At 71.8% G+C, this 46,748-nt stretch carries 37 protein-coding genes, 3 tRNA genes and 3 pseudogenes; 24 read left to right on the forward strand and 19 right to left on the reverse strand.

What is annotated here, in order from left to right; translation table 11 throughout:
- Positions 1–244: 244 nt before the first annotated feature.
- The 3 genes from AOQ53_RS28840 to uppS all read left to right on the forward strand — a co-directional run bounded on the left by AOQ53_RS28840 (position 245) and on the right by uppS (position 2,766).
- Entirely contained in the window at positions 245–607 is a 363-nt protein-coding gene (locus AOQ53_RS28840) for a cytochrome c oxidase assembly protein (RefSeq protein WP_269085478.1), read from the forward strand.
- An 11-nt stretch (positions 608–618) separates the two neighbouring features.
- Entirely contained in the window at positions 619–759 is a 141-nt protein-coding gene (locus AOQ53_RS44915; RefSeq protein ID WP_167745775.1) for a hypothetical protein, read from the forward strand.
- 237 nt (positions 760–996) lie between these two features.
- The gene (uppS, locus tag AOQ53_RS28845) at positions 997–2,766 is read left to right on the forward strand and encodes a polyprenyl diphosphate synthase (protein ID WP_059421698.1); all 1,770 of its coding nucleotides are present in this window, start codon (positions 997–999) and stop codon (positions 2,764–2,766) included.
- A 29-nt stretch (positions 2,767–2,795) separates the two neighbouring features.
- Here the strand turns inward: uppS and AOQ53_RS28850 are convergent, their stop codons facing one another.
- Positions 2,796–3,410 carry an RraA family protein gene (locus AOQ53_RS28850; protein WP_059421700.1) on the reverse strand — a complete coding sequence of 205 codons (615 nt, stop codon included), beginning with the start codon at positions 3,408–3,410 and terminating at the stop codon, positions 2,796–2,798.
- 125 nt (positions 3,411–3,535) lie between these two features.
- Between AOQ53_RS28850 and AOQ53_RS28855 the strand changes: the two genes are divergently transcribed.
- The 4 genes and pseudogenes from AOQ53_RS28855 to AOQ53_RS46685 all read left to right on the forward strand — a co-directional run.
- A complete protein-coding gene (locus tag AOQ53_RS28855; RefSeq protein WP_059421702.1) occupies positions 3,536–4,561 on the forward strand; it encodes a ketopantoate reductase family protein in 1,026 nt (341 codons plus the stop codon).
- 66 nt (positions 4,562–4,627) lie between these two features.
- Positions 4,628–5,257: a sulfite exporter TauE/SafE family protein gene (locus tag AOQ53_RS28860; protein ID WP_236711853.1), complete on the forward strand. Its 630-nt coding sequence runs from the start codon at positions 4,628–4,630 to the stop codon at positions 5,255–5,257.
- 453 nt (positions 5,258–5,710) lie between these two features.
- Complete coding sequence (locus AOQ53_RS46680; protein ID WP_167745776.1) at positions 5,711–6,094, forward strand: hypothetical protein; 384 nt, start codon at positions 5,711–5,713, stop codon at positions 6,092–6,094.
- Between the two features lie 527 nt (positions 6,095–6,621).
- A pseudogene (locus tag AOQ53_RS46685) lies at positions 6,622–6,747 on the forward strand (antibiotic acetyltransferase); the annotation flags it as partial.
- Positions 6,748–6,960: 213 nt separating this feature from the next.
- Here AOQ53_RS46685 and AOQ53_RS28870 read toward each other — a convergent pair.
- The gene (locus AOQ53_RS28870; protein ID WP_059421706.1) at positions 6,961–7,950 is read right to left on the reverse strand and encodes a LysR family transcriptional regulator; all 990 of its coding nucleotides are present in this window, start codon (positions 7,948–7,950) and stop codon (positions 6,961–6,963) included.
- 63 nt (positions 7,951–8,013) lie between these two features.
- On the opposite strand from AOQ53_RS28870, the gene AOQ53_RS28875 reads away from it, so the two are divergent.
- A complete protein-coding gene (locus AOQ53_RS28875) occupies positions 8,014–9,054 on the forward strand; it encodes a GNAT family N-acetyltransferase (protein ID WP_078945559.1) in 1,041 nt (346 codons plus the stop codon).
- Positions 9,055–9,385: 331 nt separating this feature from the next.
- A complete protein-coding gene (locus tag AOQ53_RS28880) occupies positions 9,386–10,612 on the forward strand; it encodes a serine hydrolase domain-containing protein (RefSeq protein ID WP_059421710.1) in 1,227 nt (408 codons plus the stop codon).
- A gap of 243 nt (positions 10,613–10,855) precedes the next feature.
- On the opposite strand, the gene AOQ53_RS44930 is transcribed toward AOQ53_RS28880, so the two are convergent.
- The 4 genes from AOQ53_RS44930 to AOQ53_RS28895 form a co-directional block, all read right to left on the reverse strand.
- Positions 10,856–10,999, reverse strand: coding sequence for a hypothetical protein (locus AOQ53_RS44930; protein ID WP_167745777.1), 144 nt, complete (start codon positions 10,997–10,999; stop codon positions 10,856–10,858).
- A 497-nt stretch (positions 11,000–11,496) separates the two neighbouring features.
- Positions 11,497–11,573 (reverse strand) — tRNA-Ile (locus AOQ53_RS28885).
- Positions 11,574–11,761: 188 nt separating this feature from the next.
- Positions 11,762–11,834, reverse strand: a tRNA-Asn gene (locus tag AOQ53_RS28890).
- A gap of 5 nt (positions 11,835–11,839) precedes the next feature.
- Positions 11,840–11,912 (reverse strand) — tRNA-Asn (locus AOQ53_RS28895).
- Positions 11,913–12,070: 158 nt separating this feature from the next.
- Here AOQ53_RS28895 and AOQ53_RS28900 point away from each other — a divergent pair.
- The 4 genes from AOQ53_RS28900 to AOQ53_RS28915 all read left to right on the forward strand — a co-directional run bounded on the left by AOQ53_RS28900 (position 12,071) and on the right by AOQ53_RS28915 (position 17,733).
- Positions 12,071–12,376 carry a hypothetical protein gene (locus tag AOQ53_RS28900; protein ID WP_059421712.1) on the forward strand — a complete coding sequence of 102 codons (306 nt, stop codon included), beginning with the start codon at positions 12,071–12,073 and terminating at the stop codon, positions 12,374–12,376.
- A gap of 147 nt (positions 12,377–12,523) precedes the next feature.
- On the forward strand, positions 12,524–13,969 hold the full coding sequence (locus AOQ53_RS28905; RefSeq protein ID WP_063888994.1) for an FGGY family carbohydrate kinase: 1,446 nt from the start codon (positions 12,524–12,526) through the stop codon (positions 13,967–13,969).
- Between the two features lie 102 nt (positions 13,970–14,071).
- Entirely contained in the window at positions 14,072–15,805 is a 1,734-nt protein-coding gene (locus AOQ53_RS28910) for an ABC transporter ATP-binding protein (RefSeq protein WP_059421716.1), read from the forward strand.
- Positions 15,805–17,733 (forward strand): ABC transporter ATP-binding protein, encoded by a 1,929-nt coding sequence (locus AOQ53_RS28915; RefSeq protein WP_059421717.1) that lies wholly within the window; start codon positions 15,805–15,807, stop codon positions 17,731–17,733. The genes AOQ53_RS28910 and AOQ53_RS28915 overlap by 1 nt, the downstream gene beginning before the upstream one ends.
- A gap of 182 nt (positions 17,734–17,915) precedes the next feature.
- On the opposite strand, the gene AOQ53_RS28920 is transcribed toward AOQ53_RS28915, so the two are convergent.
- From AOQ53_RS28920 to AOQ53_RS28940, 5 genes are all read right to left on the reverse strand, one after another.
- Positions 17,916–19,208 (reverse strand): RNA polymerase sigma factor, encoded by a 1,293-nt coding sequence (locus AOQ53_RS28920; protein ID WP_059421719.1) that lies wholly within the window; start codon positions 19,206–19,208, stop codon positions 17,916–17,918.
- Between the two features lie 86 nt (positions 19,209–19,294).
- Positions 19,295–21,217 (reverse strand): DNA primase, encoded by a 1,923-nt coding sequence (gene dnaG / locus AOQ53_RS28925; protein ID WP_059421720.1) that lies wholly within the window; start codon positions 21,215–21,217, stop codon positions 19,295–19,297.
- Between the two features lie 116 nt (positions 21,218–21,333).
- Positions 21,334–22,599 carry an NAD(P)/FAD-dependent oxidoreductase gene (locus AOQ53_RS28930; RefSeq protein WP_059421721.1) on the reverse strand — a complete coding sequence of 422 codons (1,266 nt, stop codon included), beginning with the start codon at positions 22,597–22,599 and terminating at the stop codon, positions 21,334–21,336.
- 188 nt (positions 22,600–22,787) lie between these two features.
- On the reverse strand, positions 22,788–24,098 hold the full coding sequence (locus AOQ53_RS28935) for a deoxyguanosinetriphosphate triphosphohydrolase (protein ID WP_059421723.1): 1,311 nt from the start codon (positions 24,096–24,098) through the stop codon (positions 22,788–22,790).
- 143 nt (positions 24,099–24,241) lie between these two features.
- Entirely contained in the window at positions 24,242–25,012 is a 771-nt protein-coding gene (locus AOQ53_RS28940; RefSeq protein ID WP_059421724.1) for a sirohydrochlorin chelatase, read from the reverse strand.
- A 214-nt stretch (positions 25,013–25,226) separates the two neighbouring features.
- Between AOQ53_RS28940 and AOQ53_RS28945 the strand changes: the two genes are divergently transcribed.
- Positions 25,227–25,925: a SanA/YdcF family protein gene (locus AOQ53_RS28945; protein WP_059421725.1), complete on the forward strand. Its 699-nt coding sequence runs from the start codon at positions 25,227–25,229 to the stop codon at positions 25,923–25,925.
- Positions 25,926–26,155: 230 nt separating this feature from the next.
- On the opposite strand, the gene AOQ53_RS28950 is transcribed toward AOQ53_RS28945, so the two are convergent.
- Genes AOQ53_RS28950 through AOQ53_RS28960 form a run of 3 tightly spaced genes read right to left on the reverse strand, consistent with a single transcriptional unit; the run spans position 26,156 to position 29,729 of the window.
- Complete coding sequence (locus AOQ53_RS28950; RefSeq protein ID WP_059421727.1) at positions 26,156–26,923, reverse strand: enoyl-CoA hydratase-related protein; 768 nt, start codon at positions 26,921–26,923, stop codon at positions 26,156–26,158.
- A gap of 20 nt (positions 26,924–26,943) precedes the next feature.
- The gene (locus AOQ53_RS28955; protein ID WP_059421728.1) at positions 26,944–28,212 is read right to left on the reverse strand and encodes a ferredoxin reductase domain-containing protein; all 1,269 of its coding nucleotides are present in this window, start codon (positions 28,210–28,212) and stop codon (positions 26,944–26,946) included.
- A complete protein-coding gene (locus tag AOQ53_RS28960) occupies positions 28,209–29,729 on the reverse strand; it encodes an amino acid adenylation domain-containing protein (RefSeq protein ID WP_059421730.1) in 1,521 nt (506 codons plus the stop codon). Before AOQ53_RS28960 ends, AOQ53_RS28955 begins: the two co-directional genes overlap by 4 nt.
- Positions 29,730–30,041: 312 nt before the next feature.
- Here AOQ53_RS28960 and AOQ53_RS28965 point away from each other — a divergent pair, with 312 nt between their 5' ends.
- Positions 30,042–32,237: a molybdopterin oxidoreductase family protein gene (locus AOQ53_RS28965; protein WP_059421733.1), complete on the forward strand. Its 2,196-nt coding sequence runs from the start codon at positions 30,042–30,044 to the stop codon at positions 32,235–32,237.
- Positions 32,238–32,322: 85 nt separating this feature from the next.
- On the opposite strand, the gene AOQ53_RS28970 is transcribed toward AOQ53_RS28965, so the two are convergent.
- The gene (locus tag AOQ53_RS28970; RefSeq protein WP_059421735.1) at positions 32,323–33,969 is read right to left on the reverse strand and encodes a M4 family metallopeptidase; all 1,647 of its coding nucleotides are present in this window, start codon (positions 33,967–33,969) and stop codon (positions 32,323–32,325) included.
- Positions 33,970–34,108: 139 nt separating this feature from the next.
- On the opposite strand from AOQ53_RS28970, the gene AOQ53_RS28975 reads away from it, so the two are divergent.
- Positions 34,109–34,525 (forward strand): gamma-glutamylcyclotransferase family protein, encoded by a 417-nt coding sequence (locus tag AOQ53_RS28975; RefSeq protein ID WP_059421736.1) that lies wholly within the window; start codon positions 34,109–34,111, stop codon positions 34,523–34,525.
- A 28-nt stretch (positions 34,526–34,553) separates the two neighbouring features.
- Here the strand turns inward: AOQ53_RS28975 and AOQ53_RS28980 are convergent, their stop codons facing one another.
- The gene (locus AOQ53_RS28980; protein ID WP_059421749.1) at positions 34,554–35,171 is read right to left on the reverse strand and encodes an NADPH-dependent FMN reductase; all 618 of its coding nucleotides are present in this window, start codon (positions 35,169–35,171) and stop codon (positions 34,554–34,556) included.
- 269 nt (positions 35,172–35,440) lie between these two features.
- Here AOQ53_RS28980 and AOQ53_RS28985 point away from each other — a divergent pair, with 269 nt between their 5' ends.
- Both AOQ53_RS28985 and AOQ53_RS28990 read left to right on the forward strand, forming a co-directional pair.
- Positions 35,441–35,962: a hypothetical protein gene (locus tag AOQ53_RS28985; RefSeq protein WP_059421738.1), complete on the forward strand. Its 522-nt coding sequence runs from the start codon at positions 35,441–35,443 to the stop codon at positions 35,960–35,962.
- 165 nt (positions 35,963–36,127) lie between these two features.
- A complete protein-coding gene (locus tag AOQ53_RS28990; protein WP_059421739.1) occupies positions 36,128–36,796 on the forward strand; it encodes a class F sortase in 669 nt (222 codons plus the stop codon).
- On the opposite strand, the gene AOQ53_RS28995 is transcribed toward AOQ53_RS28990, so the two are convergent.
- Positions 36,734–37,126 (reverse strand): winged helix-turn-helix transcriptional regulator, encoded by a 393-nt coding sequence (locus tag AOQ53_RS28995; RefSeq protein ID WP_059421740.1) that lies wholly within the window; start codon positions 37,124–37,126, stop codon positions 36,734–36,736. The genes AOQ53_RS28990 and AOQ53_RS28995 overlap by 63 nt on opposite strands.
- A 104-nt stretch (positions 37,127–37,230) precedes the next feature.
- Between AOQ53_RS28995 and AOQ53_RS29000 the strand changes: the two genes are divergently transcribed.
- Entirely contained in the window at positions 37,231–38,133 is a 903-nt protein-coding gene (locus AOQ53_RS29000; RefSeq protein WP_059421742.1) for an NAD(P)-dependent oxidoreductase, read from the forward strand.
- Here AOQ53_RS29000 and AOQ53_RS29005 read toward each other — a convergent pair.
- Positions 38,093–38,925: pseudogene (locus AOQ53_RS29005) on the reverse strand (sulfite exporter TauE/SafE family protein). The gene AOQ53_RS29000 and the pseudogene AOQ53_RS29005 overlap by 41 nt on opposite strands.
- 18 nt (positions 38,926–38,943) lie before the next feature.
- A complete protein-coding gene (locus AOQ53_RS29010) occupies positions 38,944–40,926 on the reverse strand; it encodes a zinc ribbon domain-containing protein (protein WP_059421743.1) in 1,983 nt (660 codons plus the stop codon).
- A gap of 325 nt (positions 40,927–41,251) precedes the next feature.
- Between AOQ53_RS29010 and AOQ53_RS29015 the strand changes: the two genes are divergently transcribed.
- The 5 genes and pseudogenes from AOQ53_RS29015 to AOQ53_RS41785 all read left to right on the forward strand — a co-directional run.
- A complete protein-coding gene (locus AOQ53_RS29015) occupies positions 41,252–42,469 on the forward strand; it encodes an NAD(P)/FAD-dependent oxidoreductase (RefSeq protein WP_059421745.1) in 1,218 nt (405 codons plus the stop codon).
- A complete protein-coding gene (nirB, locus tag AOQ53_RS29020) occupies positions 42,469–45,066 on the forward strand; it encodes a nitrite reductase large subunit NirB (RefSeq protein WP_099054714.1) in 2,598 nt (865 codons plus the stop codon). The genes AOQ53_RS29015 and nirB overlap by 1 nt, the downstream gene beginning before the upstream one ends.
- Entirely contained in the window at positions 45,063–45,413 is a 351-nt protein-coding gene (nirD, locus tag AOQ53_RS29025; protein WP_059421747.1) for a nitrite reductase small subunit NirD, read from the forward strand. The genes nirB and nirD overlap by 4 nt, the downstream gene beginning before the upstream one ends.
- A 72-nt stretch (positions 45,414–45,485) precedes the next feature.
- Positions 45,486–46,349 carry a maleylpyruvate isomerase family mycothiol-dependent enzyme gene (locus tag AOQ53_RS29030; RefSeq protein WP_059421748.1) on the forward strand — a complete coding sequence of 288 codons (864 nt, stop codon included), beginning with the start codon at positions 45,486–45,488 and terminating at the stop codon, positions 46,347–46,349.
- A 126-nt stretch (positions 46,350–46,475) separates the two neighbouring features.
- Positions 46,476–46,748, forward strand: a pseudogene (locus AOQ53_RS41785) (sensor histidine kinase); the annotation flags it as partial.

Below are 46,748 nucleotides of genomic sequence, written 5' to 3' on the forward strand. Positions count from 1 at the left end.
ACCAGACACCACCCCGGGCGACCCCAACGGCCGGTGCCACCCCACCCCACCGGTCCCTCCCGCACCCACCGCCCATCACCCCGGGTGAAGCGCACCCCAAACCAGGCCCGACCGCCCTCCATCCCCGGAAGCCGACCACCCCGGCAGAACCAGCGGTCGACGCCAACCCGACCCACCGGTCTCTGGGACCCATCGGACACCGGCCCCGGGCATCGGCGGTCTGTGGCTCCTCCACCGAGCTCCCCTGCCGCCGTCCCCGCATCTCAGCCCCCTGCTCTCACTGCACCTCTTCCTCGCCGGAACGCTCTTCACCTTCGCCCCGCTTCCCGTGGACCCGATCCGCCACCGGCCGGGCTTCGCCGTGCGCGCCGGCACGCTCCTGGCGGCCGCCGCGGCCCACGCCGTCCTGGCGGAGAGCCTGTGGGTGACGGGCCCGCCGGGCACCGCTTACACCCCCTGCGACCTGCACCTCGCCTCGCAGCCCAGGTACTACGGCGGTGACGCGGTGGAGATCGCCCTGGCCCTGCTGCCGGCCTCCCAGTGGTACCGCGCGCAGGGCCGATCGCTCCGGACCCACCGGGGTACCCGGCAGCCTGCACCGGCATAAGGGGCCACACGATGAGCGACCAGACCCCGTCCCAGGCCGAAGGCGACCGCGAGGACGACCAGGACACGAACCCCGCCCCCACCCCGACCCCGTCCCAGGCCGAGGGCGACCGCGACGACACCACCACCGAGGAGGACGACACCGACTCCTAGTCTAGGGCGGGTCCGTAAAGTCCCGCCTGCCCTGCGGGCGGACGCCGGGGCTTTACGGACACACCCCAGCCAGCCGCGTCACCAACCTCTCCGAACAGCACACCTAGGGCCTGGCCCGACGCGGCCCGGCCCACATGCACTGGCCGCCGCGCAACCTGACGTACCGTCCTCGTTGTGAGCGACGTACCTCCCGCGAACACCCGACGGGCAATCCGGCGAGCGGCCTCCGCGCGCGCGGTGATCGGCGACGATCCGGCGCTGCGGGCGGCCTACGGGCTGTGCCGGCGCCGGACCAGGGAGCAGGATCCGGCGGAGCACGCGCTGATCGAGCTGGTGCCCGCGGTGCTGCGCCCGGCCTGCTGGGCCCTGTGGGCGGCGGCCAACGCGCTCGACGACCTGGGTGACGACCGCACCGCGCCCGCCGCCGAACGGGCCGCCCGGGTCGAGGAGTGGATCACCACCCTGCACCGCGAACTGCCCGTCGGCACAAGCCCGGACCCGATCCGCCACGCCCTGGTGGACACCGCGGCGCGCTGGCGGCTGGACCTGTCCGAACTGCACGGCGCCATGGTCCAGGTCCGGGACGACACCCACGGCAGGCACTTCGCCGACTGGGCCGCGTGGCGCACCTGGGGCCGGGACAACCTGCTGCCCTGGTTCGGCCAGGTCCGCACCCTCTTCGACCGGGCCGGCGTCCCTGTGGCACTGCGTCTGGACACCCGGGAGACCTACGAGCAGTTCCTGGACGGCGTCCGGCTCACGGACATCCTCACCGACCTGTCCGCCGACCTCGCCCAGGGCGACCTCCTCCTGCCCGACGAGGCCCTGCGGCCCTACCCCGGGGCCGCGGACGACCTGGCGCACCGGCGCTGGAGCCCCGCCGTCGCCGCCCTGGTCACAGAGCTGACCGGCCTGGCCCGCCAGTGGGTGAGCCAGGACGGTCTCAGCCGTGGGATGCACCCCGGGCCCGCCACCGTCCTGCACACCATGGCCGCCCTGCTGCGCGCCCAGCTCGACGCGATCGGCTCAGCCGGCCCGGCCCTCCTGCGGCGCCCGCCCCGGCCCGCGCTCGGCACCCGGGCCCGCATCCTCGTCCCCGCCCGGGCCCGCGCCGCCCTGGCCTGGAGCCTGACTGCGCTGACGGTGCCGCCCGCACGGCCCGCCGGGCACGGCAGCCCGCCCCCGGCAGACCGGACGGCACGAACCCGGAGCTTCCGGCCCCCGCCGCCACACCCTGGCGGCCATCGGCCCCCGGACATCCCGCCGGACCGGCTCCCCGCCCACGTCGCCGTGATCATGGACGGCAACGGCCGCTGGGCCCAGCAGCGCGGCCTGCCCCGGCACGAGGGACACCGGGCCGGCGCCACCGCCGTCCGCGAGGTGGTGCACGGCGCCCTGGACATCGGCCTGCGGCACCTGACGCTCTACACCTTCTCCACCGAGAACTGGCACCGCGATCCCGAGGAGGTCGGCGCGATCCTCGACCTCCTGCGCCGCGAGCTCGTCGACGACCCCTTCCACGACCTCGACGTCCGGCTGCGCTGGCACGGCCGCACCGGCCGCCTGCCGCCCGACCTGTCCGACCTCCTCGACCTGCGGGAGCGCAGCACCCGCACCCGCACCGGCCTGACGCTGACGATGTGCATCGACTACGGCGGCCGCGACGAGCTCACCCGCACCGCCGCCGCCCTCGCCCGCCGGGTCCGGGCCGGTCACCTCGATCCCGACCTGATCGGCGAGGAGGACTTCGCCCGGCACCTGCCCCGGCCGGACATGCCGGACGTCGACCTGCTCTGGCGCACCGGCAACGAGCAGCGCATCTCCAACTTCCTGCCCTGGCACACCGCCTACGCCGAGCTGCACTTCACGCCGGCCCTCTGGCCCGACACCGACCGCCGCCACCTGTGGCAGGCGATCACCGCGTACACCCACCGTCAACGCCGCCACGGCACCGCCCCGGTGGACACCCCCGGAGATGAGCTTCGACTCCAGGGCGGACCATCCTGAACACCCTGACCCGGGAAAAGGGAGTCCGGTCAGCCGGTGAAGCCCTCGTCGCTCAGCGCCTTCTCGATACGGGCACGGTGGTTCGCCTCCCAGGCGTCGAGGGACTCCTCGGCCTCCTTGGCCAGTTTCGCCCGAGCCGCCGCGAGGATCTCCTCCCGGCGGGCGGCGGGGGTGACGACGACGCCTTCCTCGTCGGCGACCACGATGTCGCCGGGGTGCACGAGCACGCCGCCGACACGGGCCGGCTCACCGAGCGCACCGGCCTTCTTCTTGGTTCCGGGGATCGGTATGACACCGCGTGAGAAGACGGGAAAACCCGCCTCGCGCACCTCACCGAGATCGCGGATGACACCGTCGACCACGAAGGCCGCGACCCCCCGGCGCTGGGCGACGGCGCACACGTTGCCGCCGGCCAGCGCGTAGTCCACGTCGCCCGACTCCACGACGATGACCGAGCCGGGCTCGGCGCGGTAGATCGCGGCGTGCAGCATCAGGTTGTCGCCGGGCACGCACCGCACGGTGTACGCGGGACCCGCGATGCGGGGCGAGTTCCACAGCGGGCGGATGCCGGTGTCCATGACCTGTGCACGGCCCAGCAGGTCGGCGAGGGTGGTGGGAGGAACGTCCTTGAATGGAGAAGTCACACCGGGGATCCAAGCAACAAGGCACCAGAGAACGCCACTTGGTTCCAGCCAGTGATCGCGGGAGGCCCGGCCGGGGAAGAACGCCTGCGGGGTACGGTGGCGGCGTCGTACCAAGGGGGAGCGGAATGCGCTACATCATCATCGGGTCCGGGGCGGTCGGCGGTTCGATCGGGGGGCGGTTGCACGAAAGCGGACGGTCCGTCGTCCTGGTCGCCCGCGGCGCGCACTTCGAGGCACTGCGCGACAACGGGCTGCGGCTGAAGGTCCCCACCGGCACGCTCACCCTCGACGTGCCCGTGGCGGCACGGCCCGAGGACGTCGAACTGCGCGAGGACGACGTGCTCGTACTCGCCGTCAAGACCCAGGACAGCGTGGCCGCCCTGGACGCCTGGGCCGCGCGGCCGGTGGCGGGCGGCGGCACGGCGGGCGAACGCCTGGCTCTGGTGTGCGCCCAGAACGGAGTGGAGAACGAGCGCCTGGCACTGCGCCGCTTCCACGAGGTGTACGGCATGTGCGTCGTCCTGCCCAGCACCTACCTGAAGCCGGGCGAGGTCGTCGCGCCCTGCGGCCCGTACACCGGCGCCCTGGTCATCGGCCGGTACGGGACGGGCTCGGACGCGACCGCCCGGCGGATCGCGGACGATCTGGAGAAGGCCCACTTGCTGGCTCCGGTGGTGACGGACGTCATGCGCTGGAAGTACGGCAAACTCCTCGGCAACCTCGCCAACGTGGTCGAGGCCGTGTGCGGCTCCGCCTCCGACGCCACCGCACAGGATCTGGTCGCCCGGGCGAAGGCCGAGGGCGCCGCGGTCCTCGACGCCGCGGGCATCGCCTACGCGAGCGAGGCCGAGATCACCGAGTTGCGCAGTGGGACGGTCGACCCGCAGCCGATCGCCGGCGAGCGCACTCGCGGCTCGTCCTGGCAGAGCCTGGCGCGGGGAGCGGGATCCATCGAGACGGACTACCTCAACGGGGAGATCGTGCTGCTCGGCCGGGAGCACGGCGTGCCCGCCCCGGTGAACGCGGCCCTGCAGCACGCCGCCCGGGAGAGCGTGGGCCGCAGCCGGGAGCCGGGCAGCCTGACGGCCGAGGAACTGAGCAGGCGCATCGCGGCGACACGGACGGGCAACTCCGCCCCGACGACCGCCTGAACCACGTTCTGAACCTCCCTGCGGAACCCACATGCTGAGCTCCCACGCTCGGCCATGCCCTTGATCGTGCATGATCGGTGCGAGCCCCTCGACCGCCTCAGCGGAGCCCTCGGCTACCGCGCCGAACTCCGCGGACAGGGCCGCCGCGCACTCGTCCTCGGTCTCACCGCTCTCGTCGGCGGACTCGGCGGCGCCGTCCTGCTCCTCGCCCTGCCCTCCGAGGCCTTCGACACGATCGTCCCCGTACTGATCGCTCTCGCGCTCGTGCTCGTACTGCTCCAGCCACGCCTCGCCAAATCCGTACAGCGCCGCCGCGCGGACAACGGCACCACCGGCCGCCGGTACGGCGGCCCCGTCCTCCTGGTCGGACTGCTCCTGGCGAGCGGGTACGGCGGCTACTTCGGCGCCGCCCAAGGGGTCCTGTACCTCTCCCTGATGGGCCTGCTCCTCGACGAGGACCTGCAGCGCGTCAACGCCGTCAAGAACATCCTCGGAGCCGTCGTCAACGGCGTCGCCGCCTGCTTCTTCCTCGTCGTCGCCGAGTTCGACTGGACGGCGGTCCTGCTGATCGCCGTCGGCTCCACCCTCGGCGGACAGATCGGCGCCAAGGTCGGCCGCCGCCTCCCGCCCACCGCCCTCCGCGCCGTCATCGTCGCCGTGGGCATCATCGCGATGGTGCAGCTCCTGCTGCGCTGAGATGTTGCCGATCACACGGCTCGCGGCGACAGTGCCGCCAAACGCCGGATGCTGACCTCCGCCATCGGCGGATTCCGGATCGTCAACGAGCGCAGCAATCCCGGCTCCATGGACAGCGGACCGTCCACGGTGACGGCGGTGTGGGCAGGCGGACGGCGCGTTCTGTCCACCCTTTCTGGTTACCCACAGACCGCGGTGAATGGCCGCTACTTCGCCGTGGCCACCCCGAGCGGGCAGGAGAGCGACTGGACCGTCACCGTGTGGCGGTGCGACGGGCTGCACGCCCCGGCAGCTCTGTGGCGAACGCAAACAGACCGATCGCTGAGCACACTCTCAGTGAGTGACGACGGTGAGTATCTGGTCCTGGGAGATTCTGCGGACAGGGGCGAGATCGTCCGCCGGTCTGATCCTGATCGTCACCAGCCGCTGGACGGCGGCAACACAGTGAGCGGCATGAGCGAGTACGTCGTCGCTCGCGAGCAAGGTGTCGTCGTACAGCACACGGACGGCGTCAGGCAGGGCGCGGACGAAGCCGACAGCCAGAACCAGCTTCTGCTCTGGGACCTCGCCACGGGACGCCTGTTGGGCTCGTGGAAAGAGCCGATGGCCACTGTCCCCAGAGGACAACTCACCCACCTGGCCTTGGTGGAGAACGGCACCCGGGTCGCGACCATCCGCCCGGACGGAAACCTCGGCCTGTGGGAAGTCTCGCCCACCGATTGGCGCACAGATCTGTGCCGCCTCGCTGACGGCGGCCTGACCCCGGCCCAGCAGGCCCTGTACCTGGACGGGGTCGACGTGCCGACGCCCTGTCCCGGGTGGCCTGGAGCCCTGTAACTCACTCGGTGGTGCACAAGAATCCTGGCATGAGGTCGCTCTCACGCGTCTTGCTCGACGGCAGTCGATCCGGATGGTGGAAGTAGGCGAGGGAGTTTTGACGGTGCTCTTCGTAGGTGGTGGCAGCCAGATTGAGCCGCCAGGGGGTGCTGAGGGCGCGGGCCAGGGTCCCTCTGGCAGCGGTCAGGGTATCCAGCGCAGCCTCCAGCGGTCCGGTTCGGTGCTGCGGGCGGTGAGCTCCTGGCCGGCCATCGGCTACCGGCGCATCCGCGACGCCCCCTTGGGAGGGTGGGCTCATACGTGGCGTGTCACAGGCGAGACCCTCCGATCCGGGTCTTCGTCGCGGCCGCCGAGCACGCCTTCACCGAGCACCCCTCGGACCTGCCGCCCGGCACGGCGAGCCGTGGCCGACGGGACGGAGGCCGCGGGCGCACCACCAGCCGGGGCGCGATCGATAAGCCAAGGATTATGGATCCTTCCCGAACCCGTCGTTGATCAGCTGGTCCAGGCCGGGAATCGTGGAGGTCATGTCCACGATCCCCGACCCGACCGTGCCGCACCCCCTGCCGGAGCACGAGCGCGTGGTACTCCTCAAACCCCTGGTCACCGATCCGCGCACCGAGGTCGGCGAGTTCACGTACTACGACCTGCCGCCGTACACGGTCGTCGGCGGCAACCCGGCCGGCCCACTGACCCGTCGAACTGGTCACCGAGCACGTCCGCATGATTATGTCCGGCACCCCGACGGAGATCGAGGCCGTCGCGGCCGAGCGGCTGGAGCGGCTGGAGCGGCTGGAGGTCGGGGGCCCGGCCGGGGTTACGGACGAACTCGATGTGCTCATAAGCCGGTTGGAGTGGCACTTCGCCTATGAGGAGGCCACCCTTGTGGCCCCGCTGGACGCCCTGGGGTTCGCTCCCGCCCGGCGGGGAGCTCCTCCTGCGGGGCGAGACGGGGTGAGGGCATCGCGAGGCAGCTCGTCCAGGACGTCCTCGGCTGACTGTACGTAAGCCCGGACCAGCTCGGTCTCGGCCGTCGTACGCCAGATCAGCGCCCACCGGCCGACCGGGGCGTCCTCGATCGGGAGGTACTCGATGCCCGGGCGCTGGTAGTAGCGGGGGCCGTCGGCGTGCACCACGGCGGCAAGGTCGTCGGAGAGGACGAAACCCTCGACCTCTTGGAAGGTCGTGACCAACGGCCCCCGGGGGATCGGCCGCCCGCTCGGCGTGTGGAAGGGCTCGAGGGCCCCCACCCAGTAGCTGGGCGCCGGTTCGGGGATCGCCGGAAGGGCGCAGTCCGCGAGGTCCTCCAGGCAGACGCGCTCGCGACCGGCCAGCGGATGGGAGTCGGACACCATCAGGGACAACGGTCCCGCCATGACCACCGGACCCACGGTCAGATCGGGCTCTCGCACGGGGAGCCAGCAGGTCTGCAGGTCGATGTCCCCGGCACGCAGCGGCCCGAAGGGGTCGGTGAAACGCACCTCGTGGAAGGAGAGACCGCACGCCGGGTATCGCTCCCGGAACCGCCTCGTGGCTGGCGCCAGGTCGTGGGCGTTGGAACCGAAGATCCCGAGCCGCAGAGAGCCCCGCACCCCCCGCGCGGTCTCCCTCGCGGACTCCAGACCCTCGCGGATGCGCTCGTACCCGGCCTTCAGATCGTCACGTAACCGCTCGCCCAGCGGGGTGAGCGCGACCCGGCGGCTGGTCCGCTCGAACAGCGCGGCGCCGATGCGGCGTTCCTGTTTGGCGATCGCCTGGCTGACCCGGGCCTGGGTGATGTGCAGTCGCTCGGCCGTCCGCCCGAAGTGCAGTTCCTCCGCCAGTGCCAGAAAGATCTCGATGTCCCGCAGCTCCATGCCGCCCCTCCCCCACAGACCAACGCTACGCAAGGACCTTAATCCGAGGAGATCACCGAGCTCATGGGAACACCAGCGAGCATCGTCCGCGTCGAGCCGGTCTCGCAGGCCGACGCCGACGCCTGGTGCGAGGTCGTCACCGCGTCGATGGCCGAGGACCTTGCCGACGTGCCCCCGCCGACCCGTGCACAGGAGCACGCGAGGCTCACCGGGCCGGGAACGGGCAGCAGGCTGCTGGCCTGGCTCGCGTACGAGGACGACGGCGGGAGCCGCGGCCGAGCGGTCGGCGCGGCCACCCTGCGCCTGTTCGACCGGGAGGGCCAGGACCACCTGGCTGAGGTTGACCTGCACATACGACCCGACGCGCGGCGCCGCGGCATCGGCACGCAGCTGCTGTCCGCCATGGTCGCCGAAGCGGCATCGGCCGGGTGCCGCAGCCTGATCGCGGAGGCACCCGCGTGCAGCCCCGCCGACCTGTTCTGCGTACGGCACGGTTTTCGCCGCGCTCTGACCCTGCACCACCTCCTGCTGCCCCTGTGCGAGGTGCACCGCGGCTGGCTCGACGAACTGACCACGGCCGAGCACCCCGGCTACCGCACGGCCGAGTGGCACGGCACCGTGCCGGACGCGCTCGCGGACGCCTTCGCCGCCGCCAAGACCGCCATGAACGACATGCCCACCGGCGACCTGGACCACGGCTCGGTCGCCTGGGACGCCGAGCGGGTACGCGCCATGGCTGCGGTCGTGACCGGACGCGGCGACACCCTGCTGACCGTCGCCGCCGTCCACGGCGCCGAGAACGCCGAAGTCGCCGGCTTCACCGAGGTCGTGATCCCCGGCGGCACTGCCGCACGCGCCCAGCAGTACGACACCACCGTGGTGCCCGCCCACCGCGGCCACGGCCTCGGCGTATGGCTCAAGGCCCACATGCTGCGCAGGCTGCACGACGAGTACCCGCAGGTCACCGAGGTCGAGACCGGCAACGCCGCGGACAACACCCACATGCTCGCGGTCAACGAACAGCTCGGCTTCCGCCGCCTGCGCACCACCTACGAGTACCAGCTCGCACTCACCGAACGAACCGAACGAGAGGAACCCGCATGACCGCCTTCGACCGGCAGCCGAGTTCGACCGGCAGGTCCGCACCCTCACCGAGCCCGGCCACCCGAAGCTCTCCGGTCTCGCCCCGGAGCAGTTCGCCGCTCTGCTCGCATCCTTGCGGGCGGCGACCCCACGGGGCCGGGAGGCTTCTGGCCCCCGACGGACGGCTACGTCCGGCACCTCATCGCCGAATACCCCGAAACCCGTCCCGGCCCCGGCCCGAGCCGCGCTCGATGTCACCGCCGAGGGCACCTGTTCCAGACCGGCGTCGAGGGATGAGCGCCAGGCCGGGGCGGGTCCGACAGATCGAACACCGTACACAAGGAGATTCATGATGGGACAAAACAAGAGCGGCTTCTCCGAAGCAGGGCTGCGCAGGATGCGCGACGTGCTGGCACGGCATGTCGAGTCCGGGAAGATTCCCGGGCTCGTCGCCCTGTTCAGCCGGGGCGAGGAGACGCACGTCGAGGCGCTCGGGACGATGTGCCATGACGGTGGCGCGCCGATGCGCCGGGACACGATCTTCCGGATGGCCTCCACGTCCAAACCGCTCGCGGTCGCACCGGTGATGGTCCTGCTGGATGAATGCAAGCTCCGGCTGGACGACCCGGTAGACACGTGGCTGCCCGAACTCGCCAACCGGCAGGTGCTGAAGCAGCCCGACGGCCCGCTGGACGACACCGTGCCGGCGCGGCGGCCGATCACCATACGGGACCTGCTGACCTCCACGTTCGGGCTCGGCATGGATCTGACGGCGATGAGTTTTCCGATCATGGGCAGAGTTTTCGAGCTGGAGCTCACCGGCCATGGAGCCCCGGCGCCCGGACCGGACGAGTGGATGCGCCGCCTGGGCACGCTCCCGCTGATGCACCAGCCCGGAGAGCACTGGCAGTACCACATCAGCATCGATGTGCTCGGCGTTCTGGTGGCCAGGGTCACCGGCCAGCCGTTCGAGGAGTTCCTGCGCGAACGCATCCTCGACCCGCTGGGCATGACCGACACCGGTCTCCATGTGCCCGCCGACAAGATCGACCGGCTGCCGCCCTGCTACGCCCCCGACCCGGAGACAGGAAAGTTCATCGTGTGGGACGAGGCCGAAGGGGGACGCTACAGCCGGTCTCGGGAGTTCCAGTCGGCCGCCAACGATGTGGCCTCCACCGTCGACGACTACCACGCCTACTTCCGGATGCTGCTCAACGGCGGGATGCACGGCAGCGAACGGATCCTGTCCCGGCCCGCCGTCCAGTTGATGACCACCAACCGCCTCACGCCCGAGCAACAGGCCGCCCGATACGCCATGGCCACCAACAACGTCCATGTGTCATTCGGCCAAGGGCAGCACGGCGGCTGGGGCTTCGGGATGGCGGTGCGCACCTACCGTGGCGACTACGCGCCCATCGGCCAGTTCGGCTGGGACGGCGGATTCGGCACCTCGACCTACGCCGACCCGGGCAACCAGCTCACCGGAATCCTGCTTACCCAGGTCGCGATGTCAGTCCCGAATTCGGCGCGGCTGATCCACGACTTCTGGACCACGCTCTACCAGGCGATCGACGACTGACACCGAACTCGCTCCCGGTAGACCGCGAACCGAGCCACGCCGAGCCCGCTGAGCTCGGCGTGGCCGGTCCACATGCGCGGACCGTTGGCTCAAAGCCCTGAACCCGCACGCTCGATGAAACGTTTCCATAGGTCAGGGCCCTGCATGGTGGGGCGGGTGGGGCTCGAACCCACGACCGGCTAACACGCCCTCCGGATAACGTGCCGCTCCCCCGTCCCCCGCCTGCACCGTTTCCCTACAGGTTCACAGCCCGTGCCGGTCGAGGATGGTCATCAGCTTGCGCCTGCGCTTGAGCTCCACCAGCAGGGAGGCGAGATACACGGTGCACTCGTGTTCGATGCCCAGCGCCAGATGGCAGGCGCGGGCATGCGGCAGCGGCCGCGCCATGCGCTCGTAGACGCGGTCCCCGGTGGCCCCTTCAATGACTCGACCAGCCGCAGGTACGCCGCAAGCGCGTTGGCCGGGGCGTCTTACGCGAGAAGCCGGCGAGCTGCTCCCACTGCCGGTCGTCGCCTCGAGCAGGGGCGCGAACCATGCCCGGCGCCAAGGCGTCCTGCCCGACGATCAAGATCCTCTGGGCCCCTCAGCAGGCTCCTCGCTCCGGCCGGCCACAGCTTGGTGGAGTCGGCCGAGGCGCCTCGCAGCCACCCTTCGCGATACCTGCGTCCTCACAGCGTCCTCAATATCGCCCCTGGCTCCTCATTCAGGCCGCTGCTGAGCCTCTACCGCACCATGCTCCCGGCACATTCACGCAGGTCAACGCAGCGCATACCGCCATCCGTCGACTCGCCGCCGAACTCGCGAGCAGCGGATTCAATCCGCTGAGCCCGAGTGGGGGTTCCGGCGGCCCGGAAGAGACGTTTCTGCAGGTCAGCGACGTGCAGTGGTGGGGCGGGTGGGACTCGAACCCACGGCCGACGGATTATGAGTCCGCTGCTCTAACCGGCTGAGCTACCGCCCCATAGCGGCGTGTCGCGTACACGTGTGCGCGCCGTCTGCCGCAGCATAGCCGCTCATACAATCTCCTGCTTCGTGTGGTCGGCTTCGCACGGCCTTCGTGACCATGAGGACTGCGACCAGCGCCGCGCGGTTCCCAGGAGATCGGAACGGACATGAAAAAGGACCCCTGCGGGGTCCTCGTTCAGCGTGCTCCCCCGACTGGACTCGAACCAGTAACCTGCCGGTTAACAGCCGGCTGCTCTGCCAATTGAGCTACGGAGGACCGAGCTCCCCGGACTGGACTCGAACCAGTAACCTGCCGGTTAACAGCCGGCTGCTCTGCCAATTGAGCTACCGAGGAAGGTCTCGTTGCATCGAACGCACCTACCTGGGTATTCGCCAGGGGGCGCGCGCTCGCTGCGACACATACATTAGCGCAAGCAGGGGGGTGCTCCGCCAATCGGTACTCCCCGGCGCCGACGCCGCACCGGAGACCTAGGCAAAGAAAGGGTGACCGCCATGCGTTACCGGCTCACGTTCGTCGCCGGAGTCGTCCTGGGTTACGTGCTGGGCACGAGGGCCGGACGCGAGCGCTACGAACAGCTCAAGAAGTCGGCCCGCCAGTTCGCGCAGAACCCCGCCGTCCGCAACACCGCGGAGTCGGCGGCCCAGCAGGGCCGCGAGTTCGCGGGCAAGGCGTACCACGTGGTGAGCGACAGGGTCGGCGACCGTGTCCCCGAATCGGTGGCCGACCGAGTCCGCCACCTTCGCGACCGAGCCACCCACAACGGCGGCGAGGACGACTGGGGCACGAGCAATACGTGATCTTCCGACGCCGGGAAGAACCGCGCCCCTGAAAGGGGCGCGGGGAACTGCGCGACCAGCCACAACGAGGCCGCGCTCGAAGCCCGGCGCCAAGATCGACGGCGCCCACGGCTCAAGCCAGCGCAGCGGTACGGCAGAATTTTGGCCATGGGGATAGTCGCCGGGTTGGACAGTTCACCCGAATTCACTCGTATCGTCGTCTGTGACATGGACACCGGAGCCGTGCTCAGGCAGGGATATGCACCGCATCCGGTGGAGAGCCCCGACGGCGGCCGGCCGTCCGACGTCGACCCGCAGGCCTGGCTGCTGTCCCTGGGCGAGGCCGCGGGCGGCGGCCTGCTGGAGGGCGTGCAGGCCATCGGCGTCTCGGCGCAGCAGAACGCCGTCGTGCCGCTGGACGCGCAGGGCAACACCGTCCGGCCGGCGATGGTCGGCGGCGACAAGCGCACGCAGGTCGCGGCGGCCGACCTGATCGACGCGCTCGGCGGGCGCGAGGCATGGGCTCAGGCGGTGGGGTGTGTGCCGCAGGCCGCGCAGCCGGTGACGAAGCTGCGCTGGCTGGCCCGGACCGAGCCCGAGAACGCGCAGCGCACCGCGATCCTCCTCCAGGCGCACGACTGGCTGGTGTGGCAGCTGCTGGGCCGCCCGATCCGCAGGACCACCGACCGGGGCGGGGCGTCCAGCACCGGGTACTGGTCGGCGGCGACCGGCGCCTACCGGCCCGACCTCGTCGAGCTGGCGCTCGGGCACCAGGCCATGCTGCCGGAGGTGATCGGCCCGGCCGATGCGGCCGGCAGGACCCCGGAGGGGCTGCTGATCTCCGTCGGAACCGGCGAGACCATGGCGGCGGCGTTCGGGCTCGGCATCGGCCTCGGGGACGCGGTCGTGTCGCTGGGCGCGTCCGGGTCCGTGATGGCCGTGCACCCCGAGGCGCTGGTCGACGGCTCCGGGATGATCACCGCCCTCGCCGACGCGACCGGCATGCACCTGCCCGTCGTCACCACGCTGAACGCCGTACGGACGCTGCGCGGGACCGCCGAGCTGCTGGGGCTGCCCGATCTGGAGAGCCTGTCCGAGCTGGCGATGAAGTCGACGCCGGGGGCGCACGGGCTGGTGCTGCTGCCCTATCTGGAGGGCGAGCGGACGCCGAACCTGCCGCACACCGCCGGGACCCTGGCGGGCCTGCGGCGCGAGTCGATGAAGGCGGAGCATCTGGCGCGGGCCGCGTTCGAGGGCATGCTGTGCGGGCTCGCGGACGCGCTGGACGTGCTGCGCGCCCGGGGCGTGGAGGTGCGGCGGGTGTTCCTGCTCGGGCCGGCCGCCGAACTGCCCGCCGTACAGGCCGCCGCGCCCTCGCTGTTCGGGACGCAGGTCGTGGTGCCGCAGCCGGCGGACTACGCGGCGATCGGGGCGGCCCGGCAGGCGGCCTGGGCGCTCGGGACGTCCCAGGGCTCGCTCGACGCGCGGACGCCGCCGTCCTGGCAGGGCGCGGTCGCGCAGGTACTGGAGCCCGGGGAGGAACTGGCCGTGGGGCAGGCGGTGCGGCAGCAGTTCGTGTCGGTGCGGGAGCAGACCCACCCCGGGGCCTTTTGACCGCCTGTTGGGTTAATTCGGTTGAGGTAACGCGGGTGGAGTGTTCGACGATAGGGGCCAGGGGCAACCAACCGCCCCGTCGTCCACTCTGAGAGAAGCAGCGTGCTCATACGACTCCTGCGGACCCATCTCAGGCCCTACAAGAGGCCCATCGCCCTGCTGGTGCTGCTGCAGTTCCTGCAGACCTGCGCCACGCTCTACCTGCCCACACTCAACGCGGACATCATCGACCAGGGTGTCGTGAACGGCGACACCGGCTACATCCTGGGTTACGGCGCCCTGATGATCGGCATCTCGCTGGTCCAGGTCGTGTGCAACATCGGTGCCGTGTACTACGGCGCCCGTACGGCGTCGGCGCTCGGGCGGGACGTGCGCGGGGCCGTGTTCGACCGCGTGCAGTCGTTCTCCGCGCGTGAGGTCGGTCACTTCGGGGCGCCGTCGCTGATCACCCGTACGACGAACGACGTCCAGCAGGTGCAGATGCTGGCGCTGATGACGTTCACGCTCATGGTGTCGGCCCCGATCATGTGCGTGGGCGGCATCGTGCTGGCGCTGGGCCTGGACGTGCCGCTGTCCGGGGTGCTGGTGGCGGTCGTACCGGTGCTGGGCCTGTGCGTGACGCTGATCGTGCGGCGGCTGCGGCCGCTGTTCCGGTCGATGCAGGAGCGGCTGGACACGGTGAACCGGGTGCTGCGCGAGCAGATCACGGGCAACCGTGTCATCCGTGCCTTCGTCCGGGACGAGTACGAGCAGCAGCGCTTCCGGAAGGCCAACACCGATCTCACGGACTTCGCGCTGGGCACCGGCAACCTGCTCGCGCTGATGTTCCCGATCGTCATGACGGTGGTGAACCTGTCGTCGATCGCCGTGGTGTGGTTCGGTGCGCACCGCATCGACAGCGGCGGGATGCAGATCGGTGACCTGACCGCGTTCCTCGCCTATCTGATGCAGATCGTCATGTCCGTGATGATGGCCACCTTCATGTTCATGATGGTGCCGCGCGCGGAGGTGTGTGCCGAGCGCATCCAGGAGGTGCTGGACACCTCGTCGAGCGTCGTGCCGCCGTCGGCGCCCGTGCGAAAGCTGCTCCGGCACGGTCATCTGGAGCTCCGCGGGGCGGGCTTTTGCTATCCGGGGGCCGAGGAGCCGGTGCTGCGGGCCGTGGACCTGGTGGCCCGGCCGGGCGAGACGACCGCCGTCATCGGCTCGACCGGCAGCGGCAAGTCCACGCTGCTCGGGCTGGTCCCGCGGCTGTTCGACGCGACCGACGGGCAGGTGCTCGTGGACGGGGTCGAGGTGGCGCGGATCGACCCGGAACTGCTTGCGAAGACCGTCGGGCTGGTGCCGCAGAAGCCGTATCTGTTCGCGGGCACGGTGGCGACCAACCTGCGTTACGGCAACCCGGACGCCACCGACGAGGAACTGTGGCACGCGCTGGAGGTGGCGCAGGCCAGGGACTTCGTGGAGCGGCTGGAGGGCGGGCTGGACGCGCCGATCGCCCAGGGCGGGACGAACGTCTCCGGCGGCCAGCGGCAGCGCCTCGCGATCGCCCGGACGCTCGTGCAGCGGCCCGAGATCTATCTCTTCGACGACTCCTTCTCAGCGCTCGACTACGCCACGGACGCCGCCCTGCGGGCCGCGCTCGCGCAGGAGACCGCCGAGGCGACCGTCGTGATCGTCGCCCAGAGGGTGGCGACCATCCGGGACGCCGACCGGATCGTCGTCCTCGACGAGGGCCGGGTCGTCGGCACCGGCAGGCACCACGAGCTGATGGCGGACAACGAGACCTACCGGGAGATCGTGCTCTCCCAGCTCACGGAAGCGGAGGCTGCCTGATGGCCGGGCCCATGGGGCGGATGATGGCCGGGGGCGGCCCCGACCAGCGCTCGCTGGACTTGAAGGGGTCGGGCAAACGGCTCGTCGCGCAGTTCCGGCCGGAGCGGCTGACCATCTGCCTGCTGCTGCTGTGCGTGGTGCTCAGCGTCGGCCTCAACGTCGTCGGGCCGAAGATCCTCGGCAAGGCGACCGACCTGGTCTTCGCGGGCATCGTCGGGCGGGACATGCCGGACGGGGCGAGCAAGGAGCAGGTCCTCGACTCCATGCGGCAGCGCGGGGACGGTGACGTCGCCGACATGCTGCGCAGCACCGACTTCACCCCCGGCAAGGGCATCGACTTCACGGCCGTGGGGAACGTGCTGCTGCTCGCGCTGGGCGTGTTCACGGTGGCCGGGCTGCTGATGGCGGTGGCGACGCGGCTGGTGAACCGGGCCGTGAACCGCACCATGTTCCGGATCCGCGAGGACGTGCAGACGAAGCTGTCCCGGCTGCCGCTGTCGTACTTCGACAAGCGCCAGCGCGGCGAGGTGCTGTCCCGCGCGACGAACGACATCGACAACATCGGACAGACGCTCCAGCAGTCGATGGGGCAGCTCATCAACTCGGTGCTGACCATCATCGGCGTGCTGGCGATGATGTTCTACGTCTCCTGGATCCTGGCGCTGGTCGCGCTGGTGACCGTGCCGCTGTCGTTCGTCGTCGCCAGGCGCGTGGGCAAGCGGTCGCAGCCGCACTTCGTGCAGCAGTGGCGCACGACGGGCATGCTCAACGCGCACATCGAGGAGATGTACACCGGGCACGCGCTCGTGAAGGTGTTCGGGCGGCAGGAGGAGTCGGCACAGCAGTTCGCCGAGCAGAACGAGGCGCTGTACGAGGCAGGCTTCCGGGCGCAGTTCAACAGCGGAGTGATGCAGCCGCTGATGTTCTTCGTGTCGAACCTCAACTACGTGCTGGTCGCGGTCGTCGGCGGGCTGCGGGTCGCCTCGGGCTCGCTGTCCATCGGTGATGTGCAGGCCTTCATCCAGTATTCGCGGCAGTTCTCCATGCCGCTGACGCAGGTCGCGTCCATGGCGAACCTGGTGCAGTCGGGTGTCGCCTCGGCGGAGCGGGTCTTCGAGCTGCTGGACGCGGAGGAGCAGAGTGCCGATCCGGTGCCGGGCATGCGGCCCGAGGAACTGCGCGGGCAGGTGGCGCTGGAGAACGTGTCGTTCCGCTACGACCCCGACAAGCCGCTGATCGAAGATCTGTCGCTGAAGGTCGAGCCCGGACAGACGGTGGCCATCGTCGGCCCGACGGGTGCCGGCAAGACGACGCTGGTGAACCTGCTGATGCGGTTCTACGACGTCACCGGCGGGCGCATCACCCTCGACGGCGTCGACATCGCGCGGATGTCCCGGGACGAACTGCGGGCCGGGGTCGGCATGGTGCTCCAGGACACGTGGCTGTTCGGCGGCACGATCGCGGAGAACATCGCGTACGGGGCCGCCCGGAACGTCACGCGGGGGGAGATCGAGGAGGCGGCCCGGGCCGCGCACGCGGACCGGTTCATCCGTACGCTGCCGGACGGGTACGACACGGTGATCGACGACGGGGGGGCGGGGGTCAGCGCGGGCGAGAAGCAGCTGATCACCATCGCCCGGGCGTTTCTCTCCGACCCGGTGATCCTGGTGCTGGACGAGGCGACGAGTTCGGTCGACACACGTACCGAGGTGCTGATCCAGAAGGCCATGGCGAAACTCGCCCACGGGCGGACGTCGTTCGTCATCGCGCACCGGCTGTCGACGATCCGGGACGCGGACGCGATTCTGGTGATGGAGAACGGTGCGATCGTGGAGCAGGGCACGCACGAGAAGCTGCTGGCGGCGGACGGGGCCTACGCCCGGCTCTACAGGGCGCAGTTCGCGCAGGCGGTGGCGGAAGTCGACTAGGGCCCCGGCAGGCAACGTTCGCCCGTCAAGGAGCGGCGTCCGGTGCGGCGAGAGGGCGTGCCGGGCGTCGCGACGGGGCGAACGTTGCCTGCCGGGGCACTAGGTCGGCGGAAGTCGACCGGATGGGCGGGGGCCGCCGGGACGGGCGGCCCCCCCTCTCAAGTCCAGGTAGCCCCTCAGTCTCAGTCCAGGTAGCCCCTCAGCTGGTCAGCGAAGGCGTGGTCGCGGAGCTTGTTCAGGGTCTTCGACTCGATCTGCCGTATGCGTTCCCTGGTGACGCCGAAGATGCGGCCGATCTCCTCCAGCGTGCGGGGGCGGCCGTCGGCGAGGCCGTAGCGGAGCTGGACGACCTTGCGCTCCCGCTCCCCCAGCGTCGACAGGACCACTTCCAGGTGCTCCTTGAGGAGGAGGAACGCGGCGGATTCGACCGGGCTGGTGGCGTCGCCGTCCTCGATGAGGTCGCCGAGGGCGACCTCGTCCTCCTCGCCCACGGGCGCGTGCAACGACACCGGCTCCTGGGCGAGGCGCAGGACTTCGCTGACGCGCTCCGGGGGCAGATCGAGGTGGGCGGCGACCTCCTCCGGCGTCGGCTCGTAGCCCCGCTCCTGGAGCATGCGGCGCTGGACGCGGACGACCCGGTTGATGAGCTCCACGACGTGCACGGGGACCCGGATGGTGCGGGCCTGGTCGGCCAGGGCGCGGGACATGGCCTGGCGGATCCACCAGGTGGCATAGGTGGAGAACTTGTAGCCGCGGGCGTAGTCGAACTTCTCGACGGCCCGGATGAGCCCGAGATTGCCCTCCTGGACGAGGTCGAGCATGGTCAGCCCGCGCCCGACGTAGCGCTTGGCGACGGAGACGACCAGGCGCAGGTTGGCCTCGATGAGCCGCCGCTTGGCCATCCGGCCCATGACGACGAGCCGGTCGAGGTCCAGCGCCAGCTGGCTGTCCAGGTCGGGGGCGAGCCGCAGCTTCTCCTCGGCGAACAGGCCGGCCTCGACGCGGCGGGCGAGTTCGACCTCCTCGGCGGCGGTGAGCAGGGGGATGCGGCCGATCTCCCGCAGGTACTGGCGGAACAGGTCCGACGAGGGGCCGCTGGTGTCGGCGCGGGCCGGCGGCGGTTCGACGGCTTCCGGCGCCTCGGCCGTCTCGATGGCCTCGGCGGGCGGCTCCTCCGGTTCCGGCTCGGGGCGGAGCACGACGCGGCCCTGCGCCGGGACCGCGGGAAGGACGTCGTCCTCCGCGTCCGGTGCGGTGCCGTCGGCGCCGAGGGCACCGGTGACGTCGGTCTGGGTGAGGGTCTGGGTCTGCACGGGGGCGACCTCCAGGATGATCGCTGCCAAGGCGGGCGGCAGCGGTACTTCGGGGGCGGAGTCGACGGCCTCGCCGCTGTCCGTCCCGTACGCGATGAGCGGAACCGCGGGGATCTGGGACCCGTCGGGGACGGATCGGCCGCGCTCCGAGGACTCAGGCACCGGAACCCAGTGTGGGGGAAGACACATCGTCGCCACGAGGGGCGTGCGATGACTTTTTGCTTCCCGTCCGTGACCGCGCGGTGACGTCAGAGCGCGGCGGCGCCGTGTTCCCGCAGGGCCTGGTCGTACTGCTGGAGAACCCAGAGTTCGTTCTGCACGGCGGCCAGCTGGGCCGGGTCACCGTGGCTGCCGAGGCGGGTGAGCTGGCTCTGGATGTCGCGGATGCGGCGCTCGACGGCGCGGCGGCGGACGGTGACCAACTGGGCGCCCGCGTAGGTCTCGTCGACGCCCTTCACGCCCTTGTGCAGCAGGATCGCCTCGACGGCCAGTTCCGTCACCATCGCGCGGACCGCGTCGTCCGGGGCGGCCTCACGGACCTTCACCAGATAGTCCTGGGGGTCCACGACACCCAGTTCGGCGCCGCCGGCGTCCATGATGGCCTGGCGCACGGCGGCGTAGGGCGGGGCGGTGAACTCGTCGACGCCGTACGCGTCGAAGGCCGGGGAGACCAACTCGGGACGCTGGAGGGCGAGTTTGAGGAGTTCGCGTTCGGTGGCGTAGACGGGGTTGCGGAGGTTGAGGGCCGGGCCGCGGGGGGCGGCGGGCGGCTGGCCGGAGGCGTACTGCCGCGACCCGTGCTGCTGCCGGTCCGGGGCTGGGCCCTTGCCGCCGCGGTCGCGGGCCCAGCGGGCCAGCTGCGCCACGCGCTTGACCACGAACTGGGTGTCGAGGATGCCGAGCATGCCGGCGAGCTGGACGGCGACCTCGTGCTGGGCGCCGCTGTTCTTGATGCGGGCGACGATCGGGGCCGCCTCGTCCAGGGCGGCGGCGCGGCCCGCGGGGGTGTCGAGGTCGTAGCGGACGACGATCTGGCGGAGGGCGAACTCGAAGAGCGGGGTGCGGGGTTCGACCAGGTCCGCCACGGCCTCGTCGCCCTTGGCGAGACGCAGGTCGCAGGGGTCCATGCCGTCGGGGGCGATGGCGATGTACGTCTCGGCGGCGAACTTCTGGTCGTCCTCGAAGGCGCGCAGGGCCGCCTTCTGGCCGGCCGCGTCGCCGTCGAAGGTGAAGATGACCCGGGCCGAGCCGTTGTCCATCAGCAGGCGGCGGAGGATCTTGATGTGGTCGCCGCCGAAGGCCGTGCCGCAGGTGGCGATGGCGGTCGTCACCCCGGCCAGGTGGCAGGCCATCACGTCCGTGTAGCCCTCGACGACCACCGCGCGGCTCGTCTTCGCGATGTCCTTCTTCGCCAGGTCGATGCCGTAGAGGACCTGGGACTTCCGGTAGATCGGCGTGTCGGGCGTGTTGAGGTACTTGGGACCGTTGTCCGCCTCGTACAGCTTGCGGGCGCCGAAGCCGACGACCTCGCCGCCGATGTCGCGGATGGGCCACATCAGGCGGCCGCGGAAGCGGTCGATGGGGCCGCGGCGGCCCTCCTGGGCGAGCCCGGAGAGCAGGATCTCCTTGTCGGTGAAGCCCTTGCCGCGCAGATAGCGCGTCAGATGGTCCCAGCCCTGGGGGCTGTAGCCGACGCCGAAGTGGACGGCGGCGGCCTGGTCGAAACCGCGCTCGGCGAGGAAGATCCGGCCGGTGTCGGCCTCGGGGGAGGTCGCGAGCTGTTCCGTGTACCACTCGGCCGCGATCTTGTGGGCCTCGACCAGGCGGATCCGTTCGCCGCGCTGGTGGGAGGGGTTGTACCCGCCCTCCTCGTAGCGCAGGGTGATGCCCGCCTGGCCGGCCAGGCGCTCGACCGCCTCCGAGAAGGAGAGGTGGTCGATCTTCATCACGAACGTGATGGTGTCGCCGCCCTCCTGGCAGCCGAAGCAGTGGAACAGTCCCTTGCTGGGGCTGACCTGGAAGGAGGGCGACTTCTCGTCGTGGAACGGGCACAGACCCTTGAGGTTGCCGCCGCCCGCGTTGCGCAGCTGGAGGTACTCGGACACCACGGCGTCGATCGGGACCGCGTCCCGTACCGCCTTCACGTCCTCGTCGTTGATCCGTCCAGCCACGGAGTGATTCTACGGGGCAGAACTGACACTCCTGCGGCGGTGACCGCCCCCCGGCCGGGGGTCCGGGGGTTGCCCCCGGGAATTGCAGCACGGGCCAGAACTGACACCCCTGACGGCTATGAGGCGAGGCCGTCCAGCGGCGCGTGCGGGTCCGCCAGCGTCTCCGTGTTCACCCGGGCCTTCGAGCGGATCAGCTGCTGGATCTTGTCTGTGACGTCCCACACGTTCACGTTCATCCCGGCCAGCACCCGGTCCTCCTTCACCCAGAAGGCGATGAACTCGCGCCGGCTCGCGTCGCCCCGGATCACCACCTGGTCGTACGTCCCCGGCGGCGCCCAGCCGGAGTACTCCATGCCGAGGTCGTACTGGTCGGAGAAGAAATAGGGCACACGGTCGTACGTCACGTCCCGGCCGAGCATGCAGCGGGCGGCCGCCGGGCCGCCGTTCAGCGCGTTGGCCCAGTGCTCCACCCGCATGCTGGTCTCGAAGAGGGTGTGGTGGAAGGAGGCCACGTCGCCGGCCGCGTAGATGTCGGGGTCCGAGGTGCGCAGCCGCTCGTCGACCACGACGCCGCCGCCCTGCGCCCGGTCGGCGATCTCCAGCCCGGCCGCCTCCGCGAGAGCGACCCGCGGAGCCGCGCCGATCGCGGCCAGGACGTCGTGCGCCGGGTGTTCCTCGCCGTCGTCCGTGCGGGCCGCGAGGACCATGCCGTCCTGCCCGACGATCTCGGTGAGCCGGGTGCCGAACTGGAAGCGGACGCCGTGGTCGCGGTGCAGGTCGGCGAAGAGCTGGCCGAGCTCGGGGCCGAGGACCGAGTGCAGCGGGGTCGGACCGCGGTGGATCACGGTGACCTCCGCGCCGTACTCGCGGGCCGCCGCCGCGACCTCCAGGCCGATCCAGCCGGCGCCCGCGATCACGAGGTGGCCGTTGTCCCGCCCGAGGTTGGTCAGCACGTGTTTGAGCCGCTCGGCGTGGGCGAGGCGGCGCAGGTGGTGGACACCGGCCAGGCCCGTGCCCGGGATGTCGAGACGGCGGGGCTCGGCGCCGGTCGCCAGGAGCAGCTTGTCGTAGCGGACGACGGTGCCGTCCTCGCCGAAGCGGACCGTCTTCGCCGTACGGTCGATCGCGTCGACGGTCTGGCCGAGGTGCAGCTCGATGTCGTTCGCCGCGTACCAGGCGGGCTCGTGCACGAAGACGCTGTCGCGTTCCTCCTTGCCGAGGAGGTAGCCCTTGGACAGCGGCGGGCGCTCGTAGGGGTGGTCCCGTTCGTCGCAGATCAGTATCACGCGGCCGGTGAAGCCCTCCGCCCGGAGCGTCTCGGCCGCCTTGGCGCCGGCGAGTCCGCCTCCCACGATGACGAATGTCTGATCCGCGTCGACCACTTGGTGCCTCCTCGTAAGGGTGTCGCCACTTGCGAGCGTCCCGCACGGAGCGTGATGCGGGAAGAGGGAGTGACCCGATCAGGCCACGGAGGGTCACCATCGGGCGTGCCGTGTCCCCCTGTTTCCCGGGGGTAGTCCCCTGTTTCCCGGGGGTAGTCCCCTGTTTCCCGTCGGTTTCCCCGTCAGTCTCATGCGTGCCCTGTCAGACGGGCGTGAAGCGAACGGGCGGAGGTGTCGGTGAGGGAGGCGATCTGGTCGACGATCACCCGCTTGCGGGCCCGGTCGTCCGGCGCCCGGTCGAACAGGGCACGGAACTGCGGGTCCAGGCCGTCCGGGGCGCGGGCGGTGAGCGCCTCGGCCAGTTCGGCGACGACGATGCGCTGGTCGGCGCGCAGGCGTTCCTGCTCGGCGCGCTGCATGACGTAGAGGTCGGCGACGGCCTTGAGGACGGCGCACTCCATCCGGGTCCCGCGCGGGACGACCAGTTCGGCGGCGTACCGGGTGAGCCGTCCGGTGCCTCCCCCAGTGCCTGAACGGCCTGGGTGGTACCCCCACGCGGTGCGGGTCGCGCTCTCGGCGGCCAGGCAGAAGCGGCCGATGAGCTGGCTGGTGGCGTCCTTCAGCCGGGCCTGGGCGACGGCGGTGCCGTCGTAGCCGTGCGGCCACCACTCCTGGGCGAGGAGCCGGTCCAGGGCCTCGGCGAGTTCGGCGGGGTCGGTGTCCGCCGGTACGTACCGGCCGCGGGCGACCTGGAAGATGTCCTGCCGTTCGGGTTCCGCGTGCAGGCAGTTCGGGTCGATGTGGCCGGCGTGCAGGCCGTCCTCCACGTCGTGCACGGAGTAGGCCACGTCGTCGGACCAGTCCATGACCTGCGCCTCGAAGCAGATACGGGTGCCGGGGGCGCCTTCGCGGACCCAGTCGAAGACCGGGCGGTCGTCGTCGTAGACACCGAACTTGCGGGACGCCGGGTCGGTGGGGTGGGCGCCGCGGGGCCAGGGGTACTTGGTGGCGGCGTCGAGGGCGGCGCGGGTGAGGTTGAGGCCGACGGAGCCTTCGGGGGTGAACCGTTTGGGCTCGATGCGGGTGAGGAGTCTGAGGGACTGGGCGTTGCCCTCGAAGCCGCCGCAGTCCGCCGCGAACTCGTTGAGGGCCTGTTCGCCGTTGTGGCCGAAGGGCGGGTGGCCCAGGTCGTGGGAGAGGCAGGCGGCTTCCACGAGGTCCGGGTCACAGCCGAGGGCCGCGCCCAGCTCGCGGCCGACCTGGGCGCATTCGAGGGAGTGGGTGAGGCGGGTGCGGGGGCTGGCGTCCCAGGCGGGGCCCAGGGTGCCGGGCGTGACCACTTGGGTTTTGCCGGCGAGTCTTCTCAGGGCGGCGCTGTGCAGGACCCGGGCCCGGTCGCGCTGGAAGGCGGTGCGGCCGGGGCGTTTGTCTGGTTCCGGGGCCCAGCGGTCGACTGACGTCGGGTCGTAGGCCGGGAGGTGTTGTGAGGTGCCGTCCATGTGCCGACAGTATGCGCCTGTGCGTCTGCCGGGTTTTGTTTTTCGGGCGGGTGCGGGTGGTTTTGGGCTGGTCGCGCCCACGCGGCGGAGCCGCGTATCGACACAGCCCCGCGCCCCTTAGGGCATGGTCCCGCCGCCCGCTTTCAGGCCGAAGCCAATTGCATCCGGGTCGCCTTGGCCGCCAGAGCCTCGTCGTAGCGGTGGAGGAGGAGGTGGGCCATGGACGGGTGGGTGCCGAGGGGGGCCGCCGCTATCCACGGGGCCGCCTGGGCGCACTCCGTGGCGAAGCGGCCGGGGGCCGTGAAGTAGGAGGCCAGGGCTATGTGGCGGCGGCCCCTCGCGCGCAGGGCGCGGACGGCCGTTTCCACCGTCGGAGTCGCCGCCGAGGCGTAGGCCGGGATGACGGGAACGCCCAGGCGGGCCGCGAGGAGGTGGGCCGTGCGGGTGGTGTCCGTCTTGGCGTCCGGGTCGCGGGAGCCGGCCGCGGCGAGTACCACCGCGCTGGTGCGGCGGGGCGTCCCGCCCCAGCCGGCCTCCGTCAGGCGGGCCTGGAGGGCGTCCACCAGCAGGGGGTGCGGGCCCAGCGGGGCCGCCACGTGGGTGCGGGCCGGGGAGGCCGCGGCCATCTCGGGGATGTCCTGCTTGACGTGGTAGCCGCGGCTGAGGAGGAGGGGGACCAGGACCGCCTCCGTGTCTCCCAGGGCGGCGAGCGTGTCGGGGAGCAGGGGGGCGTTCAGTTCGATGTGCCCGAGGTGCACCGGCACGTCGGGGCGCAGCGCGCGGACGCGGTCCAGGAGCGCGCGTACGGTGCTCAGCGCACGGGGGTCGCGGCTGCCGTGCGCCACGGCCACGAGGGCGGGCGGAGCCGGGCGGCGCGTGGCGGGCTGCGGGACGAGACTGAGCTGACTGGGCATGCAACCGATGGTCGCCGCCGCACGTTGCCTTCCCGTTGCGTGGGCGTCACGGGTGTTTTCCGGCGGTTCACGATGCGGGACAGGCGTGGTGTGAGGCTGCTTGACCTGGAGTTTCCGTGTAACGAGTGAAGCTGGTCACGCGTACGCGGATGAACCGGGCGGCCCGCGCGGGCGTCCCTGACTGTCGAGGGGCCGACCTGGGGAGGGACCGCCGATGCGTCGTGTGACGTTCCGCAGACCACGGCTGCCGCGTACCCGGCGAGGGCAGCGGCGGCTCGTGCAGGCCGTGATGGCCGGGTGCGTGCTCGCGGTGCTTCCGGCGACCTGGATGCATGTGGTCGCGGGTGACCGGCTGCGGACGGCGGCGGACGTGCCGCGTACCGATGTGGCCGTGGTGTTCGGTGCCGGGTTGTGGGACGGGGAGCCGTCGCCGTACCTCGCGCACCGGCTGGACGCGGCGGCCGGGCTGTACCGGGAGGGGCGGGTCGAGGTGGTGCTCGTCACCGGGGACAACAGTCGCGAGGACTACGACGAGCCGGACGCGATGCGCGTGTACCTGACGCGGCACGGGGTGCCCGACGGGCGGATCGTCAGCGACTACGCGGGGTTCGACACCTGGGACTCCTGTGTGCGGGCGAAGAAGATCTTCGGGGTGGACGAGGCCGTGCTGATCAGCCAGGGGTTCCACGTCCGGCGGGCGGTGGCTCTGTGTCAGGCGGCGGGGGTCGAGTCGTACGGGGTGGGGGTGGACGCCGTGCATGACGCGACCTGGTACTACGGGGGCGCGCGGGAGATCCTCGCCGCCGGGAAGGCGGCTCTGGACGCGGTGTTCCGGCCGGACCCCCGGTTCCTCGGGCCCCGAGAGCCGGGCGTGGAGCGGGCGTTGGCCACGGCCGAAGAGACTCCCGGATGAATCCGGACGATGACTCGACTGCGCTCCGCGCTGGTCACGGCCGCCGCGGCCGCGCTGCTGGCCGCACCATCTCCGCCAGCGTGGAAGTCGGGATCGGTCTGGAGGCGGGCGACAACCCGTACTACGCGTACGAGTGCTGACCGGGGCCGTGTCCTGACCAGACACAGCCCCTGAACGTGGCCGGGGGCGGGGGCCCGGCCGACGCGCTCCGCGCGTCCCGCCCCCGGCTGTCAGAGCCCGCGGAAGACTGGTGGGCGCTTCTCCAGGAACGCCGTCATCCCCTCCTTCTGGTCGTCGGTGGCGAACAGGGCGTGGAAGACGCGGCGTTCGAAGCGGATGCCGTCGCGCAGGCCGGTTTCGAGGGCCTGGTCGACGCACTCGCGAGCCGCCCTGACCGCCATGCGGCCGTACGAGGCGATCGTCGCCGCCGCTTCGAGGGCTTCGGGCAGGACGCGGTCGTCCGGGACCACTCGGGAGACGAGACCGCAGCTTCCGGCCTCCCGCGCGTCCATCGTGCGGCCGGTGAGGATCAGGTCCATCGCCTTGGCCCGGCCGACCAGACGGGTCAGCCGCTGGGTGCCGCCGATACCGGGGATGACGCCCAGCCTGATCTCCGGCTGGCCGAAGAGCGCCGACTCCCCCGCGAAGACCAGGTCACACATCATCGCCAGCTCGCAACCGCCGCCCAGAGCAGGGCCGTTGACGGCCGCGATCTTCGGGGTGTGGAGATCCGCGAACTCCTCCCAGGCTGCGAAGTAGTCCTCTGCCGCCATGTCCACGGCCGACTTCGGGGCCATCTCCTTGATGTCGGCGCCTGCCGCGAAGACCCCCTCCGAGCCGGTGACGACGAAGCAGCCGGTCCCGGGGTCCGCGTCCAACGGGCGGAGGGTGGCCAGGAGTTCGTTGAGGAGCTCGCTGCTGAGCGCGTTGCGGACGTGCGGGCGGTGCAGGCGTACCGTCACCACGCGGCCGTGGCGCTCGACCTTCAGGTTGTTCATCTGCCTTCTCCTTACGGGGGTCAGGAGTCCCAGATCGCGCCGTACGCCGGAACGCCGCGCCGTTCCAGACCGTGCACCACCTGCCAGGTCAGCCGCTTGTTGGAGATGCAGATGACCGCCTCCGCACCGAAGTCGCGGTACGCGGCGTGGGCGAGCCGCACCATGTCGGGCTTGCCGTGCCGGGAGGTGTCCCAGACCAGGGCGTGCGGCTGGACGGCGAGGATCTCGTCGACGAGGGCGTCGCCGTAGGTGGCGCGGGGGTCGCGGGTCGCCCAGACCAGGCGCGAGGGGACCTCTGCGGCGAGCAGGTGGGGCAGGCAGGGGCCGATGCCGCTGCCGGTCGCCACGTAGACCACCTTCCTGAACAGGACCTCGATGTTGGCGACTCCGGCCGTGGTGATGCCCTTCACCCACACCCGTGAGGGCTGGTCGTCGATGAATGAGCCGGTCCAGTCACCGGCGCGGGAGATGGTGAGCCGGAAGCCGGAGCGGCCGGGGGCCGGGACGTTGGCGAAGGAGTGCCACTCCTTCAGCGGGCTGCGGCTGATCGCGGTCGAGGAGCCCGCGAAGGGGGTCTCGCCGTAGTCGAAGTGAGCCAGCGTCACGTGCGGGGAGGGGCGTTCGGTGCGGACGTCCACCTTGCGCAGCCGCAGCCAGGGCAGGGCCACGCTGAAGGTGACGACGGCGAGGACCGCGAGCGGTACCGGTCCCTGGCCGGACAGCAGGGTGTGGGTCCAGAAGAGTGCGAGGGCGCTCCAGCCGCCGAAGCGGTGGATCTTCTCGAAGTGGTCGTGGTGGCGGGAGCGGAAGGGGGGCAGCGCGGTGGCGACGATCAGGGCGAGGAGGGCCACCAGGGTCCAGCTCACCGTGATCAGCGGCAGGTCCGTTCCGGCGCGGGTCACCGCGACCGTCAGGGCCAGGAACCAGGCCGCCCCGGCCAGCGCCCCGCCCACGTGCAGCCCGCCGAAGTGGTACACCTTGCCGAGCGTCCAGCGGACCTTCAGCGGCCAGCTCACCGGGGCCGAGGTCGCCAGCCGGAACAGGAGGTTGATGACGTACTGCTGGCGTACGAGGACGGCGAGGGCGAGGTTGGCGAGGGCGGCGTGCCCGAGGGTCGGCGTGGCCGGGGGCCCGGCGGCCCACAGGAACGCCGCGTTGGCCAGGAGCACCAGGGCCGCGAGGCGGTTGTAGTGCATCAGGCGGGGGTGCTTGAGCAGGCGGCGGGGGGCGGGCAGGAGCGGCGGGAGCTCGCCGATGTCCTGGTGGGTCCGGGCGGGGGACGTGGTCATCGGGCCACCGCCACGCGCTCGTCGAGCATTCCCAGCAGGGCCTGTTTGTCGACCTTGCCGCGGTCGGTCTCGGGGAGGAACGCCAGGGGCAGGACCTGCTCGGGGACGCAGTAGTAGGGCAGGGCGTCCGCGACCGCGCGGCGGGCGGTGTCCGGGTCGACGTCGGCCGGGCAGACGAAGGACACCAGCGTGCGGGCGTCGCGCTTCAGGGTGACGGCGCGGGTGCAGCCGGCGGCCGTCTCCAGGACGGAGGAGACGGAGTCCAGCTCGACGCGGAAACCGCGCACCTTGACCTGGTCGTCGGTGCGCCCGAGGTGCTCCAGCTCACCGTCGGGAGTCCAGCGGCCGAGGTCCCGGGTGCGGAACATACGGCGGCCGCCGCCGAGGAAGGGATCGGGGGCGTAGCGCTCGGCGTTGAGGGCGTCGTTGCCGAGGTAGCCCGCGGAGACGCAGTCGCCGCCCGCCCACATCTCGCCGGTCTCGCCGACGGGCAGGGGGCGCCGGTCGGCGTCGAGGACGTAGACCGTGTTGTTGGGGGTGGGGCGGCCGATGGTGAGCAGCGGGGCGGCCGGGTCGTGGCGGCCCATGGTGTTGACGATCGTGGTCTCCGTCGGGCCGCAGCAGTTGTGGAAGACGGCCTGCCGGGCCCAGCGGTCGGCCAGTGGGCGCGGGCAGGGCTCCCCCGCGACGGCGACCGTGCGCACGCGCGGGCAGGCGGCGGGGTCGAGGCCGGACAGCACGGTCGGGGTGGCGATCAGCACGTCGGCGGTGCGGGCCGCCGCGGCGATGTCCTTGCCGCGGATGACGAGGGTGCCGCCGTGGGCGAGGCAGCCCAGGATCTCCCAGGCCGCCATGTCGAAGGCGATGTTGAGGAGCTGGGCGACCCGGTCGCCCGGGCGGATGCCGAGGCCGCCCGGCTCGGTGAGCAGGATGTTGGCGACGTTGCGGTGGGTGACCTTCACGCCGTTGGGGCGGCCGGTGGTGCCGGACGTGAACAGGACGTAAGCGCCGTCGTCGCCGGTGACGCGCAGGCGCGGGGCCGGGGCGTACGGCAGCGGCTCGTCGAGTGCGAGCAGCAGGTGGCCGTCCGGCAGCGGTACGCGGTGGGCGTGTTCGGCGAGCGTGAGGACGACCCGGGTCCGGGCGGTGCGGATGACGTGGGTGAGCTGGGCCGGGGGTGCGAGGCCGATGTCCTGCGGGACGTAGGCGGCGCCGGCCTTCAGGATGCCGAGCAGGCCGACGAGCATCGGGATCGAGCGGCGGACGAACAGGCCGACGTGGTCGCCGGGGCGTACGCCCTCGCGGACGAGGCGGGCGGCGAGGGCGTCGGCGTGCCGGTCGAGCTGGCCGTAGGTGAGGTGCGTGCCCTGGTGTTCGGCGGCCACGGCGTGCGGGGCGGCCGCGGCGTGCCGGGCGACGGCGTGGTGCAGGAGCGGGTCGGGGACGGGGACGGTGGGGCCCCGGCCGTACTGCCGGAACAGGTGCCGGTCCTGGGGGGTCAGATGGCGCAGAGGCATGTTCGGTTGGCCTCCTGGCTGTTTCGAGTGTGGGAGTCGAACGCCGTTCGGAGTCGTGCGAGCGCTGCGCGTAGCGAGAGCGTAGTGGCACTGATTCAACTCTCAACGAGGTCGGATCAGCCAAGAAAGGAGCGCAATGAGCCACATGTGGCGTTTTTCATCACAAGGGCAACGTCCGTGGCGGTCGGCGGCGACCTGAAGGTGGGCAGGCGTATGCCTCACGCGGGAGCGGCGGCGGCGGGGAGGTTGCCGTCCCTGCCGCGTAACAGGGAACCGTCCCGGACGTAACACGGCCGAAGCACGCTGAACGGTATGCAGACCACCGCCACGCCCACGCACTGCCCGTACTGCGCCCTGCAGTGCGGGATGAACCTGACGCCCGCGCCGGACGGGACCGTCGAGGTGAGCGAGCGTACGGACTTCCCGGTGAACCGGGGCGCGCTGTGCGGCAAGGGCCGTACGGCGCCGGCGGTGCTGGCCTCGAACGTGCGGCTGACGTCACCGCTGGTGCGCGAGGGGGACACACTGGTGCCGGCCTCCTGGGACGAGGCTCTGGACCGGATCGCCGAAGGGTTGCGCCGGACGCGCGCGGAGTACGGGCCGGACGGGGTCGGGGTGTTCGGCGGGGGCGGTCTGACGAACGAGAAGGCGTACACGCTCGGCAAGTTCGCGCGGGTCGTGCTCGGCACGTCCCAGATCGACTACAACGGCCGTTTCTGCATGTCGTCGGCCGCGGCGGCCGGTATCAAGGCGTTCGGTCTCGACCGGGGGCTGCCGTTCCCGCTGGAGGACATCCCTAAGACCGGCTGTGTGATCCTGGTCGGGTCGAACCTCGCGGAGACCATGCCGCCGTCCCTGCGTTTCTTCACCGAGCTGAAGGAGAACGGCGGCACGCTGATCGTCATCGACCCGCGCCGCACGAAGACCGCCGAGCAGGCGGACCTGCACCTGGCGCCCAGGCCGGGCACGGACCTGGCACTCGCCCTGGGCCTGCTGCATCTGGTGATCGCCGAGGGACGGGTGGACGAGGAGTACGTCCGGGAGCGGACCGTGGGCTGGGAGGACGCCAGGGCCGCCGCGATGGCGCACTGGCCCGAGTACGTGGAGCGGATCACGGGGGTGTCCGTCCCCGAACTGCGGGAGACGGTACGGCTGTTCTGCGAGCCCGAGTCGGCGATGGTGCTCACGGCACGGGGGCCCGAGCAGCAGTCCAAGGGCACCGACACGGTGGGCGCGTGGATCAACCTGTGCCTGGCGACCGGCCGGGCGGGGCGCCCGCTGTCCGGGTACGGCTGCCTGACCGGGCAGGGCAACGGGCAGGGCGGCCGCGAACACGGCCAGAAGGCCGACCAGTTGCCGGGCTACCGCAAGCTCGACGACCCGGCGGCGCGTCGGCACGTCGCCGACGTGTGGGGCGTGGATCCGGACTCGCTGCCCGGCCCGGGGCGCAGTGCCTACGAGCTGCTGGACGCGCTGGGCACCGACATCAAATCCCTGCTGCTGATGGCGTCCAACCCGGTGGTGTCGGCGCCGCGTGCCGCGCACGTCGAGGAGCGCATCAAATCCCTGGACTTCCTGGCCGTCTGCGACGTGGTCCTGTCGGAGACGGCAGCGCTCGCGGACGTGGTCCTGCCGGTCACCCAGTGGGCCGAGGAGACGGGCACGACGACCAACCTGGAGGGCCGCGTACTGCTGCGGCGCCAGGCCATCACCCCGCCCGCGGGCATCCGCAGCGACCTCGAGGTCATGCACGAACTGGCCGCCCGCCTGGGCGTGGAGAAGGGCTTCCCGACCGACCCGGAGGAGATCTTCGAAGAGCTCCGCCGGGCGAGCGCGGGCGGTCCCGCGGACTACTCGGGGATCACGTACCGCAGGCTGGTGGAGGAGAACGGGGTGTTCTGGCCCTGTCCGGCGGTGGAGCCGGAGGGCCTGACGGGGGACCAGGACGGGGCGGGTGGCCCTGGCGCGCAACGGGGCGCGATGGGCCGCCCGGCCTCCACGGGGGACACGGCGGCAGCCACGGTGGACACGACGGGCCCTGCCCACCCCGGCACCCCGCGCCTTTTCCTCGACCGTTTCGCCACCCCCGACGGACGCGCCCGCTTCGTCCCCGTCTCGCACCGGGCCATCGCCGAGGAACCGGACGACGAGTACCCCGTGCTGCTCACCACCGGGCGGGTCGTGGCGCAGTACCAGTCCGGGGCGCAGACCCGGCGTGTGGCGGAGCTGAACGCCGCCGCGCCCGGGCCGTTCGTGGAGTTGCACCCGCGGCTGGCGGCCCGGCTGGGGGCGGCCGAGGGCGATCCGGTGGCCGTCGTGTCCCGGCGGGGCCGGGCCGTGGCGCCCGCCCGGATCACGGACACCATCCGGCCCGACACGGTCTTCATGCCGTTCCACTGGCCGGGCGAGGGCCGCGCCAACTCCCTCACCAACCCCGCGCTCGACCCGACCTCCCGGATGCCGGAGTTCAAGGCGTGCGCGGTGCGGCTGGAGGCGGTGCGGCCCTAGGTTTCCTCCTCCATGGCGGTGCGGCCCTGGGTTTCCTCCTCCATGGCGGTGCGGCCCTGGGTTTCCTCGCCCACTGCCGGGTGGCTCAGCCCACGTTGACCGCACTCCAGGCCGCCGCCACGGCCTTCTGCTCCGTGCTGCCGCTGCCGTAGAGGTCCTTCGCCGCGTTCAGCGTCGCCGTACGGGCACCCGTGTAGTCCGTCGAGGACGTCATGTAGACCGTCAGGGCGCGGTACCAGACCTTGCCCAGCTTGGCCCGGCCGATGCCGTTCACCGTGGAGTCGTCGCAGGTCGGGGAGTTGTGGCTGACGCCGTTGATCGTCTTCGCGCCGCTGCCCTCCGCGAGCAGGTAGGCGAAGTGGTTGCCGACGCCCGAGGAGTAGTGCACGTCGAGGTCGGCCAGCCCCTCGCTCCAGCAGTCGGCGGACTTCCCGTCCTTCGACGGGAAGTCCATGCGGCGCAGGGCCTCCCGGCCGAGCCCGGAGCGGACGACCTTCTCGCCGATGAGCCAGTCACCGGGGTCCTTGGCGTTGTCCGCGTAGAACTCCACGAGCGTGCCGAAGATGTCCGACGTGGCCTCGTTCAGGCCGCCGGACTCGCCCGAGTACGTCAGCGCCGCCGTCTTCGAGGTCACGCCGTGGGACATCTCGTGCCCGGCCACGTCCAGCGACACCAGCGGTCCGAGCAGCTTGCCGTCGCCGTCGCCGTACGTCATGCAGAAGCAGTTGTCGTCCCAGAAGGCGTTGTTGTAGTCCTTGCCGTAGTGGACGCGGTTGTACGAGCCCTTGCCGTCGCCGGCGATGCCGTTGCGGCCGTGCAGGTTCTTGAAGTAGTCCCAGGTGACGTCCGTGCCGTACTGGGCGTCCACCGCCACGGTCGCGCGGTCGGAGTCCGCGCCCGTGCCCCAGTGGTTGTCGGCGTCCGAGAAGACCGTCGCGGGGGCACGGGTCAGGCAGATGGTCAGCAGGCACTGGTCCGTCTTGTTCGCCGCGTCGCCCGTGTACGTGCCGCCCCGGGTCGCGTCCTTCAGCCGGTACGACGACCCGGACTGCGTCGTCTCCAGCGCAACCGTGCCGCCGTAGAGGGACTTGCCGTCGCCCGACGCCGATTCCAGGGTGTCCCAGGCGTCGATCCGGTCGCCGGTCGTGGCGTCGGTCAGCACCGTGCGCCCGACCGGGTTGCCGAGGTCGTCGTGCGCCACCGCGTCGGTCTGCCAGGCCAGTTTCGGGGCGCCGTGCAGGGCGTCGACGACCAGCCGGGGCTTGGCGGTCAGCTTCTTGAGGGTCTCGCCGAGGTGCGCGGCGCGCAGCAGGCTCGCGGCGAGGTCGGCGGCCTTGGGGGCGCTCACCTTCGGGGTGACGCTCTCGAGGGAGAGCGCGGACTTCGTCGCCCGGCTCGCGCCGCGGTAGGTGCCGTCCGGGTTCAGGTGGAGCACGAAGTCGCCGCCCAGGACCGGGAGTCGGTGGTACGTGCGGTCGTAGCGGACGTGCCGGGTGCCGTCCTCGTCGACGACCACGTCCCGGACCTTCGTCTCCTGGGCCGGGGTGAGGCCCAGTTCCGCGGCCCGGTCGGCGAGGACCGTCCCGGCACTCTCGATCGCGTCGGACCGGGTCGGCCGGTCCTCCGCCAGGGCGGTGGGTGAGAGCGCGGCGGCCAGCAGGGCGGCGGTGCCGGTGACGGCCACGCCTGCGATGGCGGGACGGGACCCTCGGACATGACGTATCCGACTCATCGGTCTCCTCATACGGGCGCACCCGGTCGCGTGGGGTCGACCGGGTGCGGCGTTGATGTTGACCGCGAGTCAAGTCGGCCCGGACATGTCATGTCCATAGGCCCGGTGTGCAGGTGTGTGAGGGTGGAGAATCGTTCCTGTGACCCTCCCCTTCTTCGTCTACGGCACCCTCCGCCCGGGTGAGGTCAACCACGACCTCTTCCTGCGCGGCCGCACCCGCTCCGAGGCACCGGGGCGGCTCCCGGGCGCGGTGCTGTACGAGGGGCCGGGCTATCCCTACGCGGTCGAGGAGCCGGGCGGCGGGGTCGTGTCCGGGGAGCTGGTGACCGCGCACCCGGAGATGTACGCGGAGCTGCTCGCCGAGCTGGACCGGCTGGAGGACTACGTGCCGGGTGACCCGCGCAGCCTGTACGAACGCGTCGAGCGGAAGGTCGTACGCGACACGGACGGGGCGACTGTCCGGGCCTGGGTGTACATCGCCGCACCCGCCGTCGCCGCACGGCTCCGGACCCGGGGGAGGCCCATCGCGGGCGGGGACTGGCGGGCGCGGAGTTGACGGGCGCGGGAAGGAGTGCGGCCGGGGCTCAGCCCGCGTACGGCGTCTTCGCCCTCGCCTCGCGCAACGCCCGGCCCCACCACACCAGTTGGTCCAGCATGGCCTTTGCCGCCGCGTCCGGGCCGGACGGGTCGTGCAGGGTGCCCGCGTCGTCGAAGGACGCGCCGGCGTTGTGGAAGGAGACGGTGTCGCGGACCGTCACGGCGTGGAGCTCGGCGAAGACCTGGCGGAGGTGCTCCGATGCGCGCAGGCCGCCGGACACTCCGCCGTAGGAGACGAGGGCGACGGGCTTGGCCTGCCACTCGGCGAAGTGCCAGTCGACGAGGTTCTTCAGGCCCGCCGGGAAGGAGTGGTTGTACTCGGGCGTGAGGACAACGAAGGCGTCCGCGCGGTCCAGCTTCGGGGTGACGCCGGACAGCGCGGCGGTCGCCTCGGGGGTCGGTTCGAAGGACGTCGGCAGATCGACGTCGGCGACGTCCACGACCTCGGCGACCAGGTCGCCCCGGCCCCTGAGGCGGCCGAGGAGCCAGTCGGCGACGACCGGGCCGAAGCGGCCGTGGCGGTTGCTGCCGACGACAAGGGTCACCCGGAGGGGCTCGGTCGCGGGCTGGACAGGGGTGGGTGCGTTCGTAACGGCTGTGTTCATGCGGCACAGCCTCATACCTCAACCTTCCTTGAGGTCAAGCCCGAGGGGCACGGCATCCGGGTCACCCGTTCACACGCGCACCCCCCGCTTTTCCATCCCCCGCCCACTCAACGCCTGTGACCTGCCCAAATACCTACGAGGAGCAGCCTGTCCGCCTCCCCCTGACACCCATTCACCCCAATTCTGACGCCCTATCAGAAAGCGCGGGCGCCGCGCCGGCCGTTACCTCGGAAGGGCAGGTGCACGAACGACAGCTCGGAGGAGCACCGATGCGATGTACCGCCCGGCCGCTGACCGGTACCGCGCTCGCCGTCGCCGCCGCGGCACTCGCCGCCGCCCCCGCGTACGGCGCGCCCGCCGACGACGTGGAGGTGTCTCCGTCCTCGGTCGTCCCGGGCGGACAGGTCACGGTGCGCACGGCGGCCTGCGGCGACGGCGGCACGGCGACGGGTGACGCCAGCGCGGTCGGAGCCGGTCCCCTCAACCTCGCGCCGGGCCCGCACGAGCAGGACGCGACCGGGCGGTTCAGGGTGCCGCCGAGCGCGCAGCCGGGGACGTACGAGATCACGGCGACGTGCACCGGGAGCGGGCGGCGCGTCACCGGTGACCTGGTGGTCACGCTGACGTCCGGGCACCAGCAGGTCTACCCCCGAGGGAGTGTGAAGACGGGGGTCGGCGGCGCCCTGGGCCCCGATCCCGTGCAGACCGCGGCCGGTGTGGCGGCTCTCGCCGTCGCCGCCGCGGGCGGTACCTGGCTCCTGCATCGCCGGGCGAGAGGTGACGGGATCTGACGGACATCCTCCGCTGTCCGTCACCGGTACCGCATGTCCCCTCCCCTCCGGGTCCGACGCCCCTCGCGGCCCGGAGGGGGTACGGGGCGGGCCCCCGGGACCAGGGAGGGCCCGGGGGCGGGAGTCCAAACCGGACGGCCATCGGGGATCAGGAAAGGGTCGGCCATGCGCAGGTTCCCCAGATACGGCAGCAGGTCCGGCAACCCGGCCAACGCCGCCATGGCGGCCGTCACGGTGTTCGCCCTGTGCTCCGGGGCCTGGCTGCTGCGCAACGGCGCCGAGACGCACGCCCCGCCGCAGCCCTCCGCCGCGCAGGCCCGTGCCGGGCAGGACGGGCAGGACGGCAGGGCCGGTGAGCGGCCCGACGCGCCAGCGCTGCCGCCCTCGCCGCCCGACCGCATCCGCATCCCGGCGATCCGGGTGGACGCGCCCCTGACCGACCTCGGCCTGACGAGGACCGGCAGTCTCGACGTACCGCCCGCCGAGCGGAAGAACCTCGCCGGCTGGTACGAGGCCGGCACCGCACCCGGCGAGCGGGGCACCGCCATCGTCGCCGGCCACGTCGACAACGCCGACGGCCCGGCCGTCTTCTACCGCCTCGGCTCCCTGGCCAAGGGCCGCACGATCGAGGTGGACCGGCGGGACGGCAGCGTCGCGGTGTTCACCGTGGACGCCGTCGAGGTGTACGCGGCGAAGGACTTCCCCGACGCGAAGGTCTACGGCGCCGCCCGCCGCCCAGAGCTGCGCGTCATCACCTGCGGCGGCGGCTATTCACGCGGCTCCGGGTACCAGGGGAACGTCGTGGTCTTCGCGCATCTGACCGGCAGCCGGTGATCCTCCCAGGACGTTGGCCCTCCCCCAGGCCCCCAGCGGTTCCAGTGCCTCGTTCAGGGAGACGCCCCGGGGGGTCAGCGAGTACTCCACGCGGGGCGGCACCTCGTCGTACGCCTCGCGGTGCACCAGTCCGTCGGCCTCCATCTCCCGCAGATGCGAGGCGAGCACCTTCTCGGTGATCCCGGGCAGCTCGCGGCGCAGCTCGCCGAAGCGGCACGGCCGCTCGTTCAGCGCCCAGAGGATCAGCACCTTCCACTTGCCGCCGATCACGTCCATCGCCGCGTCGATCCCGCACACGTACGCCCCCGGCCGCCGCCCCGTCGTCTCCATGCCCGAGCCCTCCCCTTCTCCTGCCTGGACCCTTCCCCCGGGGTAACCACCCACTTCGAAGTACGTACTTGAGCGGGCGCTCCCCTCGGACGAGCCTAAACGCCATGACCGACAACGCAGTTGCCTCCCGCACCCCTCTCACCCTCCTCGGCACCGGTGACATGGGCACCGCCCTGGCCCGCGCCTGGCTCGCCGCCAAACACCCGGTGACCGTCTGGAACCGCACCCCCTCCCGCGCCGAACCCCTCGCCGCCGAGGGCGCCACCATCGCCCGGACCGCCGCCGAGGCGGTGGCCGCGAACCGGCTCGTGGTCGCCTGCCTGCTCGACGACGCCTCCGTGGGCGAGACCCTCGACGGAGCCGATCTCGCGGGGCGGGACCTGGTGAACCTCACCACGGGCACGCCCGGCGAGGGCCGCAGCCGCGCCGCCTGGGCCGCAGCGCGCGGCGCCCGCTTCCTGGACGGCGGGATCATGGCCGTCCCGCCGATGATCGGGGCCCCGGAGTCCGGCGGGTACGTCTTCTACAGCGGCTCCCCCGAGCTGTTCGCCGAGCACCGGGACACCCTCGCCGTCCCGGCCGGCACCCGCTACGTCGGGGCCGACCCGGGCTTCGCCGCGCTCCACGACGTGGCGCTGCTGAGCGCGATGACCGGCATGTTCGCGGGCGTCACGCACGCCTTCGCGCTGATCCGCCCGGAGGACATCGCCCCGAAGGACTTCGCGCCGCTGCTCGTGGACTGGCTGACCGCGATGGCCCCGGCCGTGCACCAGACCGCCGACCAGCTGGAGAGCGGCGACTACGCCAGGAACGTCGTCTCGAATCTCGCCATGCAGGTCGCGGGCAACGCCACGCTGCTGCGCACGGCCGAGGAGCAGCGGGTGAGCCCGGAGCTGCTGACGCCGTACATGGCGCTGATGGAGCGGCGCCTCGCCCAGGGACACGGGGGCGAGGACGGTACGGGGATCATCGAGCTGCTGGATCTGCGGGCGGGGGCGTCCTCCTAGCGCCACGGAACCAGGCCGGCCACTGCTCGTACGCCATGTTCCCCACCAGGGCGAACACCACCGTCAGCAGCACGATCCGTACGAAGCCGCTGCCCTGCTTCAGGGCGGTGTGGGCGCCGAGGGTGCCGCCCGCCAGGTTGAACACGGCCATCAGGGCGGCCAGTTGCCACAGGACCGCGCCCTGCCAGGCAAAGGTCGCGAGGGCGCCCGCGTTGGTGCAGCAGTTGACGATCTTGGCGGTGGCGGAGGCGGTGACGAGGTCGAGGTGGAGCGCGGCGGTCAGGGCGAGGACCAGGAAGGTGCCGGTGCCGGGGCCGATGAGACCGTCGTAGAAGCCGATGCCGAGGCCCGCGAGGCCGATCGCCGCGAGGATCTGCCGCCGGGTGGCCGGGCCGGTCGCGGGGGCCGGGCCGAAGGCGGGCCGCAGGATCACGAAGGCCGCGACCCCGAGCAGCACCACCATGATCACCGGCTGAGGACGTCGGTGCTCATCCCGGCCGCGAAGAAGGCCCCGGCGGACGATCCGGCGAGCGCGGCCAGCCCGATGCGCACCGCCGTGCGGACATCCACCGGGGCCTTGCGGGCGTATGTGACCGCCGCGCCCGTCGTGCCCACGATGGCGACCGCCTTGTTGGTGCCCAGGGCGTGCGCGGCGGGCGTGTGCGACGGCAGTCCGAGCAGCAGCACCGGCAGCAGCAGGAGCCCTCCGCCGCCGACCACGGCGTCGATCCACCCGGCGGCGAGAGCCGCGAGGCAGAGCAGGACGATCATGGTCAGCGATATGTCGGGCATGGTCGGGAGCGTCTCTGATCAGCTTGGTGATCCCATGCCAGACGTAGCGTCCGGCATGGTTTGTGCCCATCGTGGAGGGGTGGCGTGGGCGTGTAGGTGGAAGCCCGCGCCCAGTGCTGCTCCTCGTGGCCGGTGTCGGCGGGTGGTGGGTGTACTGATCGCTGTCACGCCCTGGTGCCGGTGGGCTGCGCGGGGCAGTGTCCTTCGGCCCGTTGGTGCGTGTCCCTCCGGACGCTTGCCCGCCGGACCCGAGGGGCCGGTGGGGGAGGGTGCCCTGCGTCGCCTGGGCGCGTGGCATGTGGTTTTCCGCCGGGTGGGTCCGGTCTTGGACCGGTCGGCCCGGCTGGTCTGGGCGGTCGGGGTGATGACCGCTTGGGTCTCGAACGTGTCCACCACCGTGTGGATCACCATCTGCCCGGTGGTCCGGTCGGTGACGGTCTTGTCCTGATGCGTGAGGCCGCGTGCGGTGATGCGCTGCCAGGCGCCGTGGTCGCGGTCGCCCTGCCAGCCGCATCCGGCCCGGTCGGGGCAGAGGGCCCATTTCCAGCCCGGTGCGGTGGGGCGGTCGGGGGCCTTGCGGTGCCGCAGCAGGGTCAGGCACCGGGGGCAGTGCCGGGAGGTGTTGCGGGGCGGAACGGTGACGACGGCGATCCCGGCCTCGGCGGCCAGATGCCGCATGCGGTCGGCGATCCGCCCGCGCACCGTCTGGGACATGCGCGTGTTATGAGTGCGGCCCATGCCGCCCGCTTCCATCGAGCGCAGGTCTTCCAGATAGACGACCGTGGCGTGGGCGGCGACGGCCTGGTCGACGGCCCAGCGGGCGGCGGCCCAGGCGAGGGCGTCGTTGAGGTTCGACCTGCGCTCGGACACGCAGCGGATCTCCTCTTGCAGCACCTGGTGTCTGCCGGACAGTTCATGCTGCGTATCAGCGCCGATGAGCCGCTGATACTGGGCGGCCTTGGCGTGCAGGTGTTCCGACAGGCGCCGCAGGCGGTACTGCCTGGCCAGAACTCCCGCGGCCCGGAACTGGGCGCCGTGCCCGAGAGCGGTGATGTGCCCGTCGTCGTGCAGCCGGGCCGCACCCGCGGACAGCAGGGTGTTCAGACCCCAGTCCACACCGAGCGCCACGGTGTGCCCGGTACGGGACGTCTTCGGCACGGCGTGGGTGTAGGCCAGATCGGCACGCACCTTTGCGCCCGCGAGGCGGAGGGTCGGCAGGTGCAGCACCGCGCCGGGCGGAACCGTCGGCGGCAGCGTGACAGGGCAGGCCACCCATGTCCAGTCGCGGTAGGAGCGCGGGTCGGGCCGAGTAGGCAGCTGAAGACGCAGCAGCCCACGTTGCGGGTCGCCCTCGCCGCGTTCGATGGTGGCCTGCTGGCCGTCGCACGCTGACAGCAGCAGCATCCGCGCCGCCCGGGGCGGGGCCTCCAGCTCGAACACATCAGCCGGCAGACGGCCGTGCTTGCCGGCGAAGGCGGTGATCTGCCGGGTGCGGGAGCGGATCACACTCGACGGGAGATACCGGCCGCCGGGCACCGCCTCCCGCACCCGGTCCCACTCCTCAGGCGTGCGCCTGCCTGGATCGCACGGCCACGTCCGAAGAACTGCGGACGTCAGCTCGGCCCGCCAGTGGGCCGAGCGCAGAGCGCGCCCGGCCTGTTCCTGGGCCATACGCACGATCCGGTCATTGGCCCTCACGCCCTCGGCCGGGGCGACCGTCCAGCCCAGTCGGCGCAGCGCCATCCACGCATTCGACGGCAGCCTCCGCCCGCCCGCGTCCTCACCCGAGGCCAAGACGTCCACATCGGCGGCGTTCCAGTGCTCGGCCAGCAGTTCGCCAGCCATGCCGGACACCAGATCAGCCGCCCAGCCGACCCGCTGCGCCAGCACAGCGGCCGACAGCACCACACCCGTCTTCTCCTCCACGCCCGTACGCAGCAGTCCACGAGCACAGGCAGTTCGGGCCGTTTCGCCCTCGCCCAGCGGCACCTTCCGGCTCACCGGCGCTCCCCCGCTTCCTGCCCGTGGTGCTGTCATCCGATCAACGACACTCCCGAGAAAAGGTCACCCATTCGATCCACGCACTCACATACGACACCGAGACCGGCCGGACACACGGCACTACACCGACCGACGATGCATCACTGCGGACGACAAAGGAAACACATGAGCCGATGCGACGGCCCGTGCGACGCTTCCTCACAGCCCGCCGTCGCCGCACCCCGGGAACCCTCACACCCACCCCCGGCACCCGCTGAGGGCAGCGTTCCCCGTGGGAAACAGTCGTGATGCTGCCGGGTAACACCGGCACCGCACGCTCAAGGACATGACCTCGAATGAGCGTGTGGTGGTGATCGGCACCGGCCTCGCGGGCGTACGGCTCGCCCGGCGGCTCGGTGAGCTCGGCACGCCCGCGTTGCTGATCGGCGAGGAGGAGCACCGGCCCTACAACCGGGTGCTGCTCGCCGAGGTGCTGGCCGGACGTTACAGCCCCGAGGTGATCGCCCTGCCGGCACCCGCGCAGGCCACGCGCGGCCGGGTCGTCGGCATCGACCGCGACGGGCGGACCGTCGAGTGCGCCGACGGCACGGTGATCGCATACGACCGGCTCGTCCTCGCCACCGGATCCAACCCCGTCCTGCCGCCCCTGCGCGGCCTGTTCACCCCCGACCACGTGCTGCCCGAGGGCGTCCACGCCTTCCGGACCATGGACGACTGCCTGGGCCTGTCCAAGGCGGTCCGGCCGGGGGCGAAGGCGGTCGTCATCGGCGGCGGTCTCCTCGGGGTCTCCGCGGCCCGAGCGCTCGCCCTGCGCGGCGCCCAGGTCGTCCTCGCCCAGCAGTCCGAGCGGCTGATGGAGCGCCAGCTCGACCCGGCCGCCTCCAAGCTCGTCAAGCGGCACCTGACCGACCTGGGCGTCGAGGTCCACACCGAGTGCCGCGTCCGGGACGTGCGCTGCGTCGGCGGCGCCGTCCGCTCCGTGGAGATGGCCGACGGGTACGCGCTCGACGCCGACCTCGTCGTGGTGGCCTGCGGCGTCCGCCCCCGGGTGGGTCTCGCGCAGGCCGCCGGCCTCGACGTCCGCAAGGGCGTCGTCGTCGACGACGAGCTGCGCACCTCAGACCCGTACATCCACGCCATCGGGGACTGCGCTCAGCACGACGGCGTCCTCTACGGCCTCGCCACTCCCGCACTCGAGCAGGCCGACACGCTCGCGGAGCTGCTGGCCGGCGACGCGGACGCGCGCTACACCGGCACCCGCTCCCTGACACGGCTCACGCTGAACGGGCACGACAGCCCCTTCGACCTCGCCGCGTTCGGCGAGACGGAGGCGCTCCCGGGCGACGACGTCGTCCAGCTCGCCGACGCCACCCGCGGCACCTACCGCAAGGTCGTCGTCCGCGACGACCGCCTGGTCGGCGGGGTCCTCGTCGGCGAACTCGGCACCGTCGGCGCGCTCGCGCGCGCCTGGGAGGGAGCAGAGCCGCTCCCCTCCGACGGCGGCCCCCTGCTCCACCTGCTTACCAATGATGGAGGCTCCTGATGTCCACGGACACCCCCACGATCGTGCTCGTCGGCCATGGCATGGTCGGCCAGCGCTTCCTCGAAGCGCTCGCCGAGCGCGGCCTGACCGCCACGCACCGCGTGGTCGTGCTCTGTGAGGAGCCACGTCCTGCCTACGACCGCGTGCAGCTCACCTCGTACTTCTCGGGCAAGACGCCCGAGGACCTGTCCATGACGGACATGCGGTTCATCGAGGACCACGGCATCGAACTGCGCGTCGGCGACCCGGCGGAGACGATCGACCGCGAGGCGCGCAAGGTGACCGCCCGTTCCGGTCTCGTCGTCGACTACGACGTGCTCGTCCTGGCCACCGGCTCGTACCCCTTCGTGCCGCCGGTGCCGGGCAAGGACGCCGAGGGCTGCTTCGTCTACCGCACGATCGAGGACCTGCTCGCGATCGAGGAGTACGCCAAGAAGGCCACCACGGGTGCCGTGGTCGGCGGCGGTCTGCTCGGCCTGGAGGCCGCGGGCGCGCTGAAGGGCCTCGGGCTCACCTCCCACATCGTGGAGTTCGCACCCCGTCTGATGCCCGTCCAGGTCGACGAGGGCGGCGGCGCCGCCCTGCTGCGCACCATCGAGGAGATGGGCCTGAGCGTCCACACGGGCGTCGGCACGCAGGAGATCGTCGTCGGCGAGGACGGCGCCGTGACCGGCATGAAGCTGTCCGACGGCTCCGAACTGGCCACCGACCTGGTGGTGTTCTCCGCCGGTGTCCGCCCCCGCGACCAGCTGGCCCGCGACTGCGGCCTGACGGTCGGCGAGCGCGGCGGCATCGCGGTCGACGAGCAGTGCCGCACGGTGAACGACCCGCACGTGTTCGCGATCGGCGAGTGCGCGCTGGCCGCCGACGGCCGGGTGTACGGCCTGGTCGCGCCCGGTTACGAGCAGGCCGAGACCGCCGCCGCGACGATCGCCGCGGACGAGGCCGCCTTCACCGGCGCCGACCTGTCCACCAAGCTGAAGCTGCTCGGCGTGGACGTGGCGTCCTTCGGCGACGCGCACGGCACCGCCGAGGACTGCCTGGACGTCGTCTACTCCGACTCCCGCGCGGGCCTGTACAAGAAGCTGGTCATCGGCCGCGACGGCACGCTGCTCGGCGGCATCCTGGTCGGCGACGCGGAGGCGTACGGCACACTGAAGGCGTTCACCGGCTCGGTCCCGCCGGTCGCCCCCGAGTCGCTCGTGCTGCCGGCCGGCGCCGGGGAATCCGCCCAGCTCGGCCCGTCCGCGCTGCCGGACGACGCGATCATCTGCTCGTGCCACAACGTCTCCAAGGGCGCGATCCGCGGCGCGGTCACCGACCACCAGTGCACGACCGTGCCCGAGGTGAAGAAGTGCACCAAGGCAGGCACGGGCTGCGGCTCCTGCGTGAAGGTCCTCGGCCAGCTCGTCAACGCCGAGCTGGAGGCCGGCGGCATCGAGGTCGACAAGGGCCTGTGCGGCTGCTTCTCGCAGACCCGCGAGGAGCTGTACGAGATCGTCCTCGCCCTGCGCATCAACAGCTACCAGGACCTGCTCGACCGCCACGGCCGCGAGGAGGCCAGGGGCGGTGACGGCTGCGAGATCTGCAAGCCGACGGTCGCCTCGATCATCGCCTCCCTGGCCCCGGCGATCGGCGCGAGCGGCTACGTCCTGGACGGTGAGCAGGCCGCCCTCCAGGACACCAACGACCACTTCCTGGCCAACCTCCAGAAGAACGGCTCGTACTCGGTCGTCCCGCGCATCCCCGGCGGTGAGATCGCCCCGGAGAAGCTGATCGTGATCGGCGAGATCGCCCGCGACTTCGGCCTCTACACGAAGATCACCGGTGGCCAGCGGATCGACATGTTCGGCGCACGCGTCGAGCAACTACCCCTGATCTGGGCCCGCCTGGTCGACGCCGGCTTCGAGTCCGGCCACGCCTACGGCAAGTCGCTGCGCACGGTGAAGTCCTGCGTCGGCCAGACCTGGTGCCGCTACGGCGTCCAGGACTCCGTCCGCATGGCGATCGACCTGGAGCTGCGCTACAGGGGGCTCCGGTCGCCGCACAAGCTGAAGTCGGCCGTCTCCGGCTGCCAGCGCGAGTGCGCCGAGGCCCAGTCGAAGGACTTCGGCGTGATCGCCACCGCCAACGGCTGGAACCTGTACGTCGGCGGCAACGGCGGCGCCACCCCGCGCCACGCGGACCTGCTCGCGCAGGACCTGTCGGACGCCGAACTGGTCCGCCTGATCGACCGGTTCCTGATGTTCTACATCCGTACGGCCGACCGCCTGGAGCGCACCTCGACCTGGCTGGAGCGGATCCCCGGCGGCCTGGACCACGTGCGGGACGTCGTCGTCCACGACTCGCTCGGCATCTGCGACGAGCTGGAGAAGCTGATGCAGGCGCACGTCGCGCACTACCGCGACGAATGGGCGGAGACCATCAACGACCCCGAGAAGCTGGCCCGGTTCGTGTCCTTCGTGAACGCGCCGGACACCCCGGACCCGGTCGTCGCCTTCGTGCCCGAGCGCGACCAGATGAAGCCCGACCTGCCGCTGCTGTCCATCGGTATGCGACCCGCCGAAGACGTACTGGAAGGAAGCGCCCAGCGATGACCCTGGCACCTGAGACCACCGACCTGAAGGTCCAGCTCGCACTGGACGGCGACTGGTTCACGGTCTGCGACCTGAACACGCTGCTCCCGGGCCGCGGGGTGGCGGCACTGCTGCCGGACGGCCGCCAGGCGGCGATCTTCCGGGACCGTTCCGGTGAGCTGTTCGCCGTCGACAACCGCGACCCGTTCACCGGCGCGGCCGTCCTCTCCCGCGGCCTGACCGGCTCCCACCAGGGCCGCCCGTTCGTCGCCTCGCCCCTGCTGAAGCAGCGCTTCGACCTGGCGTCCGGGCAGTGCCTGGACGACGAGGCGGTACAGGTGGCGACGTACAAGGTGCGCACCGCGTAGGAACGCGAACGCCCGGCTCGGAACACCCCTCCCCGGAGGGGTGTTTCTGTTGCCGCCTGGCAAGCTGGGGCCATGGTTGCGCAGCCGCACGACAGGCCCGGCCTCTCCTGGCTCGGCGCCCCGATCGACGCCCGCCCGCTGTTCGAGCCGGAACTCGAAGCGCTGCTGGGGCTGTTGCGGGGCCTGCGGCCCGGTCAGTGGAACGAGACGGCCGTGCCGGGCTGGACCGTGCACGACGTCTCCGCTCACGTCCTCGGCGACTACCGCGCCCGTCTCGGCCACCGGGAGTTCGGCGCCTTCGCGCCGGGAGAGACCCTGGAGGCGTTCATCCACCGCGCCAACCAGGAGTGGGTCGACCGCCACCGGGGCATGGATTCGGCCTCGCTCGTCGACGCCCTGGAAGAGGCCGGCACCGAACTGGCCCGCCGCTTCGCGCGCGCCGACCTGGACGCGCCGTCCCTGGGCGTGTCCTGGGCCGGGGTGGACCCGGCGCCGCTGTGGCTGGACTGCGCCCGGGAGTTCACGGAGTACTGGACGCACCGCCAGCAGATCCGGCACGCGGCCGGGCTGGGCACCGACCCCGAGCCGCGGGCCCTGTCCATGGTCCTGGACACCTTCATGCGGGCCCTGCCCCACACGCTGCGGGACACCGCCGCGCCGGCCGGCACGCGGGTGGCGCTGACGGTCACCGGCCCGGGAGGGGGCACCTGGGCCGTGACCGCCGGGCCGGAGGGCTGGTCCCTGGCGGAGGACGGCTGGCCGCTGACGGAGGATTCCGGTGGCCGGCCTGTGGCCACCGTGGAGCTGGACGCGGAGACCGCCTGGCGGCTGTGCACGCGAGGTGTCCAGCCGGCCGCCGCTCTCGCCCGGGCCCGGATCGAGGGCGACCGACGGCTCGCCGAGGCGGCGTGCCGGATCGTGTCGATCGTCTACTGATCAACTGCCCTGCCGGGCTATCGATCGCCGCCCCAGCTTCCGCGTCACAGGCCTTGGACCAGGCGCCGGCGACGCCGCAGGGGCCAGCTGAGTTCCCGCTCCGGACGGCGCCCGGGCGTTCGCGATGAGCCCTCGCACCAGCTGAAGACCCCGCTCGCGGCGCTGTGGCTGCGCCTGGAGAACCTGGAGCCCCACGTCGCCGCCCGGGCCCGGGGCAGCCTCACCGCCGCCGTCACGGAGACGGACCGGCTCGCCCGGATGGTCGAGCACCTGCTGGCGATGGCCCGGCTGGAGGAGCACGCGGCGATCCCCGCCACCGTCGACCTGGGCGCGGTCTCATCGGAACGGCACCGCACCTGGCAGCCCCTGTTCGCCCGCGAGGACGTCTCCCTCGTGCTC

It is taken from the genome of Streptomyces azureus (assembly GCF_001270025.1).
GTDB lineage: Bacteria > Actinomycetota > Actinomycetes > Streptomycetales > Streptomycetaceae > Streptomyces > Streptomyces azureus.

Bases quoted from the DNA above. Each gene is read 5' to 3' on its own strand.
- AOQ53_RS44915 (WP_167745775.1), top strand. From the start codon at position 619: ATGAGCGACCAGACCCCGTCCCAGGCCGAAGGCGACCGCGAGGACGAC.
- AOQ53_RS28855 (WP_059421702.1), top strand. From the start codon at position 3,536: ATGCGCTACATCATCATCGGGTCCGGGGCGGTCGGCGGTTCGATCGGG.
- AOQ53_RS46680 (WP_167745776.1), top strand. From the start codon at position 5,711: ATGAGCGAGTACGTCGTCGCTCGCGAGCAAGGTGTCGTCGTACAGCAC.
- AOQ53_RS28870 (WP_059421706.1), bottom strand. From the start codon at position 7,950: ATGGAGCTGCGGGACATCGAGATCTTTCTGGCACTGGCGGAGGAACTG.
- AOQ53_RS28875 (WP_078945559.1), top strand. From the start codon at position 8,014: ATGGGAACACCAGCGAGCATCGTCCGCGTCGAGCCGGTCTCGCAGGCC.
- AOQ53_RS28880 (WP_059421710.1), top strand. From the start codon at position 9,386: ATGGGACAAAACAAGAGCGGCTTCTCCGAAGCAGGGCTGCGCAGGATG.
- AOQ53_RS44930 (WP_167745777.1), bottom strand. From the start codon at position 10,999: ATGGCGCGGCCGCTGCCGCATGCCCGCGCCTGCCATCTGGCGCTGGGC.
- AOQ53_RS28900 (WP_059421712.1), top strand. From the start codon at position 12,071: ATGCGTTACCGGCTCACGTTCGTCGCCGGAGTCGTCCTGGGTTACGTG.
- AOQ53_RS28905 (WP_063888994.1), top strand. From the start codon at position 12,524: ATGGGGATAGTCGCCGGGTTGGACAGTTCACCCGAATTCACTCGTATC.
- AOQ53_RS28915 (WP_059421717.1), top strand. From the start codon at position 15,805: ATGGCCGGGCCCATGGGGCGGATGATGGCCGGGGGCGGCCCCGACCAG.
- AOQ53_RS28935 (WP_059421723.1), bottom strand. From the start codon at position 24,098: ATGGACGGCACCTCACAACACCTCCCGGCCTACGACCCGACGTCAGTC.
- AOQ53_RS28940 (WP_059421724.1), bottom strand. From the start codon at position 25,012: ATGCCCAGTCAGCTCAGTCTCGTCCCGCAGCCCGCCACGCGCCGCCCG.
- AOQ53_RS28945 (WP_059421725.1), top strand. From the start codon at position 25,227: ATGCGTCGTGTGACGTTCCGCAGACCACGGCTGCCGCGTACCCGGCGA.
- AOQ53_RS28950 (WP_059421727.1), bottom strand. From the start codon at position 26,923: ATGAACAACCTGAAGGTCGAGCGCCACGGCCGCGTGGTGACGGTACGC.
- AOQ53_RS28955 (WP_059421728.1), bottom strand. From the start codon at position 28,212: ATGACCACGTCCCCCGCCCGGACCCACCAGGACATCGGCGAGCTCCCG.
- AOQ53_RS28960 (WP_059421730.1), bottom strand. From the start codon at position 29,729: ATGCCTCTGCGCCATCTGACCCCCCAGGACCGGCACCTGTTCCGGCAG.
- AOQ53_RS28965 (WP_059421733.1), top strand. From the start codon at position 30,042: ATGCAGACCACCGCCACGCCCACGCACTGCCCGTACTGCGCCCTGCAG.
- AOQ53_RS28970 (WP_059421735.1), bottom strand. From the start codon at position 33,969: ATGAGTCGGATACGTCATGTCCGAGGGTCCCGTCCCGCCATCGCAGGC.
- AOQ53_RS28980 (WP_059421749.1), bottom strand. From the start codon at position 35,171: ATGAACACAGCCGTTACGAACGCACCCACCCCTGTCCAGCCCGCGACC.
- AOQ53_RS28985 (WP_059421738.1), top strand. From the start codon at position 35,441: ATGCGATGTACCGCCCGGCCGCTGACCGGTACCGCGCTCGCCGTCGCC.
- AOQ53_RS28990 (WP_059421739.1), top strand. From the start codon at position 36,128: ATGCGCAGGTTCCCCAGATACGGCAGCAGGTCCGGCAACCCGGCCAAC.
- AOQ53_RS28995 (WP_059421740.1), bottom strand. From the start codon at position 37,126: ATGGAGACGACGGGGCGGCGGCCGGGGGCGTACGTGTGCGGGATCGAC.
- AOQ53_RS29000 (WP_059421742.1), top strand. From the start codon at position 37,231: ATGACCGACAACGCAGTTGCCTCCCGCACCCCTCTCACCCTCCTCGGC.
- AOQ53_RS29015 (WP_059421745.1), top strand. From the start codon at position 41,252: ATGACCTCGAATGAGCGTGTGGTGGTGATCGGCACCGGCCTCGCGGGC.
- nirB (WP_099054714.1), top strand. From the start codon at position 42,469: ATGTCCACGGACACCCCCACGATCGTGCTCGTCGGCCATGGCATGGTC.
- nirD (WP_059421747.1), top strand. From the start codon at position 45,063: ATGACCCTGGCACCTGAGACCACCGACCTGAAGGTCCAGCTCGCACTG.
- AOQ53_RS29030 (WP_059421748.1), top strand. From the start codon at position 45,486: ATGGTTGCGCAGCCGCACGACAGGCCCGGCCTCTCCTGGCTCGGCGCC.